We start from the raw sequence: 57,671 nt of genomic DNA, 5'->3' as shown, positions 1-57,671 counted from the left end.
ACGCCGATGCCGGTACGTCGGGAAGCTGTTCCCGCACGGTGGGCAGGAGCCGCTCGGCGGTGACGACGAGCACCTGCTCGGGTGCAACCAACCCCGACAGGCGATCGACGGTGGCCTGCAGCAGCGTCCGCTCGCCGGCCAGGCGCAACAGCTGCTTGGGAAGCGCCGCCCGACTGGCGGGCCAGAACCGCGTACCCGATCCACCCGCCATGATCACCACGTGGAGCATCACCGACCTCCGTGAGGAAACACGCGTCGCTCGTCGCCGATCCGTCGTGCGGTCCTCGGCCCACCCGCGGGGAAATCACCGGAACTCGCCACCGCCGGTCCCGCGTGGCGTTATCGGGTCCGCGCGGATGACGGCAGATGCGCTGATCCGCGTTCCCGGGGGCAAGGCCAGAGTGACGTCGTCGGCGTCGAGGATCGTGGCGGCGTCGAGCTCGACGACGACCCCCTCGTCGACGGTCACTCCCGCTGCGGCCAGAATCGCCCGGTCGCGGGCGATCAGTGCCTCGCGCACGTGCTCCGGTGTGTCGGCCGCCGCACCGCTGGGATTCTTGAGCGGGGCGAATCCCTCGCCCGGCTCGAGCTCGACGACGCACACCCGCCTCGCCAGGGGGAGGATGTCGAAGATGAAGCGTTCGAACTTCACCGCGTTGGGCGCGCGTGGGGCATGGTGGCGGCCGTCGGCGTCGACGAACGGGACCGCCTTACGCGCTGCGTGGAGCGGGAGGGCGTCGCCACGCGCCGCGCAGTGGGCGAGGAACTCGAGGGCGAAGGCATGCACGGCGATGCTGCCGGCGTGGAAGCGGAGCCGGCCGTCGGCCAGCCGCTCGGCCGCGGCGGTGGCGGGCAGATCGCTGTATTCGACGACCCGGGTCACGCCTCCGGAGGTGGCGATCACCCCGACGCGCTCGGCTGGCTCTCGCTTGCGGATCACCTGGAGCGTGAACTCGGCGGCGGCATCGAGGTGGGCGCCGAGGAACTCGGCATCGAGGGGCAGTGCCAGCGGGTTGTCGACCTGGAAACTCGCGACGGTCGCGACCCCGCGACGGCCGAACCACTCGAGCCCCCCGACGCCCGCCAGCGCCAAGAGCATGCCGCCGTGGCCATCGGGGGCGAGGGCGACGCGGTCCGGTGCGGCAAGGAGGATGTTGCCATCGGCCGCGTCGAAGGCCGGCAGGTCCTGTTGCCGGAACAGGAACACGTCGTCCGGGTCGAGCCCGCACCACTGCCGCGATGCCAGGAAGCGGCGCGTCTCGTCGTCGGTGGCGGCGCTGGTCATGATCGCCAGGGGGACTCCGCGTCCGTAGCGGCGGCCGATGGCCGCGAGTCGGCCGAGAAGCACGTCGAACAACGTGGCCTGCGACAGCGGCCCCACGGCGCACAGCCCCTTCGGCCCGGTGCACCCCAAGCGTGTGCCCTGTCCACCTGCGACAAGGATCGCCCCGACCGCGCCGGCCGCCAGTGCCTCCCGGCCGCGGGCGGCGACAGTCGGATCCGCACCGCGGAGGGGACGACAGGGGGGAGACTCGGCGCTCGCCAGATCGAACGACGTGTCCCCGGCAGGAGGGGCGAGGTGTCCGCGCCGGACACGCCGGGTGAGATCGGCGACGAGCCCCCAATCGATGGCCGTCACCTGCGCGAGCAGTCGCTCCCGTGCAGCGGCGTCGAGGCGCTCCCAGTGGGCGAGGACGCCGAGTTGATCGGCGCCGCGCAGCGCCGCCACCAGCGTGGGGGAGGGTTCGTCGAGCCGGTGGCCGGCGGAATCCATCGTCTACCCTCCTCCCCGGACCCAGCGGTACAGCAGCCACGCCAGCAGGGGAAACCCGAAGAAGATCACCGTGTAGGTGAACAGCGTCGTCCACAGTCGTTGCGGCCAGCGGGCCATGGAAGCCGATGCCTCAGGGATCCGGTGTGACGGGGACCGCGGTGGATCGTCCGGAGGAGGGCATCGGTCCGTCGGCCGTGAACGAGACGACGACCTCCACCGGGTCGTCGGCCGCATCCTCGAGGCGGCACTCGATCCGGGTGCCCCAGGGGAGTGTTTCGACCGCATCGGCCTCCGCTTCCGTCGCTGCTTCGACGGCGGCGATCGTGATCAGCGGGCTCACGGAGAAGGGCGGGCAGAACGCGACATGGGTCGGTGCCGAGCGCTCCCCCGGCGGGACGACGACGACCACCGTGCCCTCGATGCGGTCGGTCATCGTGTCCGCTCGATGGAAACGCATCAGCCGTTGCGAGAGGGCTCCACCGGAGGCCTCGGCGGGGGACGCCGTGGGCCCACCACCGACAGCACACGCCCCCAGTGGCGCCTGCGCCGCTCGGTGTCGTGCCTCCGGCTCGGCCATGGTCCTGGCCACGGCGCGGCGGCGCGGCACCCGCACCAGCGCCGCCGTCATCGCGGCCCCGGCTGTCGCCACCGCCGGCCACGCCGTCCCCCGCCACGGCCAAGGGGGCGCCAGTGCCGCCACCGCGCAGCAGAGGGCGATCCGTGCAGCGATCGGTTGCCACGCCATCCCCGGCGCCCTCTCGTCGGACCGCCCTGCGGCTGCCCGGGCGATCAGGTCGGCGGCGACCACGAATCCGACGCCGGTCAGCGCCACCGCCAGCATGCCGGCGGGGCGCCCACCCCCCGGGAGGCCTCCCGCCAACCGGCGGACGACGAGCACTCCGGCGCATGCGAGGGGGAGCGCCCCTGCCAGGGCGAGGGCGCCGGTGGCGAGCGCGGCACCGACGTCGTCGGCGCCGGCCGACCGGCGGGAGATTCTCCGGAACCCTATCGAGTCCGTCACGGCGGCGGGCATCCCTCGGCTGTGAGCACTCGATTCGTCCACACCTTCGTCACCGCATCAGCGGCGGCTGCGGCGCGGGCTCGTCACCGCGCCGCGCCGGCAATCGCGCCGGACCGGGCCGCTTGCGCCAGCGCCGTGGCGCGATCGGTCTTCTCCCAGCTGAAGCCATCGCGTCCGAAGTGGCCGCCCGCGGCGGTCTTGCGGTAGATCGGCCGCCGCAGGTCGAGGTAGTCGATGATCCCCCGGGGCGTGAGCGGGAAGAACTCGCGGACCACCGCACACAGTCGCTCGTCGGCGATCGCCCCGGTTCCCTCGGTGTCGACGTGCACGCTGACCGGATCGCTCACGCCGATCGCGTAGGCCAGCTGCACCTCACAGCGCTCGGCGAGGCCGGCGGCGACGATGTTCTTGGCGACATGGCGCGCCATGTAGGCGGCACTGCGGTCGACCTTGGTCGGATCCTTGCCGGAAAACGCGCCGCCGCCGTGCCGTCCCCAGCCACCGTAGGTATCGACGATGATCTTGCGGCCGGTGAGGCCGCAGTCACCGTGCGGACCGCCGACCACGAACCGACCGGTGGGGTTGATGTGGTAGGTGATCGAAGAAGTGTCGAGGTCCCGCGGGAGAAGCGGCTTGACGATCTTCTCGATGACGAACGTGCGGATCTCGTCGTTGGTGACGTGGGGAGCGTGCTGCGTGGAGACGACGATCGTGTCGATCCGCACCGGCTTGTCGCCGTCGTACTCCACGGTCACCTGGCTCTTCGAATCGGGCCGCAGCCAGTCGACCTCGTTCTTCTGCCGGGCTTCGGTCAGCCGGTTGAGGATCCGGTGGGAGAGGGCGATCGGCAGGGGCATCAGCTCCGGGGTCTCGTTGCAGGCGTAGCCGAACATCAGGCCCTGGTCGCCGGCGCCGATGTCCTTGCCCTTCGCCTCGTCCTCGTTGACGCCCATCGCGATGTCGCCCGACTGCTTGCCGACGGCGACGAGCACGGAGCAGGTGTCGGCGGCGATCCCCATCTCGTCGTCGGAGTAACCGACGTCACGGATCACGTCGCGGACGACTTTCTGGTAGTCGATCGTGCCGCGGGAGGTGATCTCGCCGGCGATCACCGCCAGACCGGTGGTCACCATCGTCTCGCAGGCCACGCGGCTGCGCGGATCCTGGGCCAGGTAGGCGTCGAGGACCCCGTCGGAAATCTGGTCCGCCAGTTTGTCCGGATGACCCATGCTGACCGACTCGCTGGTGAACAGATACTTCCCTCGTGACACGTCCGGTTCCTCGTCGTGATGGTGGATTCGCAGTCCGGTAGGCCGATGCCGAGGGCCGGATTATGGACGGTTTTCCGGGGACCGGCAACGGCCGCCCCCCGCGCCGCCGCCGCCGGCGACGTTTTCGAGGACGAGCGCGGCGGTCAGGGCCGTCGCGCCACGATGTGCCGCGACCGTCGCCCGGGCCTCGGCGCCGCGGGCGGCGGCCCATGCAGGGTCGTCGAGGCAACGGCCCACGAACTCGGTCAGCGCGTTCCCGTCGCCGACCACCGTCGCGGCGTCGGCGGCCAACAGCGTCGCCACTTCGGTGGCGAAGTTGCGCGTGTGGGGACCGAAGCAGACGGCTGTACCGTAGGCCGCCGGCTCGAGCATGTTCTGCCCGCCACGGTGGCCGTCGAGGCTGCCGCCCACGAACGCCACGGCCGCCGTACCCCACCACCAGGCCAACTCACCGGTCGTATCGACGAGCAAGACCGTGGTGGCGGGGGGGGGGTGACCCGCGTCGAGCCGGCTGCGCCGCTGCCAGGGCACGCCGGCGCGATCGAGCAGCGCGGCGATCGCCGGCGCGCGTTCGACGTGCCGCGGGACGATCACGAGCCGCAGCCGAGGATGCCGGGGCGCCAACGTGCGGTAGGTGGCCAGCGCCAGTTCCTCCTCCGGATGCTGCGTGCTTCCGGCGAGGAACACGACGTCGTCGGGGGTGAAGCCGGCGAGCGATTGCAGCCGGTGGATGTCGGGATGGTCACGGTCACCGCGGACGCCGTCGTACTTCAGTGAACCGGCGACGACGATCCGCCCCGCCCCGAGCGCCGCGAACCGCGCTGCGTCCTCGGCGGACCGGGCCACCACGACTGCCACCCGGGAGAGCATCCGCCGGACGACCGGTGCGATCCGGCCGTAGCCGGCGGCACTGCGCGGGCTCATCCGGGCGTTGGCGACGACGACCGGGATGCCACGGTGCCAGGCCCGCGCGAGAAGATTCGGCCACAGTTCCAGTTCGCCGAGGACGATCAACGCGGGGGCGCAGCGGTCGATGACCCGCTCCACCGCCCAGGAGAAGTCGAGCGGGCAGGGGAAGACACGGTCCGTGCCGAAACGCTTCCGCGCGACCTCCAGCCCGGTCGTCGTCGAACTGGAGACGACGCAATCGACGGGGCACCCGGCGGCCTCGGCCTGTCGCTCGATCTCGGCAGCGAGCGCGGTGAGCAGTTGCACCTCACCGACACTGACGCCGTGGAGCCAGATCCGCGGCCTCCCGGCCGGATCGGGGAGCGGTGCGATCGCGCCGGTGAACCGCACCCACGGGGCGGCGACTTGGCGCGCTCCCGAGAGCCTCCGCCACGCCACCCAGGGAAGGATGAGCAGCGCGACCAGCAGATAGACGACATCGAGCAGCATGCCGGAACGATCACGGGCGTGAGGCAGCGGCCGGAACGGCGCGTCACCCGGCCGCCACGCCGCTCGACTTGGCGCAGCAGTTCTTGAACTTCTTACCGCTGCCGCACGGGCAGGGGTCGTTGCGCCCCACCTTGGCGGCGAGATTGCGGATCGGCTCGAGCCGGGCCGGCTCACTCCCGGCTTCGGCCGCCGCCGGGGCTCCTGCCGGCGCGGTCGGTGGTGCTTCGATCGGGGCGGTCGGCCGGGCGGCCTCGGCATGGATCGCCGCGGTCTCCTGGAACGCGCTGCGGACGTCGTCGTCATCCACCTGCTCGATCCGGTAGACGAGGTCGGTGACCCGCTCGTCGATGCCGTTCCACATCAACTCGAAGATCCGCATCCCTTCGCGCTTGTACTCGACCTTCGGATCGACCTGGGCATAGCCCCGGAGTCCGACGCTGCTGCGGAGATGGTCCATCGCCAGGAGGTGGTCCTTCCAGGCGTTGTCGAGCGTCTGCAGGACGACGGCCCGCTCCATCCGCTTCATCTCTTCGCGCCCGTCGTCGCCGCGGCCGTGGCGCCTGGCGCTGGCGGAGAAGACCTCGCCGACGACCGTGTCGGGGTCGCCCGAGCCGAGGCGCTGCTCGTCGAGATCGCCGCCGAACCGATCGCGGGCCCAGGCGACGAATCCGGCCAGGTCGATGCGGCGGACGCCGTCGGGCTGGCGCTGCGAGAAGTGACCGAGCGCTCCGAGCACCGGATACTCGATCTCGCGCCGGTCGTAGACTTCGCGCGCCTTGGCCCGGACCTTCCGCCGGAACGCCTCGGGATCACCCCCCGTCCGCTGCAGGTCGGCGATCTCCTCGGGGGTGAGTTGGATCCCGAAGCGCCACTCGGTCCAGCCGCAGGCGCTGCGGACTCCGAAGTCATCGGCGAGGAACCGCGCACCCTCGGCGAGATCGATCGCCCGGATCGCGGCCGCCGCACGCTCCTGGAGCATGTCGGTGACGCCGTCACGGCCGATCCGGCGCAGCTCGCGGTCGTTGACACCGAGCTTCCAACGCGTGTTGACGAACGCCGCCAACGCCGCCCAGTTCCACTCCGTCTCGTCCTCGCCGTCGGGCAGGTTCTCCTCGACCGCCTCGGCGATCTGCACCTCCGATTGGCGCACCGCGTCCTCGCTCGCGACGCGCTCCGCCTCGGCGGGCGACAGTCCGCGGAAGTCGGCGGCGTCGAGCTCGCAGCCCAATTGCGAGGCCGCCCATGCGGCGAAGCTCTGCGAGCCGTAGTCCTTGTCGAGGAGGGTGCCGATGTTGGTGTCGATCTGGCGACCGACCATCTCCCGGATCAGTTCCCGGCAGTCGGCGTCCTCGAGGATCCGCTGGCGGAACCCGTAGACCCGCTTCCGCTGCTCGTCCATCACCTCGTCGTACTCGAGGAGGTTCTTGCGGACGTCGAAATGGCTCTCCTCGACCTTCTTCTGGGCCGCCTCGACCCGGCGGGTCACCATCCGGCTCTCGATCGCCTCGCCATCCTGCATCCCGAGGCGCGTGAGGACGTTCTTCACCCACTCGCCGGCGAAGATCCGCATCAGGTCGTCTTCGAGCGAGAGGAAGAACCGGCTCGAGCCGGGATCCCCCTGCCGGCCGCAGCGGCCGCGGAGCTGGAGGTCGATGCGCCGCGCCTCGTGGCGCTCGGTGCCGATGATCTGCAGCCCTCCCATCGACCGCACCAATTCCCCTTCGGCCTTCATGTTCTCGGCCTGGGAGATCTCGGCGACCAGCCCGTCCCACTCGTGCTTGGGGACATCGAGCCGCGTCGGGTAGCGATCCTGGAGCTTCGCCCAGGCGAGCGTTTCCGGGTTGCCGCCGAGGATGATGTCGGTGCCGCGTCCGGCCATGTTGGTGGCGATCGTCACCGCGCCGAGGCGCCCCGCCTGGGCGATGATCTCCGCCTCGCGCTTGTGGTGCTTGGCGTTGAGCACCTGGTGGTCGATGCCGCGCTTCTCGAGCAGTGCCGAGAGCCGCTCGCTCTTCTCGATCGACACCGTTCCGACAAGCACCGGGCAGCCGCGCCGCTGCAGCTCGCGGATCTTCCCCCGGGGCAGGGTCTCGACGTCGCCGCCGCGCCGCTCCCCCTCGGGCTTCAGTTCGAGGCGGATCTCGCGGTCGTCCTCGCCGACGATCCGGCCCATGTGGAAGCTGCCGTCGGCGAGGAGCACCGAATCCCAGCGGTGGATTCGCTCGACCTCGTCGGCCACCGCGATCCACTTCTCGCGTTCGGTGCGGTAGATGACGTCCGGATGGTTGATCCGCTTGAGGCCGCGGTTGGGGGGGATGGCGATGACGTCGAGCTTGTAGATCTTCCAGAACTCGCTCGCCTCGGTCATGGCGGTGCCGGTCATGCCGCCGACCTTGTCGTAGAGCTTGAAGAAGTTCTGCAGGGTGACCGTCGCCAGGGTCTGTGACTCCTCCTTGATCCGCACCCCTTCCTTCGCCTCGACCGCCTGGTGCAGCCCGTCGGACCACTGCCGCCCGGGCATCAGGCGGCCGGTGAACTCGTCGACGATCACCACCTCGCCGTTCTGGACGACGTAGTTCACGTCGCGCTTGTAGAGGTGATGGGCCTTGAGGGCGTTGTCGATGAGGTGCGGCCACTCCATGTTGCCGGCGGTGTAGAAGCTCTCGACGTCGGCCAGCCGCTCCGCGCGGCGCACGCCTTCCTCCGTGAGGGCGACGGTGTGCTCCTTCTCCTTGACCTCGAAATGGGTCTCCGCCTGGAGCTGCCGCGCGATCTGGTCGGCACGCGCGTATTTCCGCACGTCGTCGTGGGCCGGGCCCGAGATGATCAGCGGCGTCCGCGCCTCGTCGACGAGGATGTTGTCGACCTCGTCGATGATCGCGTAGTGGAGCGGACCCTGGCTCTGCTGGACGTGCGCGGGAAAGCGGTCGTCGCCGCGCCTGGCGAGGCGCATGTTGTCGCGCAGGTAGTCGAAGCCGAACTCGTTGTTGGTCCCGTAGGTGATGTCGCGGGCGTAGGATTTCTGCCGTTCGTCGGTCTCCATCCGCGACTGGATAGCGCCCACGGTCAGGCCGAGACCGATGTACAGCGGCCCCATCCACTCCATGTCGCGGCGCGCGAGGTAGTCGTTGACCGTGACGACATGGACGCCCTTCCCCTCCAGGGCGTTGAGGTAGGCCGGGAGCGTGGCGACGAGCGTCTTCCCCTCGCCGGTGATCATTTCGGCGATCGCCCCCGAGTGGAGCACCATCCCGCCGATCAGCTGCACGTCGTAGTGCCGCATCCCGAGGAACCGCCGGCCCCCCTCCCGGCAGACGGCGAACGCCTCGACGAGCAGGTCGTCGAGCGTCTCACCGGCGGCGAGCCGGCGGCGAAACTCCACGGTCTGGGCGCGGAGCTCGGCGTCGTTCATCGCCTGGTACTTCGGCTCCAGCGAGTTGATCGCCTCGATCTTGGGCTCCAGCCGGCGCAGGTAGCGTGCGTTCGACGAGCCGAACAGTCCGGTCAGCAGCCGTTCGACACGGTGCTCGACCGCGGAGCCCGCGTTGCCGACCGTCTCCCAGAGGCGTTCGAGGAATTCCATGACGGGATCAACGGGTCCGCGGGGGCGAAAACGGGCCGGGTGGTCCCGACGCTGACGTGGCCGGACTCCGCCGCCTGCCGGCGCCGGGTTCTGGAGACCGTCGGGGACGATCGAGGGGCGGGCAGCCGGATGGCAGGAAGGCAGGTTTTCCCGAGCCAGCTAACCTCCGAATAATTGTCACGGTTTCGGCCGCGGCTGGTCAAGGCGATCCTCGACCGGTCTACCGCACGACCCGATCGAGTAGCATGCGGTCGCTTCCCGCCGCTCCGCTCATCGGCCACTTGCCGACTTCCTCCCCATGATGGCCACGCCCTCCTTCCGGTCTGGCCGTGCCACACCACGGCCCCGTGCGGTCGGCCGCGACATTGCCGGGCAGTTGCTGTTTCTCGGCACCGGGACGAGCGTGGGCGTCCCCGTCGTCGGCTGTGGTTGCCCCACCTGCACCAGCCCCGATCCCCGCGACCGGCGGTTCCGCACGAGTGTGGCGCTGGGCCTCCCCGCCGGCACGCTCCTGATCGACACCACTCCCGATCTCCGCCAGCAACTGCTGAACGCCGGGCTGACGGCGATCGACGCGATCCTCTACACGCACGATCACGTCGACCACGTCTACGGACTCGACGACGTCCGGCCGATCTGCTTCCACTCCGGCCGCTCGGTGCCGGTGTACTGCGAACCGCGGGTCGAGGCCCGGATCCGGCTCGCCTTCGACTACGCTTTCGCGGCGATCCCCGCTCCCGGGGGCGGCGTTCCGAAGCTCGCCCTCGAGTCGATCTCGACCGAACCATTCACGGTGCTGGGAGCCCGCGCCGTGCCGCTCCGCCTCCGCCATGGACCGTTCGACGTCCTCGGTTTCCGGTTCGGCGACGTCGCCTACTGCACCGACACCAACGAGATCCCGGCGGCGACGCGGCCGCTCCTGGCCGGCCTCGACGTCCTCGTCCTCGACTGCCTGCGGCCGACGCGGCACCCGACCCATTTCTCGCTCGCCGAGGCGATCGACACGGCCCGGTCGATCGGGGCCCGGCGGACGTTGCTGGTGCACTTGTCCCACGAGCTCGGCCACGCCGAGGTGTCGGCACGGCTCCCGCCGGGAATCGAGCTGGCCCACGACGGGCTGGCGGTGCCGCTGACCGGGCTGGAGCGCGGTTGAGGCCACCCGGCCTATCGCCCCCCGCGGCGCAGCCGCAGGGCGTTGGCGATCACCGACAGCGAGCTGATGCTCATCGCCGCCGCCGCGAGCATCGGGCTGGTGACGTGCCCGAACAGCGGGTAGAGGAGGCCGGCGGCGACGGGCAGGGCGACGAGGTTGTAGACGGTCGCGAGGACGAGGTTCTGCCGCACGTTGGCCATCGTCGCGTCGGCCAACGCGACCGCGCGGGGCACTGCCGCCAGCCCGCCGGTGAGGAGCGTGATGTCGGCGCTCCCGATCGCCACGTCGGCGCCTTCCCCCATGGCCAGGCCGACGTCGGCGGCGGCCAGCGCGACCGCGTCGTTGATCCCGTCGCCGACGAAGGCCACCCGCTGCCCCTGCCGGCGCAGGGCGGTCACCCGGTCTGCCTTGTCCTCGGGCGACAGTCCGCCGGCGACTCGCTCGATCCCCACCAGACGGGCGAGATGCTCGGCGGCCGCGGGGCGGTCGCCGGAGAGCAGTTCGATCCCCGCGCCGCGCCGCCGCAGGAAGCCGACGACGTCGGCGGCGTCGTCGCGGGGCGGATCGGTGATCGCGAAGGCACCGGCGAGGTGGCCATCGACGGCGGCGAACACGAGCGTCTGTCCGGCGGCAGTGGCCTCGGCCACCCACTCAGCCGCCGGACCGGTTTGCAGCGGCGTCAGCTCGATCCCGTCGTCACCGAGCAGGCCGGCGGTTCCCACCACCACGGCGCGATCGCCGCACCGCCCCCGGATCCCGCGCCCGATCACGGCGGTCGCATCCGCCACCGGCGGGATCGGCTCCCCGGCGGCGGCGACGGCAAACGCCTTGGCCAGCGGGTGCTCGCTCACCTTTTCCACGGCCGCCACCATGCCGAGCAGGGAGTGCGCCGCGGGCACCCTCCCGGGAACCGCCAGCGAGCCGACGACGCGCGGCGCCCCGGCGGTCAGGGTTCCGGTCTTGTCGAACGTGTACAGCGTCGCGGCGGCCAGGGACTCGAGGGCGGCGGGGCTACGGACGAGGATCCCCTCGCGCGCCCCGCGGCCGATCGCCACGGTCATCGACAGCGGCGTCGCCAATCCGAGGCTGCAGGGGCAGGCGATCACCAGCACGCTGACCGCGGACACGAGGCCCAGGGCGAGCCGCGGTTCCGGGCCGAACGCGGCCCAGCCGAGAAACGTGGCCAGGGCGAGACCGAGCACCGCCGGGGTGAACACCGCCGCGGCCCGGTCGGCAAGGGCCTCGATCGGCGCCCGCCGCGATTGTGCCTCGCGCACGAGCCGGGCGATCCGCGCCACCAGCGCCCCGGCGGCCGCGGTGTCGGCGCGGATCACCAGCGCCGCCGGACCGTTGATCGCACCGCCGAGGAGTTTGTCGCCGGGCCCGCGCGCCACCGGCAGCGGCTCGCCGGTGAGGAGCGACTCGTCGCAGGTCGTCGTGCCCTCCAGCAGCGTCGCATCGGTGGGAATCCGCCCGCCGGGGCGTACACGGAGGAGGTCGCCCGGCCGTACCTGGCTGAGCGGCACCGTCTTGCCGCCGGGATGGCGCTCCGCGGTGGGTGGGGCGAGGTCGAGAAGCGCGCGGAGCGCGGCTCCGGTGCCGCGCCTGGCACGCGACTCGAGCGCCTGGCCCGCGAGCACGAGGACGACGATCATCCCTGCCGATTCGAAAAACGTTTCGACGCTGCCGTCGTGGCGGCGGAACGCGGGCGGAAACAGCCCCGGGGCGACGGTGGCGACGACGCTGGCGACGAACGCCACCGTGATCCCCAGCCCGACCAGGGAGAACATCGTCGGCCGGCCGCGCCGGAAACCGGCCCAGCCGCCGGTGAGGATCGGCCAGCCACCCCACAGGACCAGCGGTGCGGCGAGCAGTAGTTGAAGGACGTTGCCGGTCGTCCCCGCCAGCCAGCCGACGATGCCGTCGGTGATGCCCAGCGCGTGGCCGGCCATCCCCGTCATCGACACCGCCATCAACAAGCCGCCGAGCAGGGCACAGACCACCAGCCGGCGCCGGGCCCGGGCCGCGTCGTCCGCCGCCGTGGAGGCCTGACCGATCGGGACCAGCTCCATCCCGCACACCGGGCAGCTTCCGGGGGCCGACGCCGTGACGTCGGGATGCATCGGGCACTGCCAGCCGAGCTCACCGGCGCCGGGACGGGCGCAGCACGGGGGCAGCGGTGCGCCAGCGGCCGCCGGCCCGGGGGGAGGAGCGTCGGGTTGGATCACCTCGAGCTTCATGAGGGGCTCACCGGATCGGGTTCCTGTGACGTCGCGACGAGGGCCGCCAGCGTCCGCGCGGCGGCGCCGGAGTCGATCGCCTCGATGGCGATCCTGTAGCCGTCGGCCGGGGTCGCGCTCCGGCTGGCGGCCCAGAGCAGGGCTCCGGCATTGACGGCCACCGTCTCGCGTGCCGGCCCCGGCACGCCGGCGAGGACGGCGGTGATCGCCGCGGCGCTGGCCGCGGGACCGTCGACGAGCAAGCTGCCGAGATCCTCGGCGTTGCGGCGGGACAGGCCGAAGTCTTCGGGCTCCCAACGGCACCGGCGTCGCACCCCGCCGGCGATCTCGACGACATCCGTCGGCCCGAAGACGCTCACCTCGTCACAGGCGTTCCCGGCCGGCAGCGTCCCCGACACGACCAGCACGCGCTGCATCCCGAGGTCGGCCGCGGCGTGGGCCAGCGGCTCGCGCAGCTCCGGTCGGCCCACCCCCACCACCTGGACGGTCGCCCCGGCGGGATTGCACAGCGGGCCGATCGCGTTGAACAGCGTCGGCCGACCCAGCGCCCTTCGCAGCGGGCCGACGAGGGCCATCACCGGGTGGTACACCGGTGCCAGGCAGAAGCAGATGCCGGCGACGTCGAGGCACCGGGCCGCCACCGCCGGTCCGCAGCCGACGCGGACACCGAGTCGTTCGAGCACGTCGGCCGACCCGGTCGCGCTCGACACCGCGCGGTTGCCGTGCTTCGCGACCGGCAGGCCCGCTGCCGCGGCCACCAGGGCGGCGGCGGTCGAGATGTTGAACGTCCCGGCGCCGTCGCCGCCGGTGCCACAGGTGTCGGCGACGACGGGGTGGCCGTGGCGCACCGCCACCATCCGTTCACGGACCGCCGCCGCGACTCCGGCGATCGCGCCAGCGTCGGGGGCCCGGTCAGCCATCGACGACAGCCAGCGGCCGAAGGTGTCGAGGTCGCCGCGCCGGTCGAAGACGGCGGCGACGAGGTCGTGGACCTCCTGCCGCGACGGCGTCAGGCCCGCGGAAAGGCGTTCCAGGGCTACGGCGCCGGGATCTGCCGCCGCGCTCATGGGGTGAGCCTCCGCAGGCCTTCGGGAACGATCGACCGTCGGTTTCGCATACGATGTCTCGGGCCTGGGATCGCGAGCAGACCGTGGTCTCGGGAGTCGGCCGCCGGATGGGGACGCCCGGATCCCGGAAAACCGGCGGCGGTGCCGGCGGTCGCTCGGGTGGACGGCGGCCACGGAGGCCATCGTCCACGGACCACTCGGTTGGCCGGCCGCCGCGGTTCGTCAGCCTACACCGGCCATCGTCCCCTGGAGCGAGTTGAGCCGTGGCCCGCAAGGTGATTCTCGACATCGACCCCGGGATCGACGACGCCCTCGCCCTGACGCTGGCGCTGTTCGACCCACGGTTGGAGGTGCTCGCGGTGACCGCCACGGCGGGGTGCGTCGGTCACGAGCAGGCGACGGCCAATCTCCAGGCTCTCGTCAATTTCCTCGATCCCCCTCGGCTGCCGCGCCTCGGCAGTGCCCCGGCCGACGTCGAACTCGCCCCCTGGCCCTACCGTCTCGACGGCAGCGACGGCCTCGGCGGGATCGACCTGCCCCAGGTGTCGCTCCACGGCAGCCACGTGGCCGAGAAAGTCATCACCGAAACGGTCCGGGCCCATCCCCGGCAGGTAACGCTCGTCGCCCTCGGCCCGTTGACCAATCTCGCCCGGTCTTTCCGCCGTGATCCGACGCTCGTCGAACTGCTCCAGGAGGTGGTGGTCTGTGGCGGCACGCTCCGTGGCACCGGCGATGCGACAGCCGTCGCCGACACCAATTTCGCCGCCGACCCCCTCTCCGCCCGCGCGGTGATCCGCGAACCGGTGGCCAAGGTCCTGGTGCCGCTGGAGACGATCGGGCAGGTGGCGCTGGGGTTCGACCTGCTCGACCAGCTTCCCGACGAGACCTCGCGGGGCGGCGCGCTGGTCCGGCGGATGCTGCCGCACGCCTACCGGGCCCAGCGGCAGGTGCTCGGCAGCGAGGGGATCACGCTCCCCGGCACGGTCGCCCTGGCGTCGGTCGTCCATCCCGCGTTGTTCGAACGGACGGCGGTCGTCGCCGACGTCGAGACCAGCGGCGAATTGACCGCCGGGATGCTCGTCATCGATCGCCGCCAGGCCCGCACCGGCAGCCCCACCGCCGACATCGTCTCGGGATGCGATGCCGCCGGGGTCGTCGATTTCCTGATCCGCGGCCTCCAGGCGGCTGCCGCAGCGACCTGAGCGGGGCGGTCACCGCGGCTCGTATTGGTCGCGGCTGGCGACGCGGAGGCGCAGCGCCACACGACCGCGGTCGCGGAAGACGACCAGACCGACCTCGCGATCGGTCGGCGTGGTGCTCACCAGGCTGACCAGATGATCGTCGTCCTCGACCGACAGTCCGCTGAACTCGAGGATCACGTCGTCGGCCAGCAGGCCCGCCAGGTCGGCCGGCGACCCGGGGGTGACGCCGGTGACGCGTGCCCCCACCGGCCGCACCATGCCGAGGCGCTCCGCCGACTGACGATTGAACGAATTGTCGAGGGCGACACCGAGGTAACCGCGCGCCACCTTGCCGTTCTCGACCAGTTGGCGGGCGACGAACTCGACCATACCGGCCGGGATCGCGAATCCGATCCCCTCGCTGCCGCCGGAGTTGCTGGCGATCGCGGTGTTGAGGCCGACGACCTCGCCACGGAGATTGACCAGCGGCCCGCCACTGTTGCCCGGATTGATCGCGGCGTCGGTCTGGATGAAGTCCTGGAACCGGACGCGCTCGTCGCCGAGCTCGAGATCGCGGCGCCCCTTCGCCGACACGATCCCCATCGTCACCGAGTGCGACAGCCCGAACGGGCTGCCGATCGCCAGCACGGTGTCGCCGATCTCGACCGTGTCTCCCGCTGCCAGCCGCGCCGTCTCGAGCTCGGTGCCGGTGATCTCGAGGACCGCGATATCGGTGCCGGCATCGGACCAGAGACGCCGCGGCGAAAGTTCACGGCCGTCGTCGAGGCGGATGGTGATGTTGTCGAGTTCCGCCCGGTTGACGACATGGCGGTTGGTGATCACGACCGTCCGTCCGGCGATCGACGTGATCACTCCCGAGCCGGCCTCCTCCTCGCTCGCCTTGCCCGCCCGCGGACGGAGCGCGGGCTTGCGGGCGTCGATGTGGACGACCGTCGGCCGGAGGAGGAGGGTGAGCCGGCGCAGCTGGGCGCCCTGCCGCTCGAGGTACTCGGCCTCCCGGGCCACCTGCCCGTAGAGCCGTTCGCGCTCGGCTGCCGAAAGCCGCGCGGGGCGGACCGGATCGACACGCGGGACGCCCGTACCGCCGACCGCATCCGGAATTGCCGGGGGCTCGTCGGCGACCGACGGACACACCGTCGAGGTGACGGCGATGGCCAGCACCACGACGGAGCGGTTGCGAAACGAAGCCAGAGGCCTGCAGGCGGACATGACCGGCTCCGTGGGGCTCGTCCTCGTGGGCCAGCGGAGCATACCCGACGGTCGGACCGCCGCACGCCCGCTAGCCGACGTCGAGCTCGACGTCGCCGGCGAAGCTGTCTTCGGCCTCCTCACGCGATGGCCGGAATCCGGTCCGCTCGCTGTCGCGCTGGCAGGAGATGCACATCGTCGCGTAGGGCAGGGCATGGAGGCGGGCCATCGGGATCTTGCAGGAACAGACTTCGCAGAGCCCGTACTCGCCCGATTTCATCCGCTCCAGCGCATTCTCGATGTGGGCCAATTCGCGGCTCTCCACCTCGGCGAGCTGCGAACTGATCTCGTCCTGGGCCGAATCGAGGGCGGCATCGATCATGTCGCCCGGCGACTCGCTGCGCAACTCCTTGAGCAACGACAGGTCGCCTGCCAGAGCACTGCGCAGGGCATCCCGTCGGCGGACGAGGATCGTCCGCAGGTTCACGAGGGCGTCTTTGCGTGCCATGGTTCAGTCTCCTCGCCCGGACGGATAGTTTCCGGCACGGCGGGCCTTGCCCCGCGCGCCGGCGCCCTGGGTCGCACCGAATACTACGCCGCTCGCAGGCGGTGGTTCGGCGGCCGCGCGCTCCTCCGGCGTGATCTATCGAAAAACGTGCCGCCCTGGGGTGCGACACTTGGCGGCAGGCGGAAGATCTCCCCCAAAACCCGCCGTTTTGGGCCCCCTCGGGCGACCAGGCGCCCCTCCAGCCGGCCGAGGAAAGGGCATCCTGGGGCGTTCCGGTCACCCGGGGCGGTCCGGGGCGCCGTCGGGCATCTGGCTCAGGCCCGCCACGACGGTGTCCCACGCCCCCTCGACATGTTCGCGCCGCGTGGTCGGGGAGCCGACTGCCAGCCGGATCGCCGTTCGCCCGGCGACCCGCGCCTGGCTCATCAGCACCCGGCCGGTGGCGTTGATCCGCTCGAGGAGGATCGTGGTGGCGGCGTCGCCGCCGGCAGCGGCGAAGCAGACCAGCGCCAGGCTCGGTGGGCAGAGGAGCACGAGCCGGTCGTCGGCTGCCACCCGTTCGGCGAACCATCCGGCCCAGTGGACATGGTCGCGGATCCGCCCGCGCAGCGCTTCGGCTCCAGTGAGGCGGAGCGTGAGCCACAGCTTGAGCGCCCGGAAACGCCGCCCCAAGGGCACCTGCCAGTCGCTGTAGTCGATCACGGCGCCACTTTCTGTGGCGGCGTTCCGCAGGTACTCCGGTTTCACCGACAAGGCGCGGACCACTGGAGCCCGGTCGGCGAGCCACAGGCAGTGGCAATCGAAGTTGACCTGCAGCCACTTGTGCGGATTGGTGCCCCAGCTGTCGATCGCGTCGGTTCCGGCGACGAGGTCGGCACGCCATTCGGGGCACAGTGCCGCCGTGCCCGCCCAGGCGGCGTCGACATGCACCCAGGCGCCGTGCCGCGCGGCCGCGGCGGCGATCGCCAACACCGGATCGATGCCCCCGCGCGCCGTCGTGCCGACGGTCGCCACGACGAGGCAGGGGCGGCAGCCGGCGGCGGCGTCGGCGGCCAGCCTGTCGCTCAGCGCGGCGGCATCGAGGCCGCCGTCGGCAGCGACGGCAATCCGGCGCAAAGCCCCCCGGCCGAGGCCGGCGATGCCGAGCGCCTTTTCCACACACGAATGGGCGTCGGCACTGGCATAGACCGTCAGCGGCGCCGGGGTGGCCGCCATGCCGGCGCCGTTGGTGATTCCGGCGGTGGCGCGTTCCCGCGCCGCCAGCAGCGCCACCAGCACGCCGCTCGACGCCGAGTCGAGGATCACGCCGCCGCCGGGGCCGCGGCTGGTGAGCCGCGCCGGCAGGCCCAGCAGGTCCGCCAGCCAATCGAGGACGTGGGTCTCGAGCTCGGTACAGGCCGGGGAGGTCGACCACAGCATCCCCTGGACGCCGAGCCCGGCGGCGAGCAGCTCGCCGAGAATCGACGGCGGAGCGGTGCTGGCCGGGAAGTAAGCGAAGAACCCGGGGTGCTGCCAGTGGGTCAGCGCCGGCAGGATCACCCGATCGAGATCGGCGAGAACCGCGGCGAGCGGCTCGGGCGTGTCGGGGGCCGCGGCGGGGAGTTGCCGGCGCACCGCCCCCGGTTCCACCGGCAGGCTCACCGGGCGGTCGGCGAGCGTCGCCCAGTAGTCGGCCAACCAGTCGACCACCGCCCTCCCCTCGCGGCGGAACCGCTCCGGATCGAACGCCGCGTTCATGGGGCCGCCGCGCCGAAGCACCACACGGTGCCTTCCCCGTCGGCGACGACGAGGACCCCGTCGGCGACGGCCGGCGACGCGGTGAACGCCACGCCGGCGTCGAACTGCCAGCGTTCCTGCCCGGCGCCGGCATCGAGGGCCACGATCCGCCCGGCGGAATCGGCGGCGATCACGGCGCTGCCGCCGCCGGCGACGCGGACCACGACCGGCGAGCCATCGACGCGGCCGCGAATCGGGTGCCGCCAGCGCCGTGATCCGTCGGCGATCGCGAACGCCTCCAGCGCCCGGCCGCGCGTCCCGACCACGGCCAGGTCGCCGGCGATCGCGGCGCTGGAGCGGTAGGCCTGCGGGCTGCCGGTGGGATCGACCTGCCAGGCGACGCGTGCGGCCGCGACGTCGATGCCGAAGAACACGCCCCCCTCGCTGCCGAACAGGGCCCGGCCGGAGACGGCCGCGGGGGTCGTGCCGGTGGGACCGTCGATCGCCACGGCCGAGGCCTCGGTGCCGGTGGCGACGTCGATGGCGTGGAGCTTGCCGTCGCAACCGGCCAGCAGCACGAATCCGTCGGCGACCGTGGGCGAGCAGCGGATCTGGTCGCCGATCTGGTGACGCCAGACTTCCGTACCGTCGGCGAGGCGGAGGCACGCCAGCGTCGCGTCCTGCGAGCCGATCAGCACGCGCGGCCCGTCGTCGGCGGCGACGATCGTCGGGCCGCCGGAGATCTCCCCCCCCGCCTCGAAACGCCAGCGCTCCGAGCCGTCGGTGCGGTCGAGCCCACGGACGATTCCCGCCCCGTCGCCGACGACGACCACCGGCACCGCGGCGTCGGTCGAGACCGCCGCTGCCGACGGGAAGCCGTTCTCCCCTTTCACGGTCCACAGCGGACGGCCGTCGGCCAGCGCGAGGGCGTGGAACGTGCCGTCGAGGTCACCGACGTAGATCGTGCCGGCGGCGATCACCGGCGTGGCGTCGACGGCGGTCTTGCCGAGCGACCGCTGCCAGCGTTCCGCCAGCGGCAGCGCGAGCTCCGTGGCCGAGCGCCCGGTTCCGGCGAGGCAGCCGCGGAACACGGGCCAGGCGTCGGCCGGCGCCTCGGTGTCGTCGCCGAGCGCGACGGAGACCAGCAGGGCCAGCGCGGTGGCCGTCACACAAAACCGCAGAGCAGGCGACGTCATCGGGCGGCCTCGTAGAGCAGGGCGAGGTCGGCGGTCGCCACGGGGCGCGGATTGAACCCCGCCGTCCACTGTCCGGCCGCGGCGGTCGCCAGCGCCGTCACGTCGGGCGTCGCCAGTCCCAGGTCGGCCAGCCGGCAGGCGAGCCCCGAGCTTGCGACGAGGGACTCGAGCCACACGGCGAGGCGCTCCGCCGTCGGCGGTCCGGCTTCGTCGGCGAGGTGGGCTGCCAGTTCGCCATACCCGTCGGCACCGGCCGCGGCGTTGAACCGGACCACGTGCGGGAGCATCAGCCCCACGGCCTGGCCGTGGACAACGTCGTGGGCCGCGGTGAGCGGATTGGCCAGCGCGTGGGCGGCGCCGAGCATCGAGTTCTCGATCGCCAGGCCGGCCCAGGCGGCCGCCAGTTGGACGTCGGCCCGGGCCGCGACATCGGCCGGGTCGGCGAACACGCGCGGCAGACCGTGCGCCAACAGCGCGAACGCGGCCCGCGAGAAGACGCGCGAGGCGGGCGTCGCCGCCCGGCTGACGTGGCTCTCGACGGCGTGCGACACGGCGTCGATCCCGGTCAGCGCCGTGACGCGTGCGGGCTGGGTGAGGGTCAGCACCACGTCGAGGATCGCCACCCGGAACGCCGCCTGTGGATCGCCGCAGGCCATCTTCATGCCGGTGTCGTCGTCGGTGACCAGGGCGAACGACTGCGTCTCGCTCCCCGTCCCGGCCGTCGTCGGGACGGCGATCGACGGGAGCAGCGGGCCGGTCGCGGTGTGGCGGCCGCGGTAATCCTGCATCCGCCCGCCGCAGGAGACGAGGAAGTTGATCCCCTTGGCGCAGTCCATCGAACTACCACCGCCGAGGCCGACGATCAGGTCGGGGCGGAACTCGCGCGCCCGGGCGGCGCCCTCCGCCACCGCACCGCTCCCGGGGTCTTCCGTGAACTCATCGAACAGGGCCGTCGCCAGCCCCGCTCCCTCGAGAGCCGCCAGGCCGGTGGCAGCGTGACCGGCCCGCTGGACACCCCGGTCGCTGACGACCAGCACGCGCTGCGCGCCGAGCTCGGTGGCGAGGCTCCCCAGGCGGCCGAGCGTTCCGGCTCCCACCACCAGCCGTGTCGGGGCCCGCATCTCGAAGGGAGTCGGGGCGCCGGCGGGCGGTGACGCGGCGGAGGGGGGAGGTGGGTGCATGGCGTTCCTGCGGCCTCGTGCCCTGGACCGCTCACGCCGTGGCCGCAGCCGCCGGCGCGGGGACCTGGAGGGCCCGCGAACGGTAGAGAAAGTCGATGATGTTGCCTTCGTGCGGCTGGAGCCAGTCGAGCCGGGTGGTGGGAATCGGCCCGAGGTTGAGCCGGTCGATGTCGGTGCAGTCGGCGAGCCGCGCCTGGAGGGCGGCGTCGTCGGTGAGCGCCGTCGCCACCAGCGTCGGCCCGATCCGCTCGAACCACTGCTCCTGCGGGCAACGGACCACTGCCACGAACGGAAACATGTACTCCGCCTTGGCGATCTCGGAATCGGGCGAGTCGCAGTGGGCGACCACCGGCCGCAGCCAGCCGCAGCGCTCCCCCTCGACGAAGCGCTCGCCGTAGGGGGCCGTGGCATGGGACACGCCGGGGGCCTTGAGACCGGCCTCGATCTGGCCCCAGATCGCCTTGGCTGCGCCGGGCACGGTGAACGCGGCGAGCTTCGCGTCGGGATCGTCGGGGAGCTTGACCGGGATCGGTCCGAGCCGCTCCGCCAGGGCGGCGGCGATCGCCTCGGTGTGGCGGCTGGCCCAGATCGCCGAGGCGTTGATGCAACCCCGGCCGCTGTTGGCGGCGACACTCTCGGCCATCAGGTCGAGGTGGCGTTCCCAGTCGTCGACGCAGTCGTCGCCGATGAGGATCTTCGAGAACCCGGGGCCGTGCACCTGGACGCGCGGATTGCCGCGGTACTGCTCCACCGTCTTGGCACTGCCGAAAATCATGCTCCGCCGGCAACTGGCGAGGATCGCCGCCCCGACGTCGGTGGCGCCCGGGTAGAGGCCGATGCATTCGGCCGGGATCCCCGCTTCGACCATCGCCGCCGCCATCCGGTAGGGAGTCCACGGCTCCTGGCCCCCGGGTTTCATCACCAGGCCGACCCCCAAGGCGATCACCGGCAGCCAGAGGGTGTGGACGCCGGGCGAGTTGCTCGGCAGCACCAGCCCGAGCACGGGGGCCTGGGCCTGGTAACTCACCACCACGCCTCGCTGCTCGCGCCCCCAGCCCTTCCAGAGGATCTCGGGCGGCAAGCCGCGCGACAGCGCGTCGAGCATCCGGTCCATGTTGGAGAGGACGAACAGGTTCTTCTGCATGTTCGCCCGGCAGAGCGACTCGGGGAGGCCGGTGGTCGCCGACTGCTGGCGGACGAAGTCGGCCGGCGACTGGGGCGTGCCGCCCACGGAGAGCGTTCCATGGGCATAGAGATTGCCGGCCGTCTGGAGCCGTTCGACGATCTCCTCGGGCTCGAAAGCGAGCAGCGCCTCCCGGGCCCGCGCCGCCTTGCCGAGGTCGCGGCCGACCAGCGCCCCGCCGACCTGACTCACTTCGGCGACCGGCTCGCCGCTGAGAAAATGGACGAGCGTCGTTCGCTCGATCGACTCGTACGGTTTGCCGAACCGCCACGCGGGGAGATGCATCGGAAAGCTCCAGGGAAAAGCGGTGCGGGACGGACGGCGGACGGCCGCCACGGGCGTCCCGGCGCCGCGCCGGGGGGTCGCCGCCGATCCGCGGGGGCAGTGCGATACCGGGTCAATACACCCCGACGGTCGTCGAAGCGGCGAGGGCGCGGAACGGACGGACTCCGCTGATCCCGTCCCATGGGTACTTCGCGTAGGGCAGCTCACGCTCCCCCTCGTCGCGCTCGAGGAACCCGGGGATGAACGTCTCGTGGGTCAGCGTCGTGAGGCGGACACGGCCGGTGCCTCCGTAGGGCACGACCGAATCGGGATCGTCGAAATCGACGACTTCGATCACGGCCCGCGGCTGGGGGGCGTAGTACGCGATCGTGTAGCCGTCGGCGGGGATCACCGGCCGTGAGGCGGCCAATCCCATCAGCGTGTTGCCGTAGGTCGGCGTCATGTACGAGCCGTCGAGCAATTCCTCGACCGCGAACCGGGTCCACTGCGGCGTGAACTCGGTGCCCCCGGAGAAGATCCCGGTGATCCCCATCTTGTGGATCGTCGTCCCGCGCTTCTCGAGCGCCAGCGCGAGCGACTCGAGGAGTTTCGGCGTCGTGAACATGCACTTCACGTCGTGGCCGGCGGTGAGGATCGTGATCGCCTGGTCGATGCAGTGCTGCTTGTAGGCCTCGAGGTGCTCCATCCAGCCCTTCTGGATCAGCTTGATCACCCAGCGCGGGTCGAGGTCGACGCAGAAGCAGATCCCGCCGCGGTGCTGGGCGAGGTGCTCGATGGAGAGGCGCAGGCGCCGCGGACCGGAGGGCCCGAGCATCAGCCAGTTGGCCCCGCGCGGAAAAAACTCCTCCGGCAGCGTGTCGCTGAACATCTCGTAGTCGGTGCGGAAATCGCGATGGTTGACGCGCGACTTGGGGACTCCCGTCGTGCCGCCGGTCTCGAACACGTATATCGGCTTGTCGGCGAGTCCCTTCGGCACCCAGCGCCGCACCGGCCCCCCGCGCAGCCACTCGTCCTCGAACGGCGGGAACTTCCGCAGGTCGGCGAACCCCTTGACGTCCTGGAGCGGGTCGAACGGCAGCGAGCGGGCGTAGTCGAGCCAGAACGGGCATCCGGTCGACTCGTGGAAATGCCAGGCCATCATCTCGACGACGTGGGCGTCGAGGGCCGCGCGCGCCTCGGCGACCGCTGCGGGGGGCGCGACGGCGAACACCGGGGGCTTGTCTGCGACCGAAGACTGGGACGCCATCGTGGGGTTCCTTGTCGGGCGACGAACGCGGCGGGGGCAGCGGAACGGGGGGCGGGGCTCCGTCAGGAGCCGGATTGATTGGCCGGCGACTGCGGTCCGCCGAGTTGGGCGAACAATTGCAGCACGGCGTTGAAGTGCGCCAGCCGCGGGCCGTAGCGGTCGATGAATTCGCCGAGCGCGAACTCGCTGTCGGCGAAATCCTCGGCGTTTTCCCGGGCCTCACGGGCGATGCTGCCGAGAAACTCGGTGTGGACGCGGGCCAGAGATTCGGCGGCCAGGCGGCAGGAACGCGACAATTCCGGATTGGCGTCCTTCCAGGCCTTCAATTCCGCGAGCCGCTGGCGCTGCTGCTGGGCGAGGAACCCGGCGATTTCGCCCAGTTGCTCGGTGGTCTTCTGCTGGGCCGCGACCAATTCCCGCAGCAGCCTTACCACCTCGTCGCCACCGGGAGGGGCGGCAGCCCCGGTCTGGCCGGACGCGACCGTCCCGGAAGAGATGTCGAGTTGGGTGAAGACCGTGACCGGATCCTGCATCGCGTGTCCCTTCGTGCCGAGCGGACGCCGGCGGACCGGCTCGATCATTGTAACGCCCTCCGCCGCCATGGCAGGCGTCAGGGTTCCCCCAGTTCACCCCCGCAACGCGGCCGGCTCCGGCCGTCAAGCCATCCGGATGCCCCAGCCGGCCGACGGGGCGGCTCCGGGCAGGGCATTCAAGACCGGTTCCCGCCGACCCGATGACAGGGGCAGGCGGGAAGGTACCCCGCCGCCGTGCGGAGGATTCGAGCCGGTATGCAGCGGGCCCTCGACCAGCGGCCGGACGACCCGGTGATCGGGTTTCTCACCGCCGTCGACACTCCCACCCACGGCTGCCTCGGCGGCTACCTGCTCGTCGATGGCTGCGGTCGGCCGATCGAGTTCCACTGCACGACGCCCGTCAAGGTGTCGCGCGCCCAGCAGATCCTCTACGGGGCGACGCTCCCCGGGCAGCTCCACGGCCGGCATCTCGGCGCGGCGCTCCTCGGCGGAGCGACGGTGACCCCGCGGCTGGTGGTCACCGACCTCGAGACGATGCTCGCGGTCCGTACCGAGACGGATCTGCCGGTCGCTCTGGTGACCACGCCCGACGGCGATCGTCCCGGCACGATGGTTCTCGGCGGGGCCGCGGTCATTCCGCCGCCGACACGGGCCGACGACGGGTGGCGCGAGGCCCTCGAGATGCTCGCCCGCGCCGTCGATCTCCACGAGCCGTTCGGCCGGATCCGCGCGGCGATCGACGAAGCACAGCGGCACTGATCGCGCCGGCATGCAACTTCCCACCACCCCGCCGGGGCCGTCGCTGCGCAGCCTCGCCGCGCCCGCCCTCGCCCTCCCCGCGGCCGCCGTGATCCGCCACGAGCCCTGTCTGCCGGCCGCGGCCGTGCTGACGGTGCCGGTGCTCGACGGCCGCCCGGTGGTCCACTCTCTCGCGCTTCCCGACCGGTTGCCGGCGGTGACGGTGCGGAGCTTTCCGGTCGCCGCCGCAGCACCCGCTCCGCCGCCGCCCCCGGTATGGCCGGTGCCGGCCCGGCCCGCCGCCCCGCGGCCACCCCGGGCGCGGGGCACGCGGATCGCCCCGCCGCGCGACGTCGTCAAGCTCGCGGAGCGCTTCTTCTATCTGCTCCAGCCCGATCTCGAGACGCTCCTCGACACCTGCCACCTCGATTTCCCGCGGACGCCGTTTCCGTTCCAGCTCGACGGCATCGCGTTCCTCGTGCCGCGGCACGCCGCCGTGCTGGCCGACGAGATGGGGTTGGGCAAGTCGATGCAGGCGATCTCGGCGCTGCGGCTCCTGGTGCGCACCGGGCAGGCGCGGCAGGTGCTCGTCGTCTGCCCCAAGGGGCTGGTCTCCAACTGGGCGCGCGAGCTGGCCGACTGGGCGCCGGAGCTGCTCGTCGCGGTCATCGAGGGGGATCCGGCCCGGCGCCGCTGGCAGTGGTCGCTTCCCGGCGTGCCGGTGAAGCTCGCCAACTACGAGGTCGTCGTCCGCGACCGGGATCTCGTCGCCGAGCTGGGGTTATCGTTCGATCTGGTCGTCCTCGACGAGGCCCAGCGGATCAAGAATCGCTCCAGCCAGACGAGCCAGGCCGTCCGCGCCCTGCGCCGCGGGCGCAGCTGGGCCCTCACCGGCACGCCGGTGGAAAACTCGGCCGACGACATCGTCGGGCTGTTCGAATACGTTGCCCCGGGGCACCTCCACGAGCGGATGAACCCGCGCGCGATCGGCAGTGCCGTGGCCGACCACGTGCTGCGCCGCACCAAGGACCGGGTGCTCACCGACATGCCGCCGCGTCTCGACCGTGACGAGGGGATCGAGCTCACGCCGCAGCAGCGCGAGACCTACCGGCTGGCCGAGGAGGAGGGGGTGTTGCGGCTGGCGGGGATGGGGCACGAGGCGGCGATCCAGCACGTCTTCGAGCTGGTGCTGCGGCTCAAGCAAATCTGCAACTTCGACACCCATTCCGGCGAGAGCGCCAAGCTCGAGCGCCTCGAGGCCGAGCTCGAGGAGATCCATGCCAGCGGCCGCAAGGCGCTGGTGTTCAGCCAGTGGGTGGGCACGCTCGACCGGATCCAGCGGCATCTGGAGCGGTTCAACGCCCTCGTCTACCACGGCGGGCTGTCGACGGCGGTCCGCGATCAGACGATCGAGCGCTTCCGCCACGACCGGCGTCACGGCGTCCTCCTCCTCTCCTACGGCGCCGGGGCGGTCGGGCTCAACCTCCAATTCTCCCAGTACGTGTTCCTCTTCGACCGCTGGTGGAACCCGGCGATCGAGGATCAGGCGATCAACCGCGCCCATCGGATCGGCGCGGCCGGCGCCGTGACGGTGACCCGGTTCCTCGCCCTCGACACGATCGAGGAACGGATCGACACGGTGCTCCGCCGCAAGCGCGACCTTTCCGACACGATCCTCTCGGAAGCCGGCTCCCCGGCGGCCAGCGGCCTGACGGTGGCGGAGCTGTTCGCCCTGTTCAAGCTCGAACCCCCCGCGCGGGCCGCGGCCTGAAGGGGTTGGCCGCCACCCGTCCCGAGCGTGGCGACGCCGCGTGCCGTCTGGCAGACTCGGGGAGGGTTCCGGAATCCCCGGTGAGGAGCAGATCGCGATGAACGGGCACGAGTCGGGCGCGGGCGGGGCGGGGCGCCGCGCCCAGGGCTGGTGGGAGCAGAAGCACCGCGGCCGGCAGGCGATGGAGCCGCTCTCGCTGTCGATCTCCGCCGGGGTCGTCCGCGGGCAGGGGCGCGACCTCGTCGCCCCGTTCACCCTCGAAGGCACGATCGACGCGCGGGGCGCGGTGGCGATCGTCAAGCGCTACCGCAACGCCCACGTCGTCCACTACGTCGGGATGTACGACGGGGAAGGGGGGTTGGCGGGGCGCTGGCACCTCGACGGCGACGAGGGGCGCTGGCAGATCGTGCTCCGCGGAGACGCCGCGGGCGCGGCCGAGCTCGACGGCGTCGAGGCGATCAAGCCGCTGCCGCGGGGCTGAACGATGGGCTGCCGTTACGACGCCGACGTGCTCGTGGTGGGGGCGGGCCACGCCGGCGTCGAGGCGGCCTGTGCCGCCGCCCGGGCCGGCGCGCGGACGGTGCTGCTGACCGCCAACTGCGACACCGTCGGCCAGATGAGCTGCAATCCCGCGATCGGCGGCGTCGGCAAGGCGCAGCTGGTGCGCGAGGTCGACGCGCTCGGTGGCGTGATGGCGCGGGCGATCGACGCGACCGCGATCCAGTTCCGCGTCCTCAACCGCTCGAAGGGCCCGGCGATGCACGGGCCGCGCGCCCAGGCCGACAAGCGCGCCTACCAGCACGAGGTGAAGCGGATCGTCGAGGAGACGCCGGGCCTCGACCTCCGCCAGGAGACGGTCGAGGACTTGCTCCTCGAGCCGATCGCCGCCCCCCTCCACGGCGGCCCGCGCTGGCGGGTCGTCGGCCTTTCGGTGCGCGGTGACGCCGAGTACCGCGCGGCGGCCGTCGTGCTCACCACCGGAACGTTCCTCCAGGCGGTGATGCACACCGGCGAGGCACGGACGGCCGGCGGCCGGGCGGGCGAGGGGACGACGTCGGGCGTCAGCCGGGCCCTGGCCCGCGCCGGATTCCGCATCGGCCGCTTCAAGACCGGCACGCCCTGCCGCCTGGCGGCGCGGGGGATCGATTTTTCGCGGCTCGAGGTCCAGCCGGGCGACGATCCACCGCAGCCGTTCTCGTTCCTCACCGGGCGGATCGACCGCGACCAGCTCCCCTGCTGGATCACGCGCACCACTCCGGCGGTCCACGACCTGATCCGGGCCAATCTCCACCGCGCCCCGATGTACACCGGGCAGATCGGCTCGCGCGGGCCGCGCTACTGCCCGAGCATCGAGGACAAGGTCGTGCGCTTCGCCGAGCGCGACAGCCACCAGCTGTTTCTCGAGCCCGAGGGGCGCCAGACCCACGAGATCTACGTCAACGGCATCTCCACCAGCCTGCCGCGCGACGTGCAGGACGCGATGATCGCCCTGGTCCCGGGGCTGGAGCGGGCGCGGATCATGCGCTACGGCTACGCGGTCGAGTACGACTATTGCCCTCCCGACCAACTCGGGCCTTCGCTCGAGAGCAAGCCGGTGGCCGGGCTGTTCCTCGCCGGCCAGATCAATGGCACGACCGGCTACGAGGAGGCGGCCGCCCAGGGGCTCGTCGCCGGGGCCAACGCGGCGTTGGCCGTGGCCGGCCGCGCCCCGCTCGTCTTCCGTCGCGACGAGTCGTATGTCGGCGTCCTCGTCGACGACCTGGTGACGCGTGGCGTCGACGAGCCCTACCGGATGTTCACCAGCCGCGCCGAGCACCGCATCGCCCTCCGCCACGACAACGCCGACCGGCGCATGACCCCGGTGGGGATCGCGGCGGGGCTCGTCGATCCCGTCCGCGCCGAGCGCCTGCGGACCACGGAGGGGGCGATCGCCGCGGTCCGCGCCGTGCTCGCGGCGCACCGCTCGGGGGGCGTGCGGCTCCTCGACCTCCTCCGCCGTCCGGAGACCGGCTGGGCCGACTGCGTCGCGGTCGCGCCGGCGCTGGCGGCGGTACCCGAGGCGATCGTCACCCAGGTCGTCACCGACATCCGCTACGCCGGCTACGAGGCGCTCGAGCGCGAGCAGGTCGAGCGGCGGCGGCGCCTCGGCGACCGGCCGATCCCCGCCGGCCTCGACTACGGCGCCGTTCCCCATCTCCGCGCCGAGGCGCGGGAGCAGCTGGAGAAGGTCCGGCCGCTCTCGCTGGAGCAGGCGAGCCGGGTGAGCGGGATCACGCCGGCCGATCTGGCCCTGGTGCTCGTCCACCTCGACGGCCGCGGCCGGGCCTGAAAGGGTGGGGATGAAGATCGTTCACGTCACCGCCGGCGCCGGAGGGAGGATCTGCGGCTCCTGCCTCCACGACAACGCGCTGGTCCGGGCGCTGCGGCAGCGCGGTCGCGACGCCGTCCTGCTCCCGGCCTACGTGCCGACGACGACCGACGAGGAGAACGTCGCCGCGCCGACGATCGTGATGGGGGGCGTCAACGTCTGGCTCCAGGAGCACGTTCCCCTGTTCCGGCACACGCCGGCGCTCGTCGACCGGCTGTTCGACTCGCGGCGGTTGCTGGCCTGGCTGTCGGGACGCACCGGTGCGACCAAGGCCGCCGACCTCGGGGGCCTGACGGTCTCGTCGCTGGAGGGCGAGCAAGGGCACCAGCGCAAGGAGGTCGAGCGGCTCGCCGCGCTGCTCGCCGCCGGCTCGGTGACCGGCGGGCGGCCCGACGTGGTCCACCTCTCCAACGTCCTCCTCCTCGGCGTCGCGCGGCGGGTCCGTGCCGCCACCGGCGCGGCGGTCATCTGCAGCCTCTCCGGGGAGGACATCTTCATCGACCAGCTTCCCGAGCCGCACCGCACGCGCGTCTGGGAGTTGCTGCGGCTGCGTGCCCCCGAGGTCGACGCCTTCGTGGCCCTCAATCGCTTCTACGCCGACTTCATGGCCGACGCCTTGGCCGTGCCGAGAGAGCGGATCACGGTCGTCCCCCATGGCGTCGATCCGGACGGGTATCCGCCCGAGCCCCCCGACCTGGTCGCCCGGCGCGCCGGTGGGGCGCTACGCGTCGGGTACCTCGCCCGTGCCTGCCCTGAGAAGGGGCTCATGGTCCTCATCGAGGCGGTGGCGATCCTCTCCGCGACGCACGACGTGCGCCTCGTCGCCGCCGGGGCGACGATCGCGGCCGAGAAGCCCTACCTCGACGACTGCCGGCGCCGGGCGGCGGCGCTGGGCATCGCCGACCGGTTCGAATGGCGCGGGCAGGTGGACCGGGCTGGAAAGCTCGCGCTGCTGGCGGAGGTCGATCTGTTCGCGATGCCGACGGTCCATCCCGAGGCCAAGGGGATCCCGGTCCTGGAAGCGTTCACGGCCGGGCTGCCGGTGGTCGCGCCGCGACACGGGGCGTTTCCCGAGTATGTCGGCGACGACCTGGCGACCGCCCGCGGATTGCTCCACGCCCCGGGCGACGTGGCCGACCTCCACAGTGTGCTGCTGCTCCTCGCCGACGATCCGGCGCTGGCGGCGCGGATGGGCCGCGCGGCCCACGCCCACGCGCGGTCGCACCATTCGCCAGCGGCGATGGCCGACGGGCACGAGCGGGTGTACCGCAACGCGGCAGCGCGGGTGCTAGAGTAAAGGTTGGCTTCGGCGACACTTCTGTCGTTGGACGCTGGAGCCAGATCGAGGGCGCCCCATGTCGTCCGTGCCACCGCTCGCCCAGCCGTCGCTCCGCGACCGCCCTTGGGCTGCCAGCGTGATCGCCCTGGCACTTCTGGCGCTGGAACTGGCACTGCTCGATCGGGTGGTCCGTGAGCAGTTCCTCTCTGCCTCCGAGGTCTTGTTCGGGCGACGTTTCCTCCGGAAGGAACTGATGATCATCGGGTTGGCGTCGGCGGTCATCTTCCAAGCGCACGTTCGCAATCACCGCGATGCGTACCGCAGCGCAGCAATCGCGATCCCCCGGTTGCTCGGTCAGGCAGCGGCGTTCCTGGCGCTGTTCGGTTTTCTCATCACCGTGCGGGGCGGAGGAATTCGGCCGCTGATCGGCGAATTTAACGCGGCGATTCTCATCACGGTGCTGACGCTCGGTTGGCTCGCGTCGTGGCGCCTGTTGCTGCCCGCCGGGGTCGATGTCCGGTCGACAGTCTTGGGGGCCATGTTGGCCGCCGCCTTGGTTGCCGTCGGGATGGCGATTACCGATTCGTTCACCGACACATTCTGGAACCTGACCGGCGGTCCGACCGTCAACGCGGTCGAATTCCTCCTCGGTCCTTTCGCCGGGGCCCCGGTCATTCGACCCGAGCCGATGGCGATCGGCATCGAGGGTTTCACGGTCAAGGTGAACGGTGGCTGCAGCGGCTACCAGGGGATCGGGCTGATCATCCTCCTGTTCTCGGGCTATCTGTGGTGGTTCAGGAGACTCCACCGGTTTCCCCAGTCGTTCCTCCTGTTTCCGCTCGGGATCGGTTTGATCTTCCTGTCGAATATCGTGCGGATCACCGCCCTGATCCTCGTCGGTATCTGGATCTCACCGGAGATCGCCGTCGACGGCTTCCACTCGCAGGCCGGCTGGGTGGCGTTTCTCGTCGTCGGTCTGGGGATCATCGCCGCCGCATCGCGGATGCCGTTTTTCACGCTGCCGGTCGAGGACGAACACGCGACGGGCGGGGTTCCGGGTTCGACGGCGGCGACAGCCGCGGCTGTCCGAGCGGCGTCGGCCACGGCGCCGACGTACGGTCCGACGGTGGCCGCCTGCCTGTTTCCGTTCCTCGCGATGCTCGCTTCGACGATCCTCACCGAGCTGTTCGCCGAGAAAGGCACGCTGAGCAAGGGGTATCCGCTCCGCGTGATCGCGATCGCCGCCGTCCTGTGGAACCTCCGGCACGAGTTCCGCTGGCGGGAGGCGACGCTATCGCCGGTGGCGGTCGCGCTCGGCGGGCTGACGTGCGTGATGTGGATGCTGCTTGCGCCATCCGATCCCGAGACGGCCGCCAGCCTCGATCCGGCCCAGCTCGGGCTCGGCTGGGGATCGGCGTGGCTGTTGATGCGATTCATCGGCTACATGATCCTGGTCCCGATCGCCGAGGAGCTTGCTTTCCGCGGGTTCCTCGCGCGGCGGCTGATGTCCGAGGATGCCGAGCAGGTGCCGATCGGCTCGTTCACCTGGGTGTCGTTTCTGGGGTCGTCGCTGGCATTTGGATTGTTCCACGGGGTGCAACTCTGGTTTCCGGCCACGCTCGCGGGCGTCGCCTTTGCCGCGGCTCTCTACCACAGGCGGAAACTGGTCGACGCGATCGTCGCCCACGCCACGACCAACGCGTTGCTCGGCTTTTATGCGGTGTTCACCGGCGCGTGGGATCTGGGATGACGTGACTGCCGGTGAAAACCCGGGAAGGAACGGCACGCGAATCGTTCCACGGAGGGGGTTGGCGCTCCGAAGGCTTTTGGTCACATCTCCAGGTCCCCCGTCGTACCTGCCACGGTTTTTGCAGGGCCGGGTATTTCGGGAAGTTCTGGAACCGCTCCTGCAAGCACCCGCACAAGCGTTTGCTCCGGCCTGCTAGCCGTTGCCAAGCGACTTTCTCCTCGTGGCGTGAAGCGGTTGTTCGCTGATTCGTTGCTCCCTGCGTGAGCAACGCCCTGGCGGACCTGCCCGATCCCCGACCGGCGTTCGTTCCCGTGGCCTGTCTCCAGCCTGGCATTGGCTGGCATGCAGGCACGCGCGGCGACGGTGCCAGGACGTGGTGATCCCGGCTTCCGGCCGCGCGAGAGGGAGGTTTGGCGGCAGCAGTGGGCGCGCCGTGGACGCGTGCGCGGGTGCTGGCAGTGGCGGCGTCATGCCCCATGCCAAGAGCCCTTGATGATCGCTCGCCGTCGTTCTCCACACAGGGTGCGTCTGCGCGCCGGACCAGCCGAACTCGTGGGTCGTCGCCCCGAGCGGGGGCGACCGCGCACGGCCCACCCGGGGTGCGTCGTGCCCGGCCGCGCGCCGCGGGACCGCCCCCCTGATCCGCCGGAGTGCCGCGCGCCGGGGTTGCCCCGTCGCGCGTCCTCAGGCCCCACCGTCTTCGATTCGTTTTCGTGTCCGTTTCCCCATTCACCTGCCAATTCATCGTTTCTTTTCAAGGAGCCGCTGATGTCCAGTCGATCGTCGAGCAGTCTTTTCCGTGCGGGCCGCCGTGCGCGCAAAAGCGAGAGTGCGGTTGCTATCGCGTTCCTTCTCTTTCTCGCACCGGTCGCCCACGCGGCCGACACCTACTGGACTGGCGCTACCAGTGCCGCGTGGGGCACGGCGGGCAACTGGTCGGCGGCGGGAGTCTGCTCATCGGGAGCACGGGCACCAACCCCGTCGCCCCCGGATTCCTCAAGAGCACTGCCACGATCAACGGCAACCTCGGCTCTAATACTGCCGACGGCGGTGGCGTGGTGTTGTTCACCCACAGTGCCGCCAACCTCGACGTGCCCAACCGGATGAGCGGACCGCTCCTCGTCTACAACTTTGAGAGCAACACGACCTTCACCGGATCGAACAGCTACACCGGTCCCACCGTGTCGATCGGCGGCACGCTGGCCCTCGGCCCGTCGGCGAGCATCGCGCAGAGCGGGACGCTGCTGTTCGGGGCGGCCACGTTCGACGTCTCGGCAGTCACCGGCGGCTACGTAGTCGCGGCCGGTCAGACACTCGCCGGTGACGCCGGCACCGTGATCGGCCCTGCGACCGGCGCCGTCGGCTCGGTCGTGGAGTTGGGATTCGCCGACAGCCCCGGCACGTCGACGTTCACGGGTGGGTTCTCGCTCCTGGGCGACCTGAAGGTGAACGTCGACGGTTCCTCGGTCGGGCTCCTCGACGGCTCGTCGGACACGCTCACTCTCGGCGCCTTGTCGAGCGTGACGTTCAACGTGGTAAACGCGCCTGTCGGTGATCTGGTGTTCGCGAAGTATCTGTCGCTCGCCGGTGGCACGTTCACCGCGGTCAACGGTCTGCCGAGCGGTTATTCGATCGACTACAACTACCTCGGCGGCAACCAGATCGCCCTGGTGACGACCGTGCCGGAGATCGACCCGGCGAGTGCGACGGGCGTGCTGGCAATGGTCACCGGCGCCCTTGGCTTGTTCGAGCGCCGGCTGCGCCGCCGGCGCGGCTGAGGCACGGCCTGCGTTCAGACGGTTTCCAAGCGGCCCGGTGGTGCGGCTTCGGCCCGCCACCGGGACGTGACGTGCGCGGGGAGCCTCGGCCGCTGCCGGTATGCCCAGGCCACGGGGGCGCCGGCGATTGACCGGCGCCCGTCGTCGGGGATACGGTCAGGGGATCCTGGATATCAGCCATCATGCCCGTTCCGATCCTCGACGTCGCCCGCGCGGCCGATCGGTTTTTCATGGCGCAATCCCCGATCCACGAGGCGATGCGGCGCCTCACGCAGGCGCTTGCCGAGATGGGGATCCCGTTCGCGATCGCCGGGGCGATGGCCGCCAATGCCCATGGCCACCGGCGGACGACGGCCGACATCGGCATCCTCATCCGCCGTGAGGACCTCGCGCGTTTCAAGGAGCGGCATGCCGGCCTCGGCTGGCTCGACTCGGCGAAGGCTCGAAGAATTTCCGCGACACGGTCCACGGCGTGAAGATCGACACGCTGATCGTCGGCGACTATCCCGGCGACGGACGGCCCAAACCGGTGGCATTTCCGGCACCCGAGACCGTGGCGGAGGTCGGTGCCGACGGCATCCCGTACGTGGCGCTCGACACGCTGCTGGAGTTGAAACTCGCCAGCGGCATGACGGCAGCCCACCGCCCGCAGGATCTCGCCGACGTGATCGCGCTGATCCGGGTCAATCACCTGCCGCTCGACTACGCCGACTCCCTCAACCCGTATGTCGCCGCCACGTTCCGCGAGTTGTGGCGGGCCGCGCAGGTCGACGACGACCACTGACCGCCCCGACCGGGCTCAGTCCTCCCCCTGGGCCTTCGTGAAGCCGTTGCTGCCGTCGATCGAGAGCAGTCGCTCGACGTGGCACACCTCGTGGGCTTCGTTGACGCGCCGCGCCAGCGACAGGGCGTCGTCGAACGCGACCGGCTGACCGGAGCGGCTCACGAACCGGCAGCGGTTGTGGGCGACGCAGTCGATCGCCGGGTTCCCCTCCGGATAGACCTTCGTGCCCCGGTTGGAGATCATCTTCAGCTTCAGCGGGCCGGTCGTCGCGAGCGCCTCGAGCGACCGGCCGAGGGCCGCCGGGTCGAGCGGGCTGTCGACGAAGATATCGGCGCCGACGACCTCCTTCGTCTTCGCGGCGCGAAACACCGGATCGCGGCTCACGGTCGGAATCCGGATCGGCTTCGACTCGCGCACCTTCCAGCCGGCGGCGCGCCGGCCGAGGTTGGCGATCACGGCCCTGGTGAAATCCTTCGTCCCGACCCCCTTGTCGTAGCCGACGACGTCGCCGGTGAGCTTCCCGTCGGCGAGCGTGACGAGGACGGCGTGCTCGACGTCGGCGGCGGCGGCGAATTCGCCGAGGTGCTTGAGCATCATCACCGACGAGAGCACGACCGCGGTGGGGTTGATCACGTCCTTGCCGGCGTATTTGGGCGCCGAGCCGTGGACCGCCTCGAAGATCGCGATCCCGTTGCCGAGGTTTGCCGACGGGGCGAAGCCGAGGCCCCCGACCAGGGCGCTGGTCAGATCGCTGAGGATGTCGCCGTTCATGTTGGTGGTCACGATGACGTCGAACTGCGCCGGCTTCTTCACCAGCTGGTGGGCGCAGTTGTCGACGATCACGTGCCACGCGCGGATGTCGGGGTATTCCGGAGCGATCCGCTCGAACGTCCGCTTCAGCTCCCCTTCGGTGAGCTTCATGATGTTGGCCTTGGTGGCGCAGGCCACCGAGCCGCGCCCCTCGGCACGGGCGTATTCGAACGCCGTCCGGACGATCTTCTCGCACCCCTTGGCGCTGATCAGCTTGAGGCACTGCGCGACGTCGGGCGTCTGCATGTGCTCGATCCCGGCGTACAGGTCCTCGACGTTCTCGCGGACGACGACCAGGTCGATCCCCTGGCCGGAGAACGGCGTCGTCACCCCGGGCAACTCGCGGACCGGACGGATGTTGGCGAACGTCTCGAACAGCTTGCGGAGCGTGACGTTGGCCGACTTCTCGCCGAACCCCACCGGGGTGCCGAGCGGCCCCTTGAGGACGACGCGCGTCTGCGCGATCGAATCGATCGTCTCCGGCGGGACGCCCGAGGCGATCCCCTGGCGGAACACGCGCTCGCCGGCGTGCCGCTCGATCCAGTCGATCCCCACGCCGGTGGCGTCGACGATCGCCGTCGCCGCGCCGACGCACTCCGGGCCGATGCCGTCGCCGGGGATCACCGTCACTGCATGCCGCGCCATGAACAGGATTCCGTGGAGGGGATTTCGTCGGTCAGGGAATGGAAAACGGAGGTCAGCTGGCCACCGCCAGCGCCTCATCGGCTGTGCAGTCGACCGCCGCGACGTCGAATTCGCGGCCGAGGAGGACGAGCAGCTCGGCGACCTTGCCGAAGCCAATCGCCATTCCCGGCCGGCTCGGCCCGAGCGTGAGCGTCCACGTCTCCGCCTCGCGGGGGGAGATGTCGCGGACGGAAAACGGGCCGTTTCCCGCCAGTGTCGCGACACGGCTCTCGATCGCCGGTCGTGATGCGGCCGTCCGAAGCGTGATCCGAGCGGTCATGGCCACGTCTCCTCTGGGCATGGAAATCATGTCCCATAATACATGTATCGAAAAGCTGGTCAATTGAGACCAGGAAAAAGCTAAGATGGCCTGATGGCGTCCCGTTCCGCACGCACGTCGCCGCATGCCCCCCGCCCGGAGGCCGGTCCGGCGTGGACGTTCCTCACCAACCACGGCCACGTCCTCGTCTGCATCGGGCAGAACCCCGATGTCCGGCTGGCCGAGATCGCCGCGCTGGTGGGGATCGGCGAACGTGCCGCGCACCGGATCGTCAGCGACCTCGTCCGCGACGGCTACGTCGTCCGCACCAAGCAGGGGCGCTGCAACAGTTACGCCGTCGATTACGAACGGCCTCTCCGGCATCCGCTCGAGGCGACCCACTCGGTCGGCGAGATCTTCCGCGCGCTGGCGGGGCGGCCGGCCGGCGGTCGGCCGCGCACCGGCGGTGCCGGCCGCGAGCGGCGCTGAGTCGTCGGCATACCGCACCCCCTCGCCAACGGTACACTGTTGGCCCGCCGGGCAGCGCCTGTTGGCGCGGCCCACCGGAGACTCCCCATGGGATCGCCCCACCACGGTTCGCCTGCGGCCTCCCGCCCCGATCCCACGCCGCGCCGCGATCTGTTCACGCGCCTGGCCGCGCTCGCGTGCGGAGGCTTGGCGACGCTTCCTCCCGTGATCGCCGGGGCGTGGACGTTTCTCGACCCGCTCCGGCGGAAGGGGGCGGCGGCGGCGTTCCGCCCGGTCGCCGACATCGAGGCGGTCCCCGACGACGGCCTGCCGCGCCGGTTCCCGGTCGTCGCCGATCGCACCGACGCCTGGACCGGGTTCGCCGCCGAACCGATCGGCGCGGTCTACCTGCGGCGCGCGCCCGGTTCCGACTCCGTCCAGGCCCTGTCCGCCACCTGCCCCCACGCCGGCTGCTTCATCGAGGTCGACGCCCAGGAAAAGTGCTTCCGCTGCCCGTGCCACAACAGCCGGTTCGCGATCGACGGCGGGATCGTCCACCCCAGCCCCAGCCCCCGGGCGATGGACGAGCTCGAGTGCCGGGTCGCCGCGGGGGGTGAGGTCGAGGTCCTGTGGCAGAACTTCTACACCGGCGTCGCCGAGAAGCAGGCCCGGCCATGAGCACCACCCGGCACTCCTCTCCCGGGCAGCGCGGTCTGCTCGGCCGGCTCGCCGACTTTTTCGACGACCGCACCGGCTACCGGGCGTTGGTCCATGAGGCGCTCTACGAGCGCGTCCCCGGCGGCGCCCGTTGGCGCTACGTGTGGGGGAGCACGCTGGTGTTCGCGTTCATGACGCAGGTGATCACCGGCCTCGTCCTCTGGAGCAGCTACTCCCCCGGGGCCCAGACCGCCTGGGAGAGCGTGTACTACATCCAGCACGAGATGGCCGGCGGCTGGCTGGTGCGCGGGATCCACCACGTGGTGGCGCAGGCGATGGTCGTGCTGCTCGCGCTCCACCTGCTCCAGGTGGTGATCGACGGCGCGTACCGCGCGCCGCGCGAGGTCAATTTCTGGCTCGGCCTGGTCCTGATGATGCTCGTGCTGGGGATGGCGCTCACCGGCTACCTGCTCCCCTGGGACCAGAAGGGCTACTGGGCGACGCGCGTGGCGACCAATCTCGCCGGGCTGGTGCCCCTGATCGGCCCGGCGCTGCAGCAGGTGGTCGTCGGTGGCCCCGACTACGGCCACCACACGCTGACGCGCTTTTTCGCGCTCCACGCCGGGTTCCTCCCCGGCACGCTGGTCGTGATGCTCGCCCTCCACCTGGCGCTGTTCCGCAAGCACGGGCTGTGCGCGAAGCGGCCGTTCACGAAGCCCGACGCGCTGTTCTGGCCCGATCAGGTGCTCAAGGACGCCGTCGCCTGCCTGGCGGTGATGGCGGTCGTCCTCGGCGTGATCCTCGTGCCGGCGCTCCGCGCGGTGCTCGACGGCAGGCCGATCGAGTTTGGGGCGCTGGGCGCCGAGCTCGGAGCCCCGGCCGATCCCTCCGAGCCCTACGCCGCGGCGCGGCCGGAGTGGTATTTCCTGTTCCTGTTCCAGTTCCTCAAGCTGTTCGAGGGGCAGGGGGCCAGCGGCGAGTTCTTCGGCGCGATCGTCGTGCCGGGGCTGGTGATGGGGGCGATGTTCCTGATGCCGATCATCGGGCGCTGGCGGCTCGGCCACGGCTTCAATATCGCCTTCACGCTCGGCCTGCTCGCCGGCGCGGGAGTGCTCACGGCACTGGCGTGGCGCGAGGATTACGCCGTCCGCTGGACCGACACCGCGGCGCTCGCCGACGTCAAACAGCTCCTCGACCGCACCGGCGGCGACGAGGCGAAGCTCGCCGCCGAACTGGGGAACGACCCGGCGAAGCTGGCGGCGTTCGCCGCCCGCAAGCGCCAGTGGGATGCCGCCCGCCACTCGCAGGACTTCCTCGATGCGGTCGACGCCGCCCATGCCGAGGCCCACCGCGCCGTGGAGCTGGCCGGCCGACCGGAACGGATCCCGCCCGCCGGGATGCTCGACCTGCTCCGCAGCGACCCGGCGACCCAGGGGCCGCGGATCTTCGAGCAGCACTGCGCGAGCTGCCACGCCCACGTCGATCCGGCCGCCCCGACGGCCGAGGGCGTGCTCGCGAACAGCTCGGCGGCGAACCTCCACGGCTTCGGCACGGTCGCCTGGATGAAGGGCCTGCTCGATCCCGGGCAGGTGGCCGGCCCGGCCTATTTCGGCAACACGGCACACAAGGAGGGGGACATGGTGTCGTTCGTGCAGAACGACCTCACCGACAGCGCCGCCTGGCCGCCGGCCGACGTCGAGGCGGTGGCGGCGGCGCTGACCGCCGAGGCGGGGAACGCTGCCGGGATCGACGGTGCCGTGATCGAGCGCGGGCGTGCGCTCGTCGCCGACGGCGACCGCTGCGGCTCGTGCCACACGTTCCATGGCAACGGCACTGCCGCGGGCAGCGCGCCTGACCTCACCGGCTGGGGATCGCGCGAGTGGCTGGTGGGGATCGTCACCGACCCGACGCACGAGCGCTTCTACGGAGATTCCAACGACCGGATGCCGCGCTTCGGCACGGCCGACGAGGGGGCGACGCCGCCGCTGTCGGCCAAGCAGATCGGGCTGGTCGCCGACTGGCTCCGCGGCGAGTGGTACCGCCCGGCGCCGCGCGGGGAGTGAGCGGCTCCGTGGTCCGAGGTGGTCGCCCCGACCGCGTGTGGTTCGCTGTCACGGTTCGACCGTCGCACCTGCTCCGCCTCGACTCCGCGGCGGCGGCGGGGGTAGGATCGGCTCTCACGGCGAGGAGACCGCGATGGGCGACGGGTGGGCCGACGGCGTGCGGTGCGGACGGCGCGAGCTGGTGCGGATCGGCGGCGTGAGCGTCCTTGCCGGGATCGGCGCCGGCTCGAGCTCTCGCCGCGCGACTGCGGCGGCCGGGACCGCGGCGAGCCCCCGAGCGGCACGCTGCATCTACATGCTCCTCCAGGGGGGCGCCAGCCACATCGACCTCTGGGACCCCAAGCCGCTGGCCGTCGCCGAGATCCGCGGGCCGTTCCGCCCGATCGCGACGGCCGTGCCGGGGATCCAGTTCGGCGAATTGCTCGAGGCCTCCGCGGCGGTCGCCGACAGGCTGTGCGTGATCCGCTCGATGACGCACCGGTTCAGCAACCACATCGCCGGGACCTACGTCACGCTCACCGGGTCCACCGCCCAGCCCGACCAAGACCGTGAGGCCCACTCCGACGATTTTCCCGGCCCGGCCGCCGTCCTCGACGCGCTCCAAGCCCCCGTCCCCGGCGTGCCGCGCGCCGTGTCGCTTCCCAACTGGCTGTCGATCCCCGGTCCCTCCAACCGGATGCCGGGGCAATACGGCGGCTTCCTTGGCGCCGTCCACGACCCGTTCGTGATCGAAGGGGATCCGGCCGCGCCGGCGTTCAAGCCGCTGTCGCTGTCGCTCGCCGACGGGATGACCGGCCCCCGGCTCGCCCGGCGCCTCGACCTCTCGCGCCGGCTCGATTCGGCCGCGCGGCTGCTCCAGCGGCAGCTCGCGACGCGCTACGACCAGCTCGCGGCGAGCGCTTATGACCTGGTCACCGACGGCCGCGTGCGCCGGGCGCTCGACCTGGCCGACGAGCCGGCCGCGTCGCGCGACCGCTACGGGCGCACGAAGATCGGCCAGTCGCTGCTCCTCGCCCGGCGCCTCGCCGAGGCCGGCGTGCAGTTCGTCGCCTACAACGCGTTCAACCAGGAATGGGACACGCACGGTGGCCTGCTCGGCCGGTATCGCCAGATCGTGCCGCCGATGGACCGGGCGTTCGGGGCGCTCGTCGCCGATCTCGCCGAGCGCGGCTTGCTCGCCGACACGCTGGTGGTCAACACCGGCGAGTTCGGCCGCACGCCGACGATCAACAAGGACGCCGGCCGCGACCACTGGCCCAACGCCTACACCACGGTCCTCGCCGGCGGCGGTGTCGCGGGCGGCCGCGTGGTCGGCGCCAGCGACTCCAAGGGGGCCGAGGTCGCCGACACACCGGTAACGCCGGCCGACGTCCTGGCGACGATGTACGCCGCGCTCGGCGTCCCCCCCGACACGGTCCTCCGCGACCGGCTCGACCGACCGATCAAGCTCTCCGAAGGGCGCGTCCTCGACCTCGGCTGAGCCGCGCGGAAGCCGGCTGCCCCCCGGGCCAACGACCGCGTGCGCATGTTCTCCCGCTTCACCGCCTACCGGATCCACCAGGCCGACGGCGGCGTCGCCGCGCGCTACGAGACGCTGGCGCTCGAGGACCTGTCGCCCGGCGACGTCGTGATCCGCGTCCGCCACTCGGGCGTCAACTACAAAGACGCGCTGGCCGCCACCGGCGCCGGGAAGATCCTCAGGCGCTTTCCGCTCGTCGGCGGGATCGACCTCGCCGGCACGGTCGTCGCCTCGTCCGATCCGCGTTGGCGCGAAGGGGCCGAGGTCCTCGTCACCGGCTGCGGGCTCTCCGAGACCCACGACGGCGGCTACGCCGAGTTCGCCCGCGTGCCCGGCGATTGGGTCGTCGCCCTCCCGGAAGGGTTCGATTCCCACGCCGCGATGGCGCTGGGGACGGCCGGGTTCACCGCGGCGCTGGCGATCCACCGCCTCGAGCAGCAGGGCCTCGAGCGCGGGGCAGGCGCGGTGGTCGTCACCGGCGCCAGCGGCGGCGTGGGGAGCGTGGCGATCGACCTGCTGGCGGCGCGCGGCTACCGGGTCGTCGCCGTCACGGGCAAGCCGGATGCCGCCGATCACCTCCGGGCGCTGGGCGCCGCCGAGGTCATTCCGCGCGCGAGCCTCGACCTCGGCACGCGGCCGCTCGAGCAGGCGCGCTACGCCGCGGCGATCGACAACGTCGGCGGTCCGCTGCTGGCCTGGCTCACGCGCTCGGTCGGCCCCGGCGGGGCGATCGCCGCCGTCGGGATGGCCGGCGGGAGCGAGCTGCACACGACGGTGATGCCGCTGATCATCCGCGGCGTCGATCTCCTCGGGATTGCCTCGGCGCAGACGCCGCGGCCGACGCGGCTCACGGTCTGGCGGCGCCTCGGCGGCGACCTGCGGCCGCGTCACCTCGGCCGGATCGCCCCACGGACGATTCCGTTGGCGGAGTTGCCCGGGGCGTTCGCCCCGCTGCTGTCCGGCAGTGTCGTCGGCCGTACGGTGGTGGCGATCGGCGGCGCCGGGGCGTGAGGGTGTCAGTCGACGATCGCGGCGCCGGCGCACGCTGGCCATGGGGAGTCACGATGACGACGGTGCTACGCATGCTCGCGGGGCTGGCAGTCGTCTGGGCCCATGCCGCCGCCGCCGCGCCGACGGTCGTCGCCGATTTCACCCGCCCCGGTCACGGGTGGCGCGGCAACGGCAACGCGACGATCGGGGGCGCCGGTCCCGCCGGCCTCCCGATCGCCTGCTCCGGGGAGGATCCGTGGGTCGTCGGCCCTGCCGTCGCGGTGCCCGACGGCGGGCGCCTCGCAGTGCGCCTCCGCACCGCCGCCGTCGACGGCGCCCCGTGGCGGCTGTACGTCGCCGCCGCCGACAAGACCTTCACCGAGGATGCGGCGGCGCCGCTCGTGCCGCTGGCGGGGGAACCGGGCACGCTCGTGGCCACGGTCGCGCGGCTCGCGGAGCGGATGCGCTTCCGGCTCGATCCGCCGGCCGGCACGCCGCGCGCCGTGGTCGTCGATCTCTCCGTCGAGCCGCTGCTCTCGATCCGCCCGCCGCTTCCGGTGCGGCCGCAGGCCCTCGAGCTGCCCGCCGCGGTCGAACGCGTCGCCGCGGGGTCGATCGCGCTGTTCGTCGATCCGCTGTGCTGGAACGCGCTGGCCGTCGAAGTCGACGGCCAGAGCCTGGCGACGACGGTGCCCGACGACCGGATCGCCTGGTGGGACGGCAGCGCCTGCCGGGTTGTCGATCCCGAGCAGGTGCAGCTCGTGCGGCACGGCGACGGCATCGTGCTCACTGCCGAGCACCGCGACGGCGGCACCGATCCGGCGACCTGGCGATTCCAGCGCGCGATCCGTGCCGCCGCCGGGGCGGTCGAGATCGTGACCACCGTCACGGTCGACCGGCCGCGCGACGTCGTCCATCTGCCCTGGCTGTCGCTCGTCGCCGGTGTCGGCTCGTTCGGCCCACGCAAGACCGAGGCGCTCCTGCCGGGTGTCGAGTATCTCGAGGACGAGCCGAGTGGCAGCGAGGCGGAGATCCGCGGGGCGGCCGCCGATCGGCGCCTCGTCGATCCCACCACGGTCTGTAGCCGGATGCTGGTCCTGGCGGCGCGCGGGCGTTGGCTGGCGGTCGATTGGTTTCCCGGCGACGTCGCCGCGTCGCCGCTGTTGGATTCCCCCGACCGGACGTTCGACTCCGGCGCCCACCTGCTCGGGCTGTGGTCGCCGGCCGTCGGCCCGTGGCGGGAGCAGGGAAGCGTGGCGGTGCAGCGTGTGCTCGAGTTGGCCCCGGACAAGCCACTGGCGCAGCGCGTGCGCCTCCGCGGTGGCCCTGGCGACGACGTGGCCCTGGCGCTTGCCGACCGTGTCGCCCGCGACGGCTTGCCGGCGTTTCCGGTCGGCCCACCCGACGCGCCGGCAACCGGCCTCGCCGCGGCGAGCCGGCTGCTCGCCCATGGCTGGCTCGATTCGGCCGCGCGCGACGGCACGCGCTGGCGCCATGCGGTGTGGGGGGAGTCGTTCCCCCCGCAGCCTGCCGAGGACGCGCCGGTGTTCATGGGCTGGCTCTCGCGGCACGTCGCCGACGAGGCGCTTGCCGCGCGCCTCGAGACAGCCGCGCGCGAGGCGATCGTGGCGCTGCCGGCCGACACCCTGGCGCTGTCGGGTGTCGGGCATGCGGGGCGGCCGGTGGGGCCGCTGGTCATCGGCGATCTGCCGCGTGTCGTCCGCGCGGCGGCGCCGAGCGTGATGCGTGGGGCGGCGCGACTGGCGGAGCAGGGGGGCCGGGCCCGGTATGCCCCGGGAGCCGACGACCTCGCGGCCACGCTCGGTGCCGACCACTGCAACGGCCTGACCGCGATCGCCGTCGAGGCGCTGCTCGAGCAGGCGACGCTCACCGGCGACGAGCAGGCGATCGCGGCGGCGCTCGCGGCCCTGGCCGCGCTCGATGCCGACCATCCGCGCGGCGTTCCCCGCGGTGCCCAGCCCTGGGAGATCCCCCTCCACGCCCCCGACATCCTCGCCGCGGCGCGCCTCGTGCGCTGCTTCGTCCTCGGCCATCTCCTCTCCGGCGACGGGCATCACCTCGCCAGGGCGCGCGAGTGGGCGTGGCGCGGGGCGACGATGGTCGTCCTCGACCCACCGACGCCGGCGGCGGTGGGGATCTACGCGACGACCGGCGTGATCGGCGCGACCCACTGGACCGCGCCCAATTGGATCGGCCAGCCGGTGCAGTGGTGCGGGCTGGTCTACGCGGCAGCGCTCGTGGACCTGGCCCGGATCGACGGCGAGCAGGGCGACACGTGGGGCACGCTCGCCGCGGGGATCACGCGCTGCGGGCTGGCGATGACGTTTCCGCGCGACGACGCCCGCGGCCGCGGCGGCCTGCTCCCCGATTTCTGGCTCCTCGCCGAGGGGCGCGGCGACGGCCCGGCGATCAACCCCGGCACGCTCCAGGCGAGCCTCGCCGATGCATTCAACGCGACGCCGCTGTACTCCGTCACGCGCCTCGCCGCCGGGCGGGCTGCCGGGGGGCTGGTCCACGTGGCGGGAGCGACGGTGTCGCAGCGCACCAGTGACGAGCGCATCGACCTGGAGCTGGCGACGTGGCCGGACGACGGCTGCCGCGTGCTCCTCTCCCGTGTGCCGCCGCCGCGGAGCGTGACGTGGAACGGCGTGTCCTTGACACCGACGGTCCTTGCCGCCGAGCGCTCGCTGATCGTGCCGGTGCGGGGAAGCGGGCGGCTTTCGATCGGGTGGTGACCCGAGGGGGGCCAGGGCAGGCCGCGTTGAGCCGAGCCGACGGCCTCGGATATAGTCGCGATGTCAGGGCGATGGGGAACGGTCCGAGCGCGAGCGCCGTGCCGATCGGTCGAGGCGGCGCCCGCAGCGAAAGGGGGATCCGGATGCAACGGCACGGTCATGGCGCGGCGAGTCGGAGCAGGGGCAACGCCTGGGGCGTCGCCACGGCGGTCGCCGTCGCGGCCGGTCTCGGTGCGCCCGCTGCCTGGGCCCAGACGGTCGTCGACCGGGCGGCGCCGGCGGTCGAGGACCGCCAGCCGGTGGCCAGTGAGCGGGCCCGGGAGCTTGCCCGGACCGTGACGATCCGCCGCGATGCCTACGGCGTGCCGCACGTCTCGGCCCCGACCGACGCCGGCTGTGTGTTCGGATTTCTCTACGCGCAGGCCGAGGACTATTTCTGGCAGATCGAAGACAGCTACCTCCGGGCCATCGGCCGCGCCGCGGAAGTCTATGGCGAGGGGGAGTTGCCGGCGGATCTGGTCAACCGCGCCTTGGGGATCGGCCGGCTGTCGCACGACGAATACGCCGCCGCCTCACCGGCCGGCAAGGCGCTGTTCGACGCCGCCGCCGAAGGGCTAAACTGGTTTCTCGACACCCATCCCGAGGTCCGGCCGCGGCTGATCACGCGCTTCGAGGGCTGGCACGTGCCGGCGTTCCGGCGCTTCATGCTCTACCAGTCGTTCATCTACCGCAAAAGCGGCCTCGCGCCGCGCGAGATCCTCGCCGCCGTGAAGGAAGTCCGTGCCGACGGCGATGGCCCGGTCGGGCTGCTCCCCGCCACGCTCGACCATGTCGCGCGGCTGGCCGAGGCCGACGCCGAGGCCGACCTGCTGGCGGCCCACGTCGGCTCCAACATGTGGGCCGTCGCGCCGCGGAAGTCGGCGTCGGGCAAGGCGCTGATGTTCATCAATCCGCACCAGCCGTTCTTCGGACCGGGGCAGTGGTACGAGGGGCATCTCACGAGCGCCGAGGGCTGGAACCTCCTCGGCGCCTGCTTCTTCGGCTCGCCGTTTCCCACGCTCGGTCACAACGAGCACCTCGCCTGGAGCCACACCGTCAACGAGCCCGACATCGCCGACGTCTGGGAGATCGCCGTCGATCCGCAGGATCCGGCCCGCTACCGGCATGGCGACGGCAGCCGGGCGCTCGAATCATGGACCGACACGATCGGCGTGCTCACTGACGGCGCGGTCGTCCCGCGGACGTTCCGGTTCACGAAGACCCACCATGGCCCGATCGTCGCGGTCCGCGCGGGGAAGCCGCTCGCCCTCCGGCTGGCGAAATTCGAGGAGGGGGGCACGCTCGAACAGTGGCAGGCGATGGGCAAGGCGCGGAACGTGGCCGAGTTCAAGGAGGCGCTGGCCCACTGCGACGTGCCGATGTTCAACTGCCTCGTCGCCGACTCTGCCGGCGAGATCTTCTTCGTCTACAACGGGGCGATCCCGAAGCGCGACCCGGCCTTCGACTGGACCAGGCCGGTCGACGGCGCCGACCCGCGGACCGACTGGCAGGGCTACCACACGCTCGACGAACTGCCGCAGCTTGCCAACCCCACGTGCGGCTTCCTCCAGAACTGCAACCAGGGCCCGCTGACGACCGTGCCCCACGGCCGCGAGTTGGCCGCCGGGGCGACCGACGAAAACCCCGCCGCGGCCCGGTTCCCGAAATACATGATCGGCGAGCGTGACCGCGACAACGGCCGGGCGCGGATCTCGCGGCGGATCCTCGGGGCGACCGAGCCATTCGATTTCGATGCCTGGGCGCGGGCCGGGTTCGACACGCGCGTGATCGAAGCCGAAGCGCGCGTGCCGGAGCTGGTCGCCGAGTACGACGCGGTCAAGAAGACCGACGCGGCCCGTGCCGAGAAGCTCGGCCCGGCAGTCGAGGCGCTGCGGACCTGGGACTGCGTCAGCACGGTCGAGTCGGTGCCGATGACGCTGTTCGTCCTCACGTTCGACCGCGTCATGCAGATGGTGCAGAAGATGGACCTGCTCAATTCGCCGCGCCTCCGGGCGCTTGAAGCGACGGTCGCCGACCTGGAAAAGGATTTCGGTACCTGGCAGGTGAAGTGGGGGGAGATCAACCGCCTCCAGCGGATCCACGGCTCGGAGATCGACATGGAGGGGCGTGGGGCGTTCAGCGACGACGAGCCGAGCCTCCCCGTGGCGGGGTCGCCGGGGCCGGTGGGGATCGTGTTCAACTTCTACACCCGGCCGCAGGCCGGACAGAAGCGGCGCTACGGCGTCGCCGGCCACAGCTACGTCGGCGTCGTCGAACTGGGCGACGGCATCCGGGCCCGGACGGTGCTCCAGTTCGGGCAGTCGGGCGACCCGCAGTCGCCCCACTGGTTCGACCAGGCGCCGCTGTATGCCGCCGGCGAGTACAAGCCGTCGCTGTTCACCGCCGACGAGATCGACCGGCATGCCGGGCCGGCCTACCATCCCGGCGAGCCACGGCCGGCGCCGCACCGCGCCGCCGCGGCGCGGCCCTGAGCCGCGGCGCGAGATCGAGCCCGCGATCCCACGAGGATGTCGACCGTGAACAGAAGTGTCGTAGTTTCGGCAGCGCGGATCGTGGCGTTCGCCGCCGCCCTCGCCATCCCGGTATCGGCCACCGGCTCCGAGCCGGGCCGCCGGTTCGTGATCGCGCCTGGCCCCGACGCCCAGGCGCGGCTCCAGGAGCGGTTCGTCGACGCCACGCCGGGCGACGTGATCCAGCTCGAGGAAGGGGTCTACAGCCTCACCCACCAGCTCGACCTCGTCGCCGACTCGATCACCGTCCGCGGCCGCGGCTCGGCCCGGACGGTCCTGTCGTTCGCCGGGCAGTCGGGGGGATCGCACGGCATCGAAGCCACCGGCGACAACCTCGTCCTCGAGCACTTCGCCGTCGAAGACACGGCCGGCGACGCGGTCAAGGTCCTGGGCGCGAGGAACGTGATCCTCCGCGACGTCCGCGCCGAGTGGACCGGCGAGCCCTCGGCCGACAACGGCGCCTACGGCCTCTATCCCGTCCAGTGTGAAAACGTCCTCATGGAAGACTGCACGGCGATCGGCGCCGCCGACGCCGGGCTGTATGTCGGCCAGTGCAAGGGAGTCGTGGTGCGCCGCTGCCTCGCCGAGCGGAACGTCGCCGGGATCGAAATCGAAAACACCCTCTCCGCCGACGTCCACGACAACCTCGCCCGTGACAACTCCGGCGGGATCCTCGTCTTCGACCTCCCCGGCCTCCCGGTCGCCAACGGCGGCGGCGTGCGCGTGTTCCGCAACCGGGCCGTCGCCAACAACCACCGCAACTTCGCCGATCCCGGTTCGATGGTCGCGACCGTGCCGCCCGGTACCGGCGTGATGATCCTCGCCACCGACCGGGTCGAGGTGACCGACAACGACATCGTCGACAACCAGTCGGCGAGCGTGCTCGTCCTCGCCTTCACGTCGCTGGGGAAGAAGTTCGACCACGCCGCCTACGATCCCGTGCCGGAGGAGATCGCGATCCACGGCAACCGGATCTCCGGCGGCGGCGGCAAGCCACAGGGGGAGCTGGCCACGCTCCTCGGCCCGCTGCTGGGGCGGAAGTTCCCCGACATCCTCTGGGACGGCGTCACGCCCCCCGGCACGGCGAAGCCGCGCCTCCGCCTCGCTGCCAACGGCGCCGCCACGTTCGCCAACTTCCGGATCGCCGAGGTCAACGCGCTGAGCCTGATCACGGGCAACGCGCGGCCGAAGACCGATCCTGCGGAGCTGTCGGCCGATGTCGCGGCCCTGCCGGCGGTGACACTCGCCCCTCTGGATCCGCCGAGCCGGGAGGTGCCCGCGGCGGTGCGCTTCTACCGGTCGCTGCCGACATCGCTGGCGGCGCTTGGCCTGTTCGACGGCCCACCGGCCCGGCAGGAGCCGGCGCCGGGGGTGGTGCGCTACGAGCTGTCGACCGAACTGTTTTCCGACCACTCCCACAAGCGCCGGTTCATCCGCCTGCCTGCCGGCGGCACGATCGAATACCGCGAGTCGGGTGTCGTGGAGTTTCCCGTCGGCACGCTGATCGCGAAGACGTTCTCGTTTCCCGGTACGGGGGCCGACGGCGGCGAGCGCCTCGTCGAGACCCGGATCGAGGCGCGCACCGCCGACGGCTGGTTTGGCGCCTCTTACCTCTGGAACGACGCGCAGGACGACGCCCTGTTGTGCCTTGGTGGCCGGCAGGTGGAGATCGCGCGCGGCGCCGGCGACGAGGGCACGGCGACGCTTTCCTACGAAGTGCCCGGTGCCAACCAGTGCCTCTCCTGCCACGCCCAGACCCACGGCCAGTCGCGCCCGGCCTACGAGCCGCTCGGACCGACCGCCGCCAACATGAACCGCTCCCTCCCCGATGCCGCCGGCGGCAATCAGCTCGCGCGGCTCGCCGAGGCGGGGCTGTTGACCGGCCTGCCCGCGGCGGGCGCGCCGAGCGTGCCGGCGGCGTTCGATCCCCATGCCGGAACCGTCGCCGAGCGGGCCCGCGGCTGGCTCGAGGTCAACTGTGCCCACTGCCACAATCCCGCCGGCAGCGCCCGGACGACCGGCCTCGACCTGCGCCGCTCGCAGGGAGACCTGGCGCGCGTCGGCGTCTGGAAGAGCCCCGTCGCCGCCGGGCGCGGCGCCGGTGGCCGGCGCTACGACATCGTCCCCGGCAAGCCCGACGACTCGATCCTCGTCCACCGCCTCGAGACCGACGAGCCGGCGGTGATGATGCCGAGCCTGGGCCGGAAGCTCGTCCACGCCGACGCGGTGGCCCTGGTGCGCGAGTGGATCGGGCAGCTTCCCGCGGAGAAGTGACCGTGGCCGCGCGACGCACCGTCGGCGAGTGGCTCGACGCCTATGGCGAGTGCCACCGCAACCCGATCAACAAGGCGTTCCACTGGGTCTGCGTGCCGGCGATCACCGTCAGCGTGCTGGCGCTGGTCGCGTCGCTTCCCTGCCCGGCCCTGTTGAGAGGTGTCGGCCTCGACTGGGCGGTGATCGTCGTCGCGCTGGCGACGCTGTTTTACCTCCGCCTCTCGCCGCGCCTGGCGGTGGGGATGGTGCTGTTTTCGGCGCTGGCGCTGGCGGCGATCCGGATGTTCGCGGCCCGCGGCCCGGTGCCGCTGTGGGGGGCGGCGCTGGGGGTGTTTGTCGTCGCCTGGGTCGGGCAGTTCATCGGCCATGCGATCGAGGGGAAGAAGCCGTCGTTTCTCGACGACGTGAAGTTCCTCCTCATCGGCCCGATCTGGCTGCTCGCCGATCTCTACCGGCGCCTTGGCCTGTGGCCGGCGCCTGCACGGTGACGCACTGCGCACTTGGCTGGGCTCACGGCGTCACGTGGCGTCACGCGCTCACGTGGCGTCGAACAGTTCGCGAACTGCCGGCTTGGTGACTTTCCCCATGGCGTTGCGCGGGAGTGCCGCCACGCAGACGAGCGCACGCGGCAGCTTGTAGGGAGACAGGCGCTGGCGGGCCCAGTCGCGAACTGCCTCGAGCGACAGTTCCGTGCCAGCGCGGAGCACGACCGCGGCGGCCACCGTCTCCCCCCAGGTGTCGTCGGGGAGGCCGACGACCGCGCAGTCGGCGATCGCCGGGCAGTCGAGCAGTGCCGCCTCGATCTCCAGCGCCGAGAGCTTGTAGCCGCCGCTCTTGATGATGTCGACGCTCGACCGGCCGAGGATCCGGTACGACCCCTCCTCGATCACCGCCACGTCGCCGGTCCGAAACCAGCCGTCGACGAACGCCGCCGCCGTCGCCTCCGGCTGCCCCCAGTAGCCGGCGAAGACCGTGTCGCCGCGGACCTGGATTTCGCCCGGTTCGCCTGGCGGCGGTGCGCCGCGGGAAGCGTCGCTCCACAGCCGCACGGCGACGCCGGGAAGCGGCCCGCCGACATGGCCGGGGCGGCGCGGGCCGTCGTAGGGATTGGACAGCGCCATCCCGATCTCGGTCATCCCGTAGCGCTCGAGGATCCGCTGCCCGGTGATCGTGGCGAAGCGCTCGAACACGCTGGCCGGCAGCGCCGCCGATCCCGACACGACCAGCCGCAGCCGGCCGAATCCCGCCGCGACACGCGCCCGGTCGGGAGCCGCGAGGCCGTCGAGCGCCTCGAGCAGGCGGACGAAGATCGTCGGCACCGCCATGAACAGCGTGAACTCGTCGGCGGCGACCGCGGCCGATACCTCCGCGGGGTCGAATTTCCCCAGTGCCGTGACCGTCGCCCCGGCCCACGCCGCGCACGACACGACGTTGATCAGCCCGTGGACATGGTGCAGCGGCAGGAACAGGGGAATCCGATCGGCACTGCTCCAGCGCCACGCCGCGACGAGCGATTCGATCTGGGCCTGGATGCAGCGGTGAGTGGTCACCACCCCCTTGGGGCGCGCGGTCGTGCCGCTGGTGAACAGCATCAGACCGGGGCGCGTGGGGTCGACGTCGGGGAGGGGCGTGGCCGGCGCGGCGGCCCGGCGCGGATCGAGCAGTCGCATTCCGCGGCGTGCGAAAACGTCTTGGCGGCTGGCGGCGAGGTGGTCGTCGGCGAGCGCGGTGCCGATCCCGGCATCGGCGACGACATGGGCCAATTCGTCGGCCGTGGCATGGAGCGACAGCGGCACGGCGATCCCGCCGGCCCGCCACACACCCCACAGCGCCGCCACGAACGCCGCGTCGGGTTCGACGAGGATCCCGATGCGTTCGCCCGCGAGATCGCCACGGCCACCGAGCAGCGCCGCTGCCAGCGCCGCCGAGCGGTCGAGAAGCGAGGTGTAGGTCGTCGTGCCCATCCCGTCGCGGACGGCGACGGCTGAGCCCAATCCGTCGCGGACGGCGACGGCTGAGCCCAATCCGTCGCGGACGGCGACGGCTGAGCCCAATCCGTCGCGGACGGCGACGGCTGAGCCATGTCGAGCCACCCGGTCGATGATCGGAAGCATGGCAGTCACTCGTGGAAATCCGTCGGTCTGACCGCGCGTCGGCTCATCCGAGGAGGAGGCGCACGACGCCATGGACGATCGACGGCCCGACGAGGCAGCCGAGCCCCGTGTAAAACGTCGCCGTCAGCGCGCCATACGGCACGAGTGCCGGATCGGTCGCGGCCAAGCCGCCGACGACGCCGCTGTTGGTGCCCATCAGTCCGCCGTACACCGCGGCGGCGCGGGGGTTGTCGAGGCCGATCGACCGGGCGACGAGGGGCGTGAGGAGCATCACGAGGATCGCCTTGATGACGCCGGCGGCGAACGCCACGGCGATCACGTCGGCCCCCGCGCCGAGCGCCGAGCCGGTGACGGGGCCGACGATGTAGGTAGCCGCTCCGGCGGCGATCGTCGTCACCGCCACCGGATCGCGGTAGCCGCAGGCATAGGCGCTCACGCCGCCGAGGGCGAACGCGACGACGAGGCCCGTGATCAGACCGACGACTCCTGCCGCCCCGGCGCCTGCCAACTCGGCCGGGCGGATGCCGAACGCCGTGGCCACGATCGCCAGGTCGCGGAGCGTGGCGCCGCCGAGCAGCCCGAGCCCGGCGAGCCAGGGGATCCCGGCGGCACCGCGCGTGCCGCCGCTCACGGTTCCTCCCCACCAGGCCAGCGCCAGCCCGGCGAGGATCGCGACCACCGATCCCGGCACGCGGCCGCGGAGCAGGTGGCGGGCGACCGCTTCCGCGCCCCACGTGATCATCCCCACGAGCACTAGCGCCGTGACCAGCCCTTCGGCGGCGAGGACGTCGGTGAGCGGCTTGAAGGCGGCCGGATCGAGCGTCATGCGGTCTCCCCGTCGCGGCCCGGCAACCGTCCGCCGATCCGCACGATCACCGGCACGAGGCAAAACGCCGCCGCCACGACCGCCCCGGCCGCGACGGCCGCCACGACTCCGCCGCCGAGCGCAGCGCGGACGTCGAGCGTGGCCGCCATGGCGACGACGATCGGGATGTAGATGCCGCCCCAGTAGCCGATTCCCGTCGTCGTCTGGGCGTCGAGCCGGCCGGACCGGCGGAGCAGGGCGGTGGTGGCGACGAGCAGGAGCATCGCGATCCCGACGCCGCCGACGTCGCCGGCGACACCGACCTGCCGCGCGAGCCACGCCCCGGCCAACCGGCCGCCGAGCAGGCAGCCGCCGAGCAGGGCCGTACCGTAGATCAGCATGGGCGTCTCCTCGTCGCGCGGGGGGCCGTCGGAGCGTGAGTGTAGTCCGGCCGTTACACGGCGATCGAGGCGGCCGAAGCGGCCTCCACGCCCGGGCGTGGGACGCCGTGCGGCGAGGGCCTATAACGGAGGCCCCCCACCGGAGCCACGCGCGTGTCGCAGTCGTCGCAACCCGTCCTCGTCCTCGACGGGCTGAAGAAGTCGTTCGGCGCGTTTACCGCCGTCCACGACGTCTCCCTCTCCGTGCCCCGGGGGAGCGTGTACGGCTTCCTCGGCCCCAACGGCGCCGGGAAGACGACCACGATCCGGATGGCGCTGTCGATCTACCAGCCGACCGCCGGCCGCGTGACGGTCCTCGGTCAGCCGTCGGCGCTCCTGGTCCGCGACCGGATCGGTTACCTGCCGGAAGAGAAGGGGCTCTACAAGAAGATGCGCGCCTGCGACATCATCGCCTACTTCGCCTCGCTCAAGGGGATGCCCTCGGCCGCGGCCCGGAAGCGCGCCCTCGAACTGCTCGACAAGTACGGCCTCGGCGAATTCGCCACGCGAAAGTGCGAGGCGCTCTCCAAGGGGATGGGGCAGAAGGTCCAGGTGCTGGCGTCGATCGCCCACCACCCCGAATTCGTGATCCTCGACGAGCCGTTTTCCGGCCTCGACCCGGTCAACCAGCAGGTCCTCGAAGACCTCATCGAGGACCTCAAGCGCGAGGGGACGACGATCGTCTTTTCGACCCACATCATGGAACACGCCGAGCGGCTCTGCGATCGGCTGGTGCTCATCGCCCGCGGCCGGGCGGTGTTCGACGGCACCGTCGCCGAGGCGCGGCGGACGATCCCGCGGCGGATCGTGATCCGCACCCCCGTCGACCCCGGGCGGCTCCGCGGCATGCCCGGCGTCACCGGGCTGACGGCGCTCGGCGGCGACCGCCACGAGGTCACGCTCGCCGACGATGGCGACGCCGACGCGATCCTCGCCGCCTGCTTCCGCGACGGCATCCCGCTGGTGGGCTTCGATCGCAGCGAGCCGACGCTCCGCGACGTGTTCCTGCGCTTGGTGGGGGCTGAACAGGCCGCGGAGGAAGTGGCATGAGAAACGCCTGGCTCGTCGCCTGCCGCGAATTCGCCGAGAACGTCCATACCAAGGGGTTTTGGCTCGGGATCGCGATGGTCCCGCTCTTGCTCGTCCTCGGGTTCTCGGCGCAGCGCCTCCTCGAATCGAGCACGCCCTCGCGCGCCTTCGTCGTCGTCGACCCGGCCGATGTCTACGGCGACGCGATCGACGCCGCCGTCGAGCGGCTCCACCAGCGCGAGGTGCTCAAGGCGTTCGGCGAGTACTTCTCGCGCCATGCCGTGCGCGGCAAGACGGTGCCCGCCGCCGACCTCGAGGCGACGCCGGCCGTCGACGTCGAGAAGGTGCTTCAGGAGTTTTCCGACACCAACCCTGCGGCGCTCGAGGCGTTTGTCAACGCCGGGGGACTCGCCGTGGCGATGGCCAAGGTCAACGGCCTGATCGCCCCCGACGCGCCGCCGTTCGTCCAGCCGCGGAAGCTGTTCGTGCGCGTCGACCTGCCGGCGGGGATCGACCCCGAGGCGGGGCCGGCGGCCGTCGCCGACGCCTTGCGCCCCTGGCTCCGTGGTGAGCAGAAGGTGGAGATCGACGGCCGGCCGACCGACCTGTTTGCGGCGGTGATCGTGCCCGAGGACATCGCCGACCACGTCAGCCGCCCCGGCGGGGTGCCGCGCGTGCCGGAGCCGGGGGAGAGCGTGCAGTATTGGGCGGCCAACCTCGCCGACACCGACCTGCGGACCGAGATCGAGCGCGCGATCAACGACCAGCAGCGGCGCGCCGAGTATGTCGCCAAGGGGATGGATGCCGCGGCCGTCCAGGCGGTCCAGCGGACGAGCGTGCCGGTGGTCAAACTCGATCCGCGGAAGGCGAGCGGCCGCGAGCAGGTGAGCCTCGCCGACCAGCTCCGCCAGTGGGCGCCGGTGGGGTTCGTGTACCTCCTGTGGACGTCGATCTTCGCCGTCGCCTCGCTGCTGCTCAACAACACGATCGAGGAGAAGTCGAACCGCCTCGTCGAGGTGCTGCTGTCGAGCGTCACGCCCGGCGAGCTGATGTTCGGCAAGCTCCTGGGGATCGCCGCGGTCGGGCTGACGATGATCCTGGCGTGGATCGCCGGAATGGTCGGGATGCTGTGGTGGAACGCCGGCCCGCAGGCGGAGCAGGCGCGGAGCCTCCTCGACGTGGTGACACGCTCCGGGCTGCTGCCGGCGTTCGTCGGCTACTTCATCCTCGGCTACCTGCTCTACGGGAGCCTGTTTCTGGCGCTCGGCAGCGTGTGCAACACGCTCAAGGAGGCGCAGAACATGATGCAGCCGGTGATGCTGGTGATGATCGTGCCGCTGCTGACGATGATGTTCATCCCCAAGGATCCCAACGGCACGCTGGCGCGGGTGATGTCGTGGATCCCGATCTACACGCCGTTCGTGATGATGAACCGGGCCGCGGCCTCGCCGCCGCCATGGGAGATCGTCGGCACGACCCTCCTCCTGCTGGCGGCGGTGGCGGTGACGCTCTGTCTCGCCGGCCGGATCTTCGCCACCGGCATCCTCCGCACCGGGCAGCCGCCGCGGCTGGTCGAGCTGTGGCAGTGGCTTGTCCGCGGGGCGTGAGCGCCGTCAGGCGATGCCACCGAGAACGGTCGCCCGGGCGACGCGGCCGACGCCCACCATGTAGGCGGCGGTGCGGAGCGTGACCTTCCGCGACGTCGACAGTTGCCAGACCTGCTCGAACGCCTCGCCGAGGATCCGGTCGAGCTCCTGGCGGACGCGGTGGATGCCCCACTGGTAATGCTGGCGGTTTTGCACCCACTCGAACCAGCTCGCCGTCACGCCGCCGGCGTTGGCGAGGATGTCGGGGAGCACGATCACACCGCGCTCGGCGAGGATCGCGTCGGCCTCGGGATCGACCGGGGCGTTGGCCCCTTCGACGATCACCGGGGCGCGGACGGCGGCGGCGTTGGCGGCGGTGATCACGCCCCCCAGCGCCGCCGGCACGAGGACGTCGCAGTCGAGCGCGAGCAGCTCGGCGTTGGAGAGCGCGTCGCCGCCGGTGAAGCCGGCGAGCCGGCCGCCGTGGGACTGGGCGTATTTCACCAGCTCGCCGACGTCGAGCCCGTCGGCGCGGTGGAACCCGGCGGTGGCGTCGCTGACCGCGATGATCTTGCACTCGGCGTCCTTGAGGAACCGCGCCGTGTGGGAGCCGACGTTGCCGAACCCCTGCAGCGCGATCCGGGCGCCGGGCAAGCGCCGCCCGAGCCGGCTGAGGAGCTTGGTGGTCAGCGCCCCGACGCCGCGCCCGGTCGCCTCCTCACGGCCGGCGATGCCGTGGTATTCGACCGGCTTGCCGGTGACGCAGGCGGGGGCGAAGCCGTGGTAGTTGCCGTACTGGTTCATGATCCAGGCCATCACCTCCGGCGACGTGCCGAGGTCGGGGGCGGGGATGTCGACGTCGGGGCCGAACAGGTCGTGGATCGCGTCGACGAACCGGCGCGTGAGCCGCTCGAGCTCACGGCGCGAGAGGGTCTGGGGATCGACCGACACGCCCCCCTTCGCACCGCCGTAGGGGATGTCGACGACCGCGGTCTTCCAGGTCATCAGCGCCGCCAGCGTGCGGACCTCGTCGAGGTCGACCTGGGGGTGGTAGCGGAGCCCCCCCTTCATCGGGCCACGCGCGTTGTTGTGCTGCACCCGGTAGCCGATGAACGTCGCCAGCTCGCCGCTGTCCATTTCCACCGGGATCTGCACCTGGACCTCGCGCCGCGCGGTGAGGAGCAGCCGGCGCATCTCCGCGGAGAGGTCGAGCTCGTTGGCGGCACGCTCGAAGTAGATCGCGGTGGCGTCGCTGGGGCGCATGGCAGGGTCGCTGGGAGGACGGGGAGCAGGGGAGCCTTGTATATCGGTGGCTCCGTGCGCCCCACAAGCGGCGGGGTGTGGCCACGCGCCTGGCCGTCGGCACGGCGGCGGCGGGCCGCGCCGTGGATCGGCGGTTCGGCCGACGGGTAGGATGCGGGAGCGGGGCAGGCGCTCCGCCGGTGCCGGTGCGGTGGCGTGGTGCCGCCGGCTGTTGCCATCGTCTCCGGGAAGCACCGTTCGCGCATGAGTGGCACCGCCCCCGACGGCTTGTGGGACGCCCTGGTCGCCTCGGGCCTGGCCGACGCCGCGCGGGTGCAGGCGCTGCGGCGCGAGTTCGAGGGGCTCCCGTTCCCGCCCGGGACGGCGCCGACGGCGGCGGCCGAGGTGGCCGCACGCTGGCTCGTCAACCGGGGCATCGTCACGGCCTGGCAAGCAAAGCGGCTGCTGCGGGGCGAGACCGGGCCGTTCTTCGTCGGCGAGTACCGGCTCCTCGACCGCATCGACTGCCCCGCCCCCAACGCCTTCCGCGCCCGCCACGACACCGCCGGCCGCGAGGTGGCGATCGTCGTGCTGGCGACGAAGCGCTGCGTCCCCGAGGTGTGGGCCGACATCGTCCAGCGCACCAAGGCCGCGCACGCTGCCGCCGATCCGGTGCTCGTCCGGCCGCGGGCGCTGGAGAAGGCCGACAAACTCCGGTTCATCGTCTGCGACGAGGTCGGCGGCGTGCCACTGGCGGCCGAGCTCGCCACCCGCGGCGCGCTCGCCCCCGAGGAAGCGTCGGCGGTCGTGCTCGCGGTGGCGCGCGGCGTGGCCTGGCTCCACCGGCTCGGCTGCGTGCACGGGGGGATCTCGCTCGACGCGGTCTACCGTGAGCCATCGCCGGTCGGCGCCGCCGCGCACGCCGGTCCGGTGCGGCTCCTCCAGTTCCCGCTCGCCGGCGATCCGCACGTCGTCCCGCCGCGCGTCGACGCCGGATCGGCCGAGGCCATCGCCGGGCTCGGCGGCCGGGCGAGCTTCGTCGCGCCGGAGATCGCGCGCGGTGCACCGGCGACGACGCGCTCCGATGTCTACGCCCTCGGTTGCCTGCTCCACGCGCTGCTCACAGGCGCGCTGCCCTGCTGGCAGGGCGACGCCGCGCGGACGCTGGCCCACGCCGTCGCCTCGGGGCCCG

The 57,671-nt window shown here is 71.9% G+C and carries 45 protein-coding genes (1 of these 45 running past the window's edge); 23 read left to right on the top strand and 22 right to left on the bottom strand.

The features are described 5' to 3' along the window. The 6 genes from FJ309_10400 to FJ309_10375 all read right to left on the bottom strand — a co-directional run. A protein-coding gene (locus tag FJ309_10400; GenBank protein MBM3955007.1) for a mannose-1-phosphate guanylyltransferase crosses the window boundary here: on the bottom strand, positions 1 to 229 show its beginning. 851 nt of this gene lie to the left of the window's left edge; 229 of the gene's 1,080 nt are visible here — the first part of the coding sequence; it begins with the start codon at positions 227 to 229; its stop codon lies off the left edge, out of view. Between the two features lie 75 nt (positions 230 to 304). After that, on the bottom strand, positions 305 to 1,774 hold the full coding sequence (locus tag FJ309_10395; protein MBM3955006.1) for a UDPGP type 1 family protein: 1,470 nt from the start codon (positions 1,772 to 1,774) through the stop codon (positions 305 to 307). Positions 1,775 to 1,904: 130 nt separating this feature from the next. Further along, entirely contained in the window at positions 1,905 to 2,795 is an 891-nt protein-coding gene (locus FJ309_10390; protein ID MBM3955005.1) for a hypothetical protein, read from the bottom strand. Between the two features lie 83 nt (positions 2,796 to 2,878). Continuing rightward, the gene (locus FJ309_10385) at positions 2,879 to 4,066 is read right to left on the bottom strand and encodes a methionine adenosyltransferase (GenBank protein MBM3955004.1); all 1,188 of its coding nucleotides are present in this window, start codon (positions 4,064 to 4,066) and stop codon (positions 2,879 to 2,881) included. 60 nt (positions 4,067 to 4,126) lie between these two features. Then, positions 4,127 to 5,464, bottom strand: a complete 1,338-nt coding sequence (locus FJ309_10380) for a 3-deoxy-D-manno-octulosonic acid transferase (protein MBM3955003.1) — start codon at positions 5,462 to 5,464, stop codon at positions 4,127 to 4,129. Positions 5,465 to 5,507: 43 nt separating this feature from the next. Further along, the gene (locus FJ309_10375) at positions 5,508 to 9,047 is read right to left on the bottom strand and encodes a preprotein translocase subunit SecA (protein MBM3955002.1); all 3,540 of its coding nucleotides are present in this window, start codon (positions 9,045 to 9,047) and stop codon (positions 5,508 to 5,510) included. A gap of 376 nt (positions 9,048 to 9,423) precedes the next feature. On the opposite strand from FJ309_10375, the gene FJ309_10370 reads away from it, so the two are divergent. Next, the gene (locus FJ309_10370) at positions 9,424 to 10,200 is read left to right on the top strand and encodes an MBL fold metallo-hydrolase (GenBank protein ID MBM3955001.1); all 777 of its coding nucleotides are present in this window, start codon (positions 9,424 to 9,426) and stop codon (positions 10,198 to 10,200) included. Between the two features lie 11 nt (positions 10,201 to 10,211). On the opposite strand, the gene FJ309_10365 is transcribed toward FJ309_10370, so the two are convergent. Both FJ309_10365 and trpD read right to left on the bottom strand, forming a co-directional pair. After that, positions 10,212 to 12,440, bottom strand: coding sequence for a heavy metal translocating P-type ATPase (locus tag FJ309_10365; protein MBM3955000.1), 2,229 nt, complete (start codon positions 12,438 to 12,440; stop codon positions 10,212 to 10,214). Then, on the bottom strand, positions 12,437 to 13,690 hold the full coding sequence (gene trpD / locus FJ309_10360) for an anthranilate phosphoribosyltransferase (protein ID MBM3954999.1): 1,254 nt from the start codon (positions 13,688 to 13,690) through the stop codon (positions 12,437 to 12,439). Before trpD ends, FJ309_10365 begins: the two co-directional genes overlap by 4 nt. Positions 13,691 to 13,770: 80 nt before the next feature. On the opposite strand from trpD, the gene FJ309_10355 reads away from it, so the two are divergent. Next, positions 13,771 to 14,709, top strand: coding sequence for a nucleoside hydrolase (locus tag FJ309_10355; protein ID MBM3954998.1), 939 nt, complete (start codon positions 13,771 to 13,773; stop codon positions 14,707 to 14,709). Positions 14,710 to 14,718: 9 nt separating this feature from the next. Here the strand turns inward: FJ309_10355 and FJ309_10350 are convergent, their stop codons facing one another. The 8 genes from FJ309_10350 to FJ309_10315 all read right to left on the bottom strand — a co-directional run bounded on the left by FJ309_10350 (position 14,719) and on the right by FJ309_10315 (position 23,637). Next, the gene (locus tag FJ309_10350; GenBank protein ID MBM3954997.1) at positions 14,719 to 15,918 is read right to left on the bottom strand and encodes a trypsin-like serine protease; all 1,200 of its coding nucleotides are present in this window, start codon (positions 15,916 to 15,918) and stop codon (positions 14,719 to 14,721) included. Positions 15,919 to 15,988: 70 nt separating this feature from the next. Continuing rightward, the gene (locus FJ309_10345) at positions 15,989 to 16,405 is read right to left on the bottom strand and encodes a TraR/DksA family transcriptional regulator (protein ID MBM3954996.1); all 417 of its coding nucleotides are present in this window, start codon (positions 16,403 to 16,405) and stop codon (positions 15,989 to 15,991) included. Positions 16,406 to 16,681: 276 nt separating this feature from the next. After that, positions 16,682 to 18,142 carry an aspartate aminotransferase family protein gene (locus FJ309_10340; GenBank protein MBM3954995.1) on the bottom strand — a complete coding sequence of 487 codons (1,461 nt, stop codon included), beginning with the start codon at positions 18,140 to 18,142 and terminating at the stop codon, positions 16,682 to 16,684. Beyond that, entirely contained in the window at positions 18,139 to 19,317 is a 1,179-nt protein-coding gene (locus FJ309_10335) for a serine/threonine protein kinase (protein ID MBM3954994.1), read from the bottom strand. Before FJ309_10335 ends, FJ309_10340 begins: the two co-directional genes overlap by 4 nt. Next, on the bottom strand, positions 19,314 to 20,498 hold the full coding sequence (locus FJ309_10330) for an iron-containing alcohol dehydrogenase (protein MBM3954993.1): 1,185 nt from the start codon (positions 20,496 to 20,498) through the stop codon (positions 19,314 to 19,316). Before FJ309_10330 ends, FJ309_10335 begins: the two co-directional genes overlap by 4 nt. Positions 20,499 to 20,529: 31 nt before the next feature. Next, complete coding sequence (locus FJ309_10325) at positions 20,530 to 21,966, bottom strand: aldehyde dehydrogenase (GenBank protein MBM3954992.1); 1,437 nt, start codon at positions 21,964 to 21,966, stop codon at positions 20,530 to 20,532. Between the two features lie 112 nt (positions 21,967 to 22,078). Next, on the bottom strand, positions 22,079 to 23,212 hold the full coding sequence (locus FJ309_10320) for a hypothetical protein (GenBank protein ID MBM3954991.1): 1,134 nt from the start codon (positions 23,210 to 23,212) through the stop codon (positions 22,079 to 22,081). Positions 23,213 to 23,274: 62 nt separating this feature from the next. After that, positions 23,275 to 23,637: a hypothetical protein gene (locus FJ309_10315; GenBank protein ID MBM3954990.1), complete on the bottom strand. Its 363-nt coding sequence runs from the start codon at positions 23,635 to 23,637 to the stop codon at positions 23,275 to 23,277. Between the two features lie 363 nt (positions 23,638 to 24,000). On the opposite strand from FJ309_10315, the gene FJ309_10310 reads away from it, so the two are divergent. From FJ309_10310 to FJ309_10270, 9 genes are all read left to right on the top strand, one after another. Beyond that, positions 24,001 to 24,504 carry a hypothetical protein gene (locus FJ309_10310; protein ID MBM3954989.1) on the top strand — a complete coding sequence of 168 codons (504 nt, stop codon included), beginning with the start codon at positions 24,001 to 24,003 and terminating at the stop codon, positions 24,502 to 24,504. A 10-nt stretch (positions 24,505 to 24,514) separates the two neighbouring features. Then, positions 24,515 to 26,254, top strand: coding sequence for a DEAD/DEAH box helicase (locus FJ309_10305; protein MBM3954988.1), 1,740 nt, complete (start codon positions 24,515 to 24,517; stop codon positions 26,252 to 26,254). 97 nt (positions 26,255 to 26,351) lie between these two features. Further along, positions 26,352 to 26,735 (top strand): hypothetical protein, encoded by a 384-nt coding sequence (locus tag FJ309_10300; GenBank protein MBM3954987.1) that lies wholly within the window; start codon positions 26,352 to 26,354, stop codon positions 26,733 to 26,735. 3 nt (positions 26,736 to 26,738) lie between these two features. Beyond that, complete coding sequence (gene mnmG / locus FJ309_10295; GenBank protein MBM3954986.1) at positions 26,739 to 28,583, top strand: tRNA uridine-5-carboxymethylaminomethyl(34) synthesis enzyme MnmG; 1,845 nt, start codon at positions 26,739 to 26,741, stop codon at positions 28,581 to 28,583. A gap of 10 nt (positions 28,584 to 28,593) precedes the next feature. Next, positions 28,594 to 29,919, top strand: a complete 1,326-nt coding sequence (locus tag FJ309_10290) for a glycosyltransferase family 4 protein (protein ID MBM3954985.1) — start codon at positions 28,594 to 28,596, stop codon at positions 29,917 to 29,919. 58 nt (positions 29,920 to 29,977) lie between these two features. Next, positions 29,978 to 31,651: an exosortase E/protease, VPEID-CTERM system gene (xrtE, locus tag FJ309_10285; protein MBM3954984.1), complete on the top strand. Its 1,674-nt coding sequence runs from the start codon at positions 29,978 to 29,980 to the stop codon at positions 31,649 to 31,651. A 914-nt stretch (positions 31,652 to 32,565) separates the two neighbouring features. Then, the gene (locus FJ309_10280; protein ID MBM3954983.1) at positions 32,566 to 33,429 is read left to right on the top strand and encodes a hypothetical protein; all 864 of its coding nucleotides are present in this window, start codon (positions 32,566 to 32,568) and stop codon (positions 33,427 to 33,429) included. Between the two features lie 182 nt (positions 33,430 to 33,611). After that, positions 33,612 to 33,905 carry a hypothetical protein gene (locus FJ309_10275; GenBank protein ID MBM3954982.1) on the top strand — a complete coding sequence of 98 codons (294 nt, stop codon included), beginning with the start codon at positions 33,612 to 33,614 and terminating at the stop codon, positions 33,903 to 33,905. After that, positions 33,902 to 34,213 carry a hypothetical protein gene (locus FJ309_10270; protein ID MBM3954981.1) on the top strand — a complete coding sequence of 104 codons (312 nt, stop codon included), beginning with the start codon at positions 33,902 to 33,904 and terminating at the stop codon, positions 34,211 to 34,213. Before FJ309_10275 ends, FJ309_10270 begins: the two co-directional genes overlap by 4 nt. A gap of 15 nt (positions 34,214 to 34,228) precedes the next feature. On the opposite strand, the gene FJ309_10265 is transcribed toward FJ309_10270, so the two are convergent. Both FJ309_10265 and FJ309_10260 read right to left on the bottom strand, forming a co-directional pair. Then, positions 34,229 to 35,668 carry an NADP-dependent isocitrate dehydrogenase gene (locus tag FJ309_10265; protein MBM3954980.1) on the bottom strand — a complete coding sequence of 480 codons (1,440 nt, stop codon included), beginning with the start codon at positions 35,666 to 35,668 and terminating at the stop codon, positions 34,229 to 34,231. A gap of 52 nt (positions 35,669 to 35,720) precedes the next feature. Next, positions 35,721 to 35,987 (bottom strand): hypothetical protein, encoded by a 267-nt coding sequence (locus tag FJ309_10260; protein MBM3954979.1) that lies wholly within the window; start codon positions 35,985 to 35,987, stop codon positions 35,721 to 35,723. A 93-nt stretch (positions 35,988 to 36,080) separates the two neighbouring features. On the opposite strand from FJ309_10260, the gene FJ309_10255 reads away from it, so the two are divergent. The 9 genes from FJ309_10255 (at position 36,081) to FJ309_10215 (ending at position 49,751) form a co-directional block, all read left to right on the top strand. Beyond that, positions 36,081 to 36,455, top strand: a complete 375-nt coding sequence (locus FJ309_10255) for an Rrf2 family transcriptional regulator (GenBank protein MBM3954978.1) — start codon at positions 36,081 to 36,083, stop codon at positions 36,453 to 36,455. An 87-nt stretch (positions 36,456 to 36,542) separates the two neighbouring features. Next, positions 36,543 to 37,112, top strand: coding sequence for a Rieske (2Fe-2S) protein (locus tag FJ309_10250; protein ID MBM3954977.1), 570 nt, complete (start codon positions 36,543 to 36,545; stop codon positions 37,110 to 37,112). Next, positions 37,109 to 39,154, top strand: a complete 2,046-nt coding sequence (locus tag FJ309_10245) for a c-type cytochrome (protein MBM3954976.1) — start codon at positions 37,109 to 37,111, stop codon at positions 39,152 to 39,154. Before FJ309_10250 ends, FJ309_10245 begins: the two co-directional genes overlap by 4 nt. 133 nt (positions 39,155 to 39,287) lie before the next feature. Next, complete coding sequence (locus FJ309_10240) at positions 39,288 to 40,634, top strand: DUF1501 domain-containing protein (GenBank protein MBM3954975.1); 1,347 nt, start codon at positions 39,288 to 39,290, stop codon at positions 40,632 to 40,634. 45 nt (positions 40,635 to 40,679) lie between these two features. Further along, positions 40,680 to 41,684 carry an acryloyl-CoA reductase gene (locus FJ309_10235; GenBank protein MBM3954974.1) on the top strand — a complete coding sequence of 335 codons (1,005 nt, stop codon included), beginning with the start codon at positions 40,680 to 40,682 and terminating at the stop codon, positions 41,682 to 41,684. Positions 41,685 to 41,737: 53 nt separating this feature from the next. Then, positions 41,738 to 44,419 (top strand): hypothetical protein, encoded by a 2,682-nt coding sequence (locus tag FJ309_10230; protein MBM3954973.1) that lies wholly within the window; start codon positions 41,738 to 41,740, stop codon positions 44,417 to 44,419. Positions 44,420 to 44,562: 143 nt separating this feature from the next. Continuing rightward, on the top strand, positions 44,563 to 46,950 hold the full coding sequence (locus FJ309_10225; protein ID MBM3954972.1) for a penicillin acylase family protein: 2,388 nt from the start codon (positions 44,563 to 44,565) through the stop codon (positions 46,948 to 46,950). A gap of 36 nt (positions 46,951 to 46,986) precedes the next feature. Beyond that, on the top strand, positions 46,987 to 49,263 hold the full coding sequence (locus tag FJ309_10220; protein ID MBM3954971.1) for a hypothetical protein: 2,277 nt from the start codon (positions 46,987 to 46,989) through the stop codon (positions 49,261 to 49,263). 2 nt (positions 49,264 to 49,265) lie between these two features. Beyond that, complete coding sequence (locus tag FJ309_10215; protein MBM3954970.1) at positions 49,266 to 49,751, top strand: DUF962 domain-containing protein; 486 nt, start codon at positions 49,266 to 49,268, stop codon at positions 49,749 to 49,751. Between the two features lie 48 nt (positions 49,752 to 49,799). Here the strand turns inward: FJ309_10215 and FJ309_10210 are convergent, their stop codons facing one another. Genes FJ309_10210 through FJ309_10200 form a run of 3 tightly spaced genes read right to left on the bottom strand, consistent with a single transcriptional unit; the run spans position 49,800 to position 52,583 of the window. Then, positions 49,800 to 51,377 (bottom strand): AMP-binding protein, encoded by a 1,578-nt coding sequence (locus tag FJ309_10210; GenBank protein MBM3954969.1) that lies wholly within the window; start codon positions 51,375 to 51,377, stop codon positions 49,800 to 49,802. 43 nt (positions 51,378 to 51,420) lie between these two features. After that, on the bottom strand, positions 51,421 to 52,203 hold the full coding sequence (gene madM / locus FJ309_10205; protein MBM3954968.1) for a malonate transporter subunit MadM: 783 nt from the start codon (positions 52,201 to 52,203) through the stop codon (positions 51,421 to 51,423). Beyond that, entirely contained in the window at positions 52,200 to 52,583 is a 384-nt protein-coding gene (locus tag FJ309_10200; protein MBM3954967.1) for a malonate transporter, read from the bottom strand. The genes madM and FJ309_10200 overlap by 4 nt, the downstream gene beginning before the upstream one ends. A gap of 153 nt (positions 52,584 to 52,736) precedes the next feature. Here FJ309_10200 and FJ309_10195 point away from each other — a divergent pair, with 153 nt between their 5' ends. Further along, positions 52,737 to 53,672 (top strand): ATP-binding cassette domain-containing protein, encoded by a 936-nt coding sequence (locus FJ309_10195; GenBank protein MBM3954966.1) that lies wholly within the window; start codon positions 52,737 to 52,739, stop codon positions 53,670 to 53,672. Beyond that, positions 53,669 to 55,258: an ABC transporter permease gene (locus FJ309_10190; protein ID MBM3954965.1), complete on the top strand. Its 1,590-nt coding sequence runs from the start codon at positions 53,669 to 53,671 to the stop codon at positions 55,256 to 55,258. The genes FJ309_10195 and FJ309_10190 overlap by 4 nt, the downstream gene beginning before the upstream one ends. Positions 55,259 to 55,264: 6 nt before the next feature. Here FJ309_10190 and FJ309_10185 read toward each other — a convergent pair whose 3' ends face one another. Continuing rightward, positions 55,265 to 56,500, bottom strand: coding sequence for a glutamate dehydrogenase (locus FJ309_10185; protein MBM3954964.1), 1,236 nt, complete (start codon positions 56,498 to 56,500; stop codon positions 55,265 to 55,267). Positions 56,501 to 56,743: 243 nt separating this feature from the next. Here FJ309_10185 and FJ309_10180 point away from each other — a divergent pair. Then, the coding region (locus tag FJ309_10180) for a hypothetical protein (GenBank protein MBM3954963.1) at positions 56,744 to 57,671 on the top strand (928 nt) is incomplete at its 3' end.

Source organism: Planctomycetota bacterium (assembly GCA_016872555.1).
In the GTDB taxonomy this organism is placed as follows: Bacteria; Planctomycetota; Planctomycetia; order Pirellulales; family UBA1268; genus F1-20-MAGs016.
The sequence above is the reverse complement of the archived record's forward strand: the minus strand, read 5'-3'. Positions and strand labels throughout refer to the sequence as shown.

Excerpts from the sequence above, each read along its gene's own strand:
- FJ309_10300 (MBM3954987.1), top strand. The coding sequence starts at position 26,352 with ATGAACGGGCACGAGTCGGGCGCGGGCGGGGCGGGGCGCCGCGCCCAG.
- FJ309_10350 (MBM3954997.1), bottom strand. The coding sequence starts at position 15,918 with ATGTCCGCCTGCAGGCCTCTGGCTTCGTTTCGCAACCGCTCCGTCGTG.
- FJ309_10230 (MBM3954973.1), top strand. The coding sequence starts at position 41,738 with ATGACGACGGTGCTACGCATGCTCGCGGGGCTGGCAGTCGTCTGGGCC.
- FJ309_10310 (MBM3954989.1), top strand. The coding sequence starts at position 24,001 with ATGCAGCGGGCCCTCGACCAGCGGCCGGACGACCCGGTGATCGGGTTT.
- FJ309_10265 (MBM3954980.1), bottom strand. The coding sequence starts at position 35,668 with ATGGCGCGGCATGCAGTGACGGTGATCCCCGGCGACGGCATCGGCCCG.
- FJ309_10395 (MBM3955006.1), bottom strand. The coding sequence starts at position 1,774 with ATGGATTCCGCCGGCCACCGGCTCGACGAACCCTCCCCCACGCTGGTG.
- FJ309_10345 (MBM3954996.1), bottom strand. The coding sequence starts at position 16,405 with ATGGCACGCAAAGACGCCCTCGTGAACCTGCGGACGATCCTCGTCCGC.
- FJ309_10365 (MBM3955000.1), bottom strand. The coding sequence starts at position 12,440 with ATGAAGCTCGAGGTGATCCAACCCGACGCTCCTCCCCCCGGGCCGGCG.
- madM (MBM3954968.1), bottom strand. The coding sequence starts at position 52,203 with ATGACGCTCGATCCGGCCGCCTTCAAGCCGCTCACCGACGTCCTCGCC.
- FJ309_10190 (MBM3954965.1), top strand. The coding sequence starts at position 53,669 with ATGAGAAACGCCTGGCTCGTCGCCTGCCGCGAATTCGCCGAGAACGTC.
- FJ309_10220 (MBM3954971.1), top strand. The coding sequence starts at position 46,987 with ATGTCGACCGTGAACAGAAGTGTCGTAGTTTCGGCAGCGCGGATCGTG.
- FJ309_10290 (MBM3954985.1), top strand. The coding sequence starts at position 28,594 with ATGAAGATCGTTCACGTCACCGCCGGCGCCGGAGGGAGGATCTGCGGC.
- FJ309_10210 (MBM3954969.1), bottom strand. The coding sequence starts at position 51,377 with ATGCTTCCGATCATCGACCGGGTGGCTCGACATGGCTCAGCCGTCGCC.
- FJ309_10200 (MBM3954967.1), bottom strand. The coding sequence starts at position 52,583 with ATGCTGATCTACGGTACGGCCCTGCTCGGCGGCTGCCTGCTCGGCGGC.
- FJ309_10185 (MBM3954964.1), bottom strand. The coding sequence starts at position 56,500 with ATGCGCCCCAGCGACGCCACCGCGATCTACTTCGAGCGTGCCGCCAAC.
- FJ309_10235 (MBM3954974.1), top strand. The coding sequence starts at position 40,680 with ATGTTCTCCCGCTTCACCGCCTACCGGATCCACCAGGCCGACGGCGGC.
- FJ309_10330 (MBM3954993.1), bottom strand. The coding sequence starts at position 20,498 with ATGCACCCACCTCCCCCCTCCGCCGCGTCACCGCCCGCCGGCGCCCCG.
- FJ309_10325 (MBM3954992.1), bottom strand. The coding sequence starts at position 21,966 with ATGCATCTCCCCGCGTGGCGGTTCGGCAAACCGTACGAGTCGATCGAG.
- FJ309_10380 (MBM3955003.1), bottom strand. The coding sequence starts at position 5,464 with ATGCTGCTCGATGTCGTCTATCTGCTGGTCGCGCTGCTCATCCTTCCC.
- FJ309_10305 (MBM3954988.1), top strand. The coding sequence starts at position 24,515 with ATGCAACTTCCCACCACCCCGCCGGGGCCGTCGCTGCGCAGCCTCGCC.
- FJ309_10375 (MBM3955002.1), bottom strand. The coding sequence starts at position 9,047 with ATGGAATTCCTCGAACGCCTCTGGGAGACGGTCGGCAACGCGGGCTCC.
- trpD (MBM3954999.1), bottom strand. The coding sequence starts at position 13,690 with ATGGCCTCCGTGGCCGCCGTCCACCCGAGCGACCGCCGGCACCGCCGC.
- FJ309_10250 (MBM3954977.1), top strand. The coding sequence starts at position 36,543 with ATGGGATCGCCCCACCACGGTTCGCCTGCGGCCTCCCGCCCCGATCCC.
- FJ309_10240 (MBM3954975.1), top strand. The coding sequence starts at position 39,288 with ATGGGCGACGGGTGGGCCGACGGCGTGCGGTGCGGACGGCGCGAGCTG.
- FJ309_10340 (MBM3954995.1), bottom strand. The coding sequence starts at position 18,142 with ATGAACGCGGCGTTCGATCCGGAGCGGTTCCGCCGCGAGGGGAGGGCG.
- FJ309_10275 (MBM3954982.1), top strand. The coding sequence starts at position 33,612 with ATGCCCGTTCCGATCCTCGACGTCGCCCGCGCGGCCGATCGGTTTTTC.
- FJ309_10245 (MBM3954976.1), top strand. The coding sequence starts at position 37,109 with ATGAGCACCACCCGGCACTCCTCTCCCGGGCAGCGCGGTCTGCTCGGC.
- FJ309_10225 (MBM3954972.1), top strand. The coding sequence starts at position 44,563 with ATGCAACGGCACGGTCATGGCGCGGCGAGTCGGAGCAGGGGCAACGCC.
- FJ309_10320 (MBM3954991.1), bottom strand. The coding sequence starts at position 23,212 with ATGGCGTCCCAGTCTTCGGTCGCAGACAAGCCCCCGGTGTTCGCCGTC.
- xrtE (MBM3954984.1), top strand. The coding sequence starts at position 29,978 with ATGTCGTCCGTGCCACCGCTCGCCCAGCCGTCGCTCCGCGACCGCCCT.
- FJ309_10255 (MBM3954978.1), top strand. The coding sequence starts at position 36,081 with ATGGCGTCCCGTTCCGCACGCACGTCGCCGCATGCCCCCCGCCCGGAG.
- mnmG (MBM3954986.1), top strand. The coding sequence starts at position 26,739 with ATGGGCTGCCGTTACGACGCCGACGTGCTCGTGGTGGGGGCGGGCCAC.
- FJ309_10335 (MBM3954994.1), bottom strand. The coding sequence starts at position 19,317 with ATGACGTCGCCTGCTCTGCGGTTTTGTGTGACGGCCACCGCGCTGGCC.
- FJ309_10260 (MBM3954979.1), bottom strand. The coding sequence starts at position 35,987 with ATGACCGCTCGGATCACGCTTCGGACGGCCGCATCACGACCGGCGATC.